This window comes from Micromonospora sp. bgisy143, from assembly GCF_057708145.1.
The window spans coordinates 1-53,969 of the sequence record NZ_JBYIRN010000018.1; the positions used below are offsets into that span (position 1 = coordinate 1).

General features: G+C 73.2%; 59 protein-coding genes and 1 pseudogene (1 of these 60 running past the window's edge). 27 read left to right on the forward strand and 33 right to left on the reverse strand.

The genetic code is table 11. The annotated features are described in order from the left end of the window. Window positions 1-8 precede the first annotated feature (8 nt). On the reverse strand, window positions 9-1,031 hold the full coding sequence (locus AC3EN4_RS20530; RefSeq protein ID WP_435207372.1) for an adenosine deaminase: 1,023 nt from the start codon (window positions 1,029-1,031) through the stop codon (window positions 9-11). Beyond that, window positions 1,028-1,822 (reverse strand): trans-aconitate 2-methyltransferase, encoded by a 795-nt coding sequence (locus AC3EN4_RS20535; protein WP_435207373.1) that lies wholly within the window; start codon window positions 1,820-1,822, stop codon window positions 1,028-1,030. The genes AC3EN4_RS20530 and AC3EN4_RS20535 overlap by 4 nt, the downstream gene beginning before the upstream one ends. An 82-nt stretch (window positions 1,823-1,904) precedes the next feature. Between AC3EN4_RS20535 and AC3EN4_RS20540 the strand changes: the two genes are divergently transcribed. Both AC3EN4_RS20540 and AC3EN4_RS20545 read left to right on the forward strand, forming a co-directional pair. Continuing rightward, a complete protein-coding gene (locus tag AC3EN4_RS20540; protein ID WP_435207374.1) occupies window positions 1,905-2,888 on the forward strand; it encodes an aldo/keto reductase in 984 nt (327 codons plus the stop codon). A gap of 94 nt (window positions 2,889-2,982) precedes the next feature. Next, entirely contained in the window at window positions 2,983-3,177 is a 195-nt protein-coding gene (locus AC3EN4_RS20545) for a hypothetical protein (RefSeq protein WP_435207375.1), read from the forward strand. Window positions 3,178-3,292: 115 nt separating this feature from the next. On the opposite strand, the gene AC3EN4_RS20550 is transcribed toward AC3EN4_RS20545, so the two are convergent. The 4 genes from AC3EN4_RS20550 to AC3EN4_RS20565 all read right to left on the reverse strand — a co-directional run bounded on the left by AC3EN4_RS20550 (window position 3,293) and on the right by AC3EN4_RS20565 (window position 4,846). Next, on the reverse strand, window positions 3,293-3,496 hold the full coding sequence (locus tag AC3EN4_RS20550; protein ID WP_011905669.1) for a cold-shock protein: 204 nt from the start codon (window positions 3,494-3,496) through the stop codon (window positions 3,293-3,295). A gap of 287 nt (window positions 3,497-3,783) precedes the next feature. Beyond that, window positions 3,784-4,056: a DUF4235 domain-containing protein gene (locus AC3EN4_RS20555; protein ID WP_421475776.1), complete on the reverse strand. Its 273-nt coding sequence runs from the start codon at window positions 4,054-4,056 to the stop codon at window positions 3,784-3,786. After that, a complete protein-coding gene (locus AC3EN4_RS20560; RefSeq protein ID WP_355053393.1) occupies window positions 4,053-4,415 on the reverse strand; it encodes a DUF3618 domain-containing protein in 363 nt (120 codons plus the stop codon). Before AC3EN4_RS20560 ends, AC3EN4_RS20555 begins: the two co-directional genes overlap by 4 nt. Beyond that, a complete protein-coding gene (locus tag AC3EN4_RS20565; protein ID WP_422739497.1) occupies window positions 4,412-4,846 on the reverse strand; it encodes a phage holin family protein in 435 nt (144 codons plus the stop codon). The genes AC3EN4_RS20560 and AC3EN4_RS20565 overlap by 4 nt, the downstream gene beginning before the upstream one ends. A gap of 275 nt (window positions 4,847-5,121) precedes the next feature. On the opposite strand from AC3EN4_RS20565, the gene AC3EN4_RS20570 reads away from it, so the two are divergent. Continuing rightward, on the forward strand, window positions 5,122-6,114 hold the full coding sequence (locus AC3EN4_RS20570; protein ID WP_435207376.1) for a trypsin-like serine peptidase: 993 nt from the start codon (window positions 5,122-5,124) through the stop codon (window positions 6,112-6,114). A gap of 57 nt (window positions 6,115-6,171) precedes the next feature. Here the strand turns inward: AC3EN4_RS20570 and AC3EN4_RS20575 are convergent, their stop codons facing one another. The 3 genes from AC3EN4_RS20575 to AC3EN4_RS20585 form a co-directional block, all read right to left on the reverse strand. Next, window positions 6,172-7,359 carry a mechanosensitive ion channel family protein gene (locus AC3EN4_RS20575; RefSeq protein WP_435207377.1) on the reverse strand — a complete coding sequence of 396 codons (1,188 nt, stop codon included), beginning with the start codon at window positions 7,357-7,359 and terminating at the stop codon, window positions 6,172-6,174. Between the two features lie 82 nt (window positions 7,360-7,441). Beyond that, window positions 7,442-8,263, reverse strand: coding sequence for a DUF1206 domain-containing protein (locus AC3EN4_RS20580; RefSeq protein WP_435207378.1), 822 nt, complete (start codon window positions 8,261-8,263; stop codon window positions 7,442-7,444). A gap of 59 nt (window positions 8,264-8,322) precedes the next feature. Then, window positions 8,323-8,688, reverse strand: a complete 366-nt coding sequence (locus AC3EN4_RS20585; RefSeq protein WP_435207379.1) for a hypothetical protein — start codon at window positions 8,686-8,688, stop codon at window positions 8,323-8,325. Window positions 8,689-8,764: 76 nt separating this feature from the next. Here AC3EN4_RS20585 and AC3EN4_RS20590 point away from each other — a divergent pair, with 76 nt between their 5' ends. Further along, window positions 8,765-9,991 carry a cysteine desulfurase-like protein gene (locus AC3EN4_RS20590; protein ID WP_435207380.1) on the forward strand — a complete coding sequence of 409 codons (1,227 nt, stop codon included), beginning with the start codon at window positions 8,765-8,767 and terminating at the stop codon, window positions 9,989-9,991. After that, entirely contained in the window at window positions 9,988-10,278 is a 291-nt protein-coding gene (locus AC3EN4_RS20595; RefSeq protein ID WP_422739491.1) for a GNAT family N-acetyltransferase, read from the forward strand. Before AC3EN4_RS20590 ends, AC3EN4_RS20595 begins: the two co-directional genes overlap by 4 nt. Here AC3EN4_RS20595 and AC3EN4_RS20600 read toward each other — a convergent pair. Then, on the reverse strand, window positions 10,275-11,768 hold the full coding sequence (locus AC3EN4_RS20600; protein ID WP_435207381.1) for a glycoside hydrolase family 3 N-terminal domain-containing protein: 1,494 nt from the start codon (window positions 11,766-11,768) through the stop codon (window positions 10,275-10,277). The genes AC3EN4_RS20595 and AC3EN4_RS20600 overlap by 4 nt on opposite strands. Window positions 11,769-11,978: 210 nt before the next feature. Between AC3EN4_RS20600 and AC3EN4_RS20605 the strand changes: the two genes are divergently transcribed. From AC3EN4_RS20605 to AC3EN4_RS20620, 4 genes are all read left to right on the forward strand, one after another. Beyond that, the gene (locus AC3EN4_RS20605) at window positions 11,979-12,104 is read left to right on the forward strand and encodes a hypothetical protein (RefSeq protein WP_422739489.1); all 126 of its coding nucleotides are present in this window, start codon (window positions 11,979-11,981) and stop codon (window positions 12,102-12,104) included. Between the two features lie 86 nt (window positions 12,105-12,190). Continuing rightward, window positions 12,191-13,141, forward strand: a complete 951-nt coding sequence (locus tag AC3EN4_RS20610; protein WP_435207382.1) for a TIGR03557 family F420-dependent LLM class oxidoreductase — start codon at window positions 12,191-12,193, stop codon at window positions 13,139-13,141. A 73-nt stretch (window positions 13,142-13,214) separates the two neighbouring features. Beyond that, on the forward strand, window positions 13,215-14,846 hold the full coding sequence (locus tag AC3EN4_RS20615) for a RecQ family ATP-dependent DNA helicase (protein ID WP_435207383.1): 1,632 nt from the start codon (window positions 13,215-13,217) through the stop codon (window positions 14,844-14,846). A gap of 88 nt (window positions 14,847-14,934) precedes the next feature. Next, window positions 14,935-15,438 (forward strand): hypothetical protein, encoded by a 504-nt coding sequence (locus AC3EN4_RS20620; RefSeq protein ID WP_435207384.1) that lies wholly within the window; start codon window positions 14,935-14,937, stop codon window positions 15,436-15,438. On the opposite strand, the gene AC3EN4_RS20625 is transcribed toward AC3EN4_RS20620, so the two are convergent. Continuing rightward, a complete protein-coding gene (locus AC3EN4_RS20625; protein WP_435207385.1) occupies window positions 15,428-17,062 on the reverse strand; it encodes an MFS transporter in 1,635 nt (544 codons plus the stop codon). The genes AC3EN4_RS20620 and AC3EN4_RS20625 overlap by 11 nt on opposite strands. Before the next feature lie 34 nt (window positions 17,063-17,096). On the opposite strand from AC3EN4_RS20625, the gene AC3EN4_RS20630 reads away from it, so the two are divergent. Together AC3EN4_RS20630 and AC3EN4_RS20635 are read left to right on the forward strand one after the other, a co-directional pair. Continuing rightward, window positions 17,097-17,858: a TetR/AcrR family transcriptional regulator gene (locus tag AC3EN4_RS20630; RefSeq protein WP_435207386.1), complete on the forward strand. Its 762-nt coding sequence runs from the start codon at window positions 17,097-17,099 to the stop codon at window positions 17,856-17,858. A gap of 10 nt (window positions 17,859-17,868) precedes the next feature. Continuing rightward, window positions 17,869-18,903: an AraC-like ligand-binding domain-containing protein gene (locus tag AC3EN4_RS20635; protein ID WP_435207387.1), complete on the forward strand. Its 1,035-nt coding sequence runs from the start codon at window positions 17,869-17,871 to the stop codon at window positions 18,901-18,903. 177 nt (window positions 18,904-19,080) lie between these two features. Here AC3EN4_RS20635 and AC3EN4_RS20640 read toward each other — a convergent pair whose 3' ends face one another. From AC3EN4_RS20640 to AC3EN4_RS20675, 8 genes are read right to left on the reverse strand one after another with little or no spacing between them, the layout of a single operon-like run. Beyond that, entirely contained in the window at window positions 19,081-20,064 is a 984-nt protein-coding gene (locus tag AC3EN4_RS20640; RefSeq protein ID WP_435207388.1) for a DNA topoisomerase IB, read from the reverse strand. Further along, a complete protein-coding gene (locus tag AC3EN4_RS20645; RefSeq protein ID WP_435207389.1) occupies window positions 20,048-21,001 on the reverse strand; it encodes a glycosyltransferase family 9 protein in 954 nt (317 codons plus the stop codon). Before AC3EN4_RS20645 ends, AC3EN4_RS20640 begins: the two co-directional genes overlap by 17 nt. Next, the gene (locus AC3EN4_RS20650) at window positions 20,998-21,699 is read right to left on the reverse strand and encodes an SDR family oxidoreductase (RefSeq protein WP_435207390.1); all 702 of its coding nucleotides are present in this window, start codon (window positions 21,697-21,699) and stop codon (window positions 20,998-21,000) included. The genes AC3EN4_RS20645 and AC3EN4_RS20650 overlap by 4 nt, the downstream gene beginning before the upstream one ends. Beyond that, a complete protein-coding gene (locus AC3EN4_RS20655) occupies window positions 21,696-23,198 on the reverse strand; it encodes a PfkB family carbohydrate kinase (RefSeq protein ID WP_435207391.1) in 1,503 nt (500 codons plus the stop codon). Before AC3EN4_RS20655 ends, AC3EN4_RS20650 begins: the two co-directional genes overlap by 4 nt. A gap of 16 nt (window positions 23,199-23,214) precedes the next feature. Further along, entirely contained in the window at window positions 23,215-23,898 is a 684-nt protein-coding gene (locus tag AC3EN4_RS20660; RefSeq protein WP_435207483.1) for a D-sedoheptulose-7-phosphate isomerase, read from the reverse strand. Next, window positions 23,895-25,112: a glycosyltransferase gene (locus AC3EN4_RS20665; RefSeq protein ID WP_422739479.1), complete on the reverse strand. Its 1,218-nt coding sequence runs from the start codon at window positions 25,110-25,112 to the stop codon at window positions 23,895-23,897. The genes AC3EN4_RS20660 and AC3EN4_RS20665 overlap by 4 nt, the downstream gene beginning before the upstream one ends. Further along, complete coding sequence (locus AC3EN4_RS20670) at window positions 25,097-26,071, reverse strand: glycosyltransferase (RefSeq protein ID WP_435207392.1); 975 nt, start codon at window positions 26,069-26,071, stop codon at window positions 25,097-25,099. Before AC3EN4_RS20670 ends, AC3EN4_RS20665 begins: the two co-directional genes overlap by 16 nt. Further along, window positions 26,068-27,741 (reverse strand): HAD-IIIA family hydrolase, encoded by a 1,674-nt coding sequence (locus AC3EN4_RS20675; protein WP_435207393.1) that lies wholly within the window; start codon window positions 27,739-27,741, stop codon window positions 26,068-26,070. The genes AC3EN4_RS20670 and AC3EN4_RS20675 overlap by 4 nt, the downstream gene beginning before the upstream one ends. 156 nt (window positions 27,742-27,897) lie before the next feature. Here AC3EN4_RS20675 and AC3EN4_RS20680 point away from each other — a divergent pair, with 156 nt between their 5' ends. From AC3EN4_RS20680 to AC3EN4_RS20690, 3 genes are all read left to right on the forward strand, one after another. Beyond that, window positions 27,898-28,344, forward strand: coding sequence for an SRPBCC family protein (locus AC3EN4_RS20680; RefSeq protein WP_435207394.1), 447 nt, complete (start codon window positions 27,898-27,900; stop codon window positions 28,342-28,344). After that, on the forward strand, window positions 28,341-29,342 hold the full coding sequence (locus AC3EN4_RS20685; protein WP_435207395.1) for an SDR family oxidoreductase: 1,002 nt from the start codon (window positions 28,341-28,343) through the stop codon (window positions 29,340-29,342). Before AC3EN4_RS20680 ends, AC3EN4_RS20685 begins: the two co-directional genes overlap by 4 nt. A 108-nt stretch (window positions 29,343-29,450) precedes the next feature. Further along, on the forward strand, window positions 29,451-30,218 hold the full coding sequence (locus AC3EN4_RS20690; RefSeq protein WP_422739475.1) for a polyprenol monophosphomannose synthase: 768 nt from the start codon (window positions 29,451-29,453) through the stop codon (window positions 30,216-30,218). A 51-nt stretch (window positions 30,219-30,269) separates the two neighbouring features. Here AC3EN4_RS20690 and AC3EN4_RS20695 read toward each other — a convergent pair whose 3' ends face one another. Further along, window positions 30,270-31,880, reverse strand: a complete 1,611-nt coding sequence (locus AC3EN4_RS20695) for a phytoene desaturase family protein (protein ID WP_435207396.1) — start codon at window positions 31,878-31,880, stop codon at window positions 30,270-30,272. 72 nt (window positions 31,881-31,952) lie between these two features. Here AC3EN4_RS20695 and AC3EN4_RS20700 point away from each other — a divergent pair, with 72 nt between their 5' ends. Continuing rightward, entirely contained in the window at window positions 31,953-33,386 is a 1,434-nt protein-coding gene (locus AC3EN4_RS20700) for an aldehyde dehydrogenase family protein (protein ID WP_435207397.1), read from the forward strand. Between the two features lie 72 nt (window positions 33,387-33,458). Here the strand turns inward: AC3EN4_RS20700 and AC3EN4_RS20705 are convergent, their stop codons facing one another. Next, a complete protein-coding gene (locus tag AC3EN4_RS20705) occupies window positions 33,459-33,860 on the reverse strand; it encodes a ChaB family protein (protein ID WP_421475737.1) in 402 nt (133 codons plus the stop codon). Window positions 33,861-34,037: 177 nt separating this feature from the next. Here AC3EN4_RS20705 and AC3EN4_RS20710 point away from each other — a divergent pair, with 177 nt between their 5' ends. The 4 genes from AC3EN4_RS20710 to AC3EN4_RS20725 all read left to right on the forward strand — a co-directional run bounded on the left by AC3EN4_RS20710 (window position 34,038) and on the right by AC3EN4_RS20725 (window position 36,374). Beyond that, a complete protein-coding gene (locus AC3EN4_RS20710) occupies window positions 34,038-35,015 on the forward strand; it encodes a YihY/virulence factor BrkB family protein (RefSeq protein ID WP_435207398.1) in 978 nt (325 codons plus the stop codon). An 82-nt stretch (window positions 35,016-35,097) separates the two neighbouring features. Next, window positions 35,098-35,514 carry a DUF2795 domain-containing protein gene (locus AC3EN4_RS20715; protein WP_435207399.1) on the forward strand — a complete coding sequence of 139 codons (417 nt, stop codon included), beginning with the start codon at window positions 35,098-35,100 and terminating at the stop codon, window positions 35,512-35,514. Between the two features lie 46 nt (window positions 35,515-35,560). Then, window positions 35,561-36,022 (forward strand): SRPBCC family protein, encoded by a 462-nt coding sequence (locus AC3EN4_RS20720; RefSeq protein ID WP_422739471.1) that lies wholly within the window; start codon window positions 35,561-35,563, stop codon window positions 36,020-36,022. A gap of 100 nt (window positions 36,023-36,122) precedes the next feature. Then, the gene (locus AC3EN4_RS20725) at window positions 36,123-36,374 is read left to right on the forward strand and encodes a hypothetical protein (RefSeq protein ID WP_422739470.1); all 252 of its coding nucleotides are present in this window, start codon (window positions 36,123-36,125) and stop codon (window positions 36,372-36,374) included. Here the strand turns inward: AC3EN4_RS20725 and AC3EN4_RS20730 are convergent. Then, window positions 36,329-37,600, reverse strand: a complete 1,272-nt coding sequence (locus AC3EN4_RS20730; RefSeq protein WP_435207400.1) for an MFS transporter — start codon at window positions 37,598-37,600, stop codon at window positions 36,329-36,331. The genes AC3EN4_RS20725 and AC3EN4_RS20730 overlap by 46 nt on opposite strands. Before the next feature lie 157 nt (window positions 37,601-37,757). Here AC3EN4_RS20730 and AC3EN4_RS20735 point away from each other — a divergent pair, with 157 nt between their 5' ends. Next, window positions 37,758-37,967 carry a hypothetical protein gene (locus tag AC3EN4_RS20735; RefSeq protein WP_435207401.1) on the forward strand — a complete coding sequence of 70 codons (210 nt, stop codon included), beginning with the start codon at window positions 37,758-37,760 and terminating at the stop codon, window positions 37,965-37,967. A 53-nt stretch (window positions 37,968-38,020) separates the two neighbouring features. Here the strand turns inward: AC3EN4_RS20735 and AC3EN4_RS20740 are convergent, their stop codons facing one another. Then, on the reverse strand, window positions 38,021-38,800 hold the full coding sequence (locus AC3EN4_RS20740) for a hypothetical protein (RefSeq protein ID WP_435207402.1): 780 nt from the start codon (window positions 38,798-38,800) through the stop codon (window positions 38,021-38,023). 67 nt (window positions 38,801-38,867) lie between these two features. Beyond that, the gene (locus tag AC3EN4_RS20745) at window positions 38,868-39,308 is read right to left on the reverse strand and encodes a hypothetical protein (protein WP_435207403.1); all 441 of its coding nucleotides are present in this window, start codon (window positions 39,306-39,308) and stop codon (window positions 38,868-38,870) included. A gap of 161 nt (window positions 39,309-39,469) precedes the next feature. On the opposite strand from AC3EN4_RS20745, the gene AC3EN4_RS20750 reads away from it, so the two are divergent. After that, on the forward strand, window positions 39,470-39,823 hold the full coding sequence (locus tag AC3EN4_RS20750; protein WP_435207404.1) for a DUF6401 family natural product biosynthesis protein: 354 nt from the start codon (window positions 39,470-39,472) through the stop codon (window positions 39,821-39,823). A gap of 62 nt (window positions 39,824-39,885) precedes the next feature. Here the strand turns inward: AC3EN4_RS20750 and AC3EN4_RS20755 are convergent, their stop codons facing one another. Further along, on the reverse strand, window positions 39,886-40,749 hold the full coding sequence (locus tag AC3EN4_RS20755) for a mechanosensitive ion channel family protein (protein ID WP_435207405.1): 864 nt from the start codon (window positions 40,747-40,749) through the stop codon (window positions 39,886-39,888). Between the two features lie 198 nt (window positions 40,750-40,947). On the opposite strand from AC3EN4_RS20755, the gene AC3EN4_RS20760 reads away from it, so the two are divergent. The 3 genes from AC3EN4_RS20760 to AC3EN4_RS20770 all read left to right on the forward strand — a co-directional run bounded on the left by AC3EN4_RS20760 (window position 40,948) and on the right by AC3EN4_RS20770 (window position 45,212). Continuing rightward, window positions 40,948-43,080 carry an ATP-binding SpoIIE family protein phosphatase gene (locus AC3EN4_RS20760; protein ID WP_435207406.1) on the forward strand — a complete coding sequence of 711 codons (2,133 nt, stop codon included), beginning with the start codon at window positions 40,948-40,950 and terminating at the stop codon, window positions 43,078-43,080. A 63-nt stretch (window positions 43,081-43,143) separates the two neighbouring features. After that, a complete protein-coding gene (locus AC3EN4_RS20765) occupies window positions 43,144-43,821 on the forward strand; it encodes an HAD family hydrolase (protein WP_435207407.1) in 678 nt (225 codons plus the stop codon). Window positions 43,822-43,925: 104 nt separating this feature from the next. Beyond that, entirely contained in the window at window positions 43,926-45,212 is a 1,287-nt protein-coding gene (locus AC3EN4_RS20770) for a cation:proton antiporter domain-containing protein (RefSeq protein WP_435207408.1), read from the forward strand. 18 nt (window positions 45,213-45,230) lie between these two features. Here the strand turns inward: AC3EN4_RS20770 and AC3EN4_RS20775 are convergent, their stop codons facing one another. Beyond that, entirely contained in the window at window positions 45,231-46,169 is a 939-nt protein-coding gene (locus AC3EN4_RS20775; protein WP_435207484.1) for an NAD(P)/FAD-dependent oxidoreductase, read from the reverse strand. A gap of 94 nt (window positions 46,170-46,263) precedes the next feature. On the opposite strand from AC3EN4_RS20775, the gene AC3EN4_RS20780 reads away from it, so the two are divergent. Next, entirely contained in the window at window positions 46,264-46,479 is a 216-nt protein-coding gene (locus AC3EN4_RS20780) for a DUF3072 domain-containing protein (protein ID WP_357119772.1), read from the forward strand. Here the strand turns inward: AC3EN4_RS20780 and AC3EN4_RS20785 are convergent. Both AC3EN4_RS20785 and AC3EN4_RS20790 read right to left on the reverse strand, forming a co-directional pair. Further along, a pseudogene (locus AC3EN4_RS20785) lies at window positions 46,480-46,979 on the reverse strand (metallophosphoesterase family protein). It abuts the gene before it with no gap. 34 nt (window positions 46,980-47,013) lie between these two features. Next, the gene (locus AC3EN4_RS20790) at window positions 47,014-48,846 is read right to left on the reverse strand and encodes a glycoside hydrolase family 15 protein (protein WP_435207409.1); all 1,833 of its coding nucleotides are present in this window, start codon (window positions 48,844-48,846) and stop codon (window positions 47,014-47,016) included. A 120-nt stretch (window positions 48,847-48,966) separates the two neighbouring features. Between AC3EN4_RS20790 and AC3EN4_RS20795 the strand changes: the two genes are divergently transcribed. After that, window positions 48,967-49,542 carry a YflT domain-containing protein gene (locus AC3EN4_RS20795; protein WP_435207410.1) on the forward strand — a complete coding sequence of 192 codons (576 nt, stop codon included), beginning with the start codon at window positions 48,967-48,969 and terminating at the stop codon, window positions 49,540-49,542. Between the two features lie 159 nt (window positions 49,543-49,701). Here the strand turns inward: AC3EN4_RS20795 and AC3EN4_RS20800 are convergent, their stop codons facing one another. The 3 genes from AC3EN4_RS20800 to AC3EN4_RS20810 form a co-directional block, all read right to left on the reverse strand. Continuing rightward, on the reverse strand, window positions 49,702-50,262 hold the full coding sequence (locus tag AC3EN4_RS20800) for a hypothetical protein (protein ID WP_435207411.1): 561 nt from the start codon (window positions 50,260-50,262) through the stop codon (window positions 49,702-49,704). Window positions 50,263-50,365: 103 nt separating this feature from the next. Beyond that, window positions 50,366-50,953 (reverse strand): DUF1684 domain-containing protein, encoded by a 588-nt coding sequence (locus AC3EN4_RS20805; RefSeq protein WP_435207412.1) that lies wholly within the window; start codon window positions 50,951-50,953, stop codon window positions 50,366-50,368. Window positions 50,954-50,985: 32 nt separating this feature from the next. Beyond that, a complete protein-coding gene (locus AC3EN4_RS20810) occupies window positions 50,986-51,555 on the reverse strand; it encodes a TetR/AcrR family transcriptional regulator (RefSeq protein WP_435207413.1) in 570 nt (189 codons plus the stop codon). Between the two features lie 61 nt (window positions 51,556-51,616). Here AC3EN4_RS20810 and AC3EN4_RS20815 point away from each other — a divergent pair, with 61 nt between their 5' ends. Further along, window positions 51,617-52,105: an FBP domain-containing protein gene (locus AC3EN4_RS20815; protein ID WP_435207414.1), complete on the forward strand. Its 489-nt coding sequence runs from the start codon at window positions 51,617-51,619 to the stop codon at window positions 52,103-52,105. 11 nt (window positions 52,106-52,116) lie between these two features. On the opposite strand, the gene AC3EN4_RS20820 is transcribed toward AC3EN4_RS20815, so the two are convergent. Together AC3EN4_RS20820 and AC3EN4_RS20825 are read right to left on the reverse strand one after the other, a co-directional pair. Then, window positions 52,117-52,833, reverse strand: a complete 717-nt coding sequence (locus AC3EN4_RS20820; RefSeq protein ID WP_435207415.1) for a hypothetical protein — start codon at window positions 52,831-52,833, stop codon at window positions 52,117-52,119. Window positions 52,834-53,180: 347 nt separating this feature from the next. Then, window positions 53,181-53,969: the 3' portion of a low temperature requirement protein A gene (locus tag AC3EN4_RS20825; RefSeq protein WP_435207416.1), read on the reverse strand. Its footprint extends 381 nt past the window's final position; 789 of the gene's 1,170 nt are visible here — the last part of the coding sequence; its start codon lies off the right edge, out of view; it ends in the stop codon at window positions 53,181-53,183.

The following is a 53,969-nucleotide window of genomic DNA, read 5'->3' on the forward strand; positions in this document are numbered from 1 at the left end:
CCGTCGCCTCAGCCGGCGCTGGCCAGGTACGCGTCGATCTCGTCGGTGATCCGCTGCTTGCCGGCCGGGTCGAGGAAGGACGCGGTCACCGCGTTGCGGGCCAGCGCGGCCAGCTCCGCCGGGCCCGCCCCGAGCAGCCGGGCCGCCACCGCGTACTCGTCGTTGAGGGTGGTGCCGAACATCGGCGGATCGTCGGAGTTGATGGTGACCAGCAGCCCGGCCTCGACCAGTCGGGGCAGCGGGTGCTCGTCGAGGTTGGCCACGGCCCGGGTCCGCACGTTCGACGTCGGGCAGATCTCCATCCCGATCTGCCGCTCGGCGAGGTAGGTGAGCAGTTCCGGGTCCTGCGCGGCGGAGATACCGTGACCGATCCGCTCGGCGCCCAGCTCGTGCAGGGCGTCCCAGATGGTCTGCGGGCCGGTGGTCTCGCCGGCGTGCGGCACCGAGCGCAGCCCGGCCGCACGGGCCTGGTCGAAGTACGGCCGGAACTGCGGCCGGGGCACGCCGATCTCCGGGCCGCCGAGACCGAAGCTGATGAGCCCGTCGGGGCGCTCGTCGAGGGCGATCCGCAGGGTCTCCTCGGCGGCCGGCAGTCCGGCCTCCCCCGGGATGTCGAAGCACCAGCGCAGGTCGATGCCGAAGTCGCCGGCGGCGCGCTTGCGGGCGTCCTCGATCGCCTCGCAGAACGCGGGCGCGGGGATGCCCCGCCGGACGTGCGAGTACGGGGTGATCGTCAGCTCCGCGTACCGGACCTGCTGGCGGGCCAGTTCCCGGGCCACCTCGTGGGTGAGGAGCCAGACGTCCTCCGGGTCCCGGATGAGGTCGACGACGCTCAGGTAGACCTCGATGAAGTGCGCGAAGTCGCGGAACTCGAAGTAGTCGGCGAGGGCGTCCGGGTCGCTCGGTACCGGGCTGCGGCCCTCGTGGCGGGCGGCCAGCTCGGAGACGATCCGGGGCGAGGCGGAGCCGACGTGGTGCACGTGCAGCTCCACCTTGGGCAGACCGGCGATGAAGGTGGTCAGATCGGTCACAAGTTCTCCTGTGCGTGGGCGCCGGTCCGGGCGACGACGAAGACACGGCGGAACGGGAAGGACACCTGGCCGTGCCGTACCGGGTAGGCGGCGTCGAGGCGTACCCCCAGCTCGGCCCGGAAGGCCGACCAGCCGGCGGCGTCCAGCGCGGCCCGCACGGGTCGCAGCGCGGTGCCCTCCATCCAGGTCAGCACCGGGTGGTCGGCGGCGGGATCGGCCGGCAGCAGGTGCACGTAGCTAGTCTCCCAGGCGTCCACCGCGCAGCCGGCGGCGGTCAGCAGGTCCGCGTAGTCGGCCGGGTCGTCGACGGGGTGGGCGCGCTGGAGCGGGGCCAGTTCGGCCCGCCAGGCCGGGCGGCCGGCGACCTCGCGCAGCGCCCGGTGCGAGGGGGCGTCGAAGTTGCCGGGGACCTGCATGGCGAGCCACGCGCCGGCGGGCAGCTCGGCGGCCCAGCGGCGGAGCAGTTCCTGGTGCCCGGGCACCCACTGCAGCGCCGCGTTGGTCACCAGCACGTCGACGTCACCGCTCGGACGCCAGTCGCGCAGGTCGGCGACGGCGAACTCGACCGGGCTGGGCAGGGCCCGGGCGCGGTCGATCATCTCGGGCGACGAGTCGAGGCCGACGATCCGGGCGTCCGGCCAGCGCTCGGCCAGGCCGGCGGTGAGTTGGCCGGGGCCGCAGCCGAGGTCGACCACGGTCCGCGGCCGGACGGCGGGGACCCGGTTGAGCAGGTCGTGGAAGGGTCGGGAGCGCTCGTCGGAGTAGCGTAGGTACGCCGTCGGATCCCACATGCCGCCTCCAAACCGTACGTCCGTCTTGTTGCACGGTACGACTCGCGTGGCAGCCCGGCAACCCGATCACTAGGCTCGGGGCATGGAACAGCGCAGCTTCAACCGGCTCGGCCGGACCGTCGGAGTCGTCGGCCTGGGCGCCTGGCAGCTCGGCGCCGACTGGGGAACGGTCAGCGAGGACGACGCCATGGCGGTGCTCAGCACGGCCGTGGACGCCGGGGTCACCTTCCTGGACACCGCCGACGTGTACGGCGACGGCCGCAGCGAGCAGTTGATCGGACGCTTCCTGCGCTCCCGCCCGGACGCCGGACTGACGGTCGCCACCAAGATGGGCCGACGCGTCGAGCAGCGGCCGGAGGCGTACACCCTGGCCAACTTCCGGCAGTGGACCGACCGGTCCCGGGCCAACCTCGGGATGGACACCCTGGACCTGGTCCAGCTGCACTGCCCGCCGACCGCCGTCTTCGCCGACGACGCGGTCTTCGACGCCCTGGACACCCTCGTCGCCGAAAAGGCCATCGCCGGGTACGGCGTCAGCGTGGAGACCTGCGATCAGGCGTTGACCGCGATCGCCCGCCCCGGGGTGGCCAGCGTCCAGATCATCCTCAACGCGGTGCGGCACAAGCCGCTGGAGCAGGTTCTGCCGGCGGCCGCCCAGGCCGGCGTCGGCATCATCGCCCGGGTGCCGCTGGCCAGTGGCCTGCTCTCCGGCCGCTACGACGAGCACACCGAGTTCCCCGCCGACGACCACCGCAGCTACAACCGGCACGGCGAGGCGTTCGACGTGGGCGAGACGTTCTCCGGCGTCGACTACACCCAGGGGCTCGCGGCCGTACGCCGGCTCGCGCCGCTGGTCGACGCCGACCGCACCATGGCCCAGTTCGCGCTGCGGTGGGTGCTGGACCAGGCCGGCGTCACCGTCGTCATCCCGGGCGCCCGCGACGCCGAGCAGGCCCGGCGCAACGCCGCCGCGGCCGATCTGCCGCCGCTCACCGCCGCCCAACTGGCGGGCGTACGCGAGGTCTACGACGAGCTGATCCGCCCGCAGGTGCACGACCGGTGGTGAACCGCCGACCCCGGGTGCTCGCGGCGCGCCGTCGGACCGACGATGCTGGACGCCCGGGGCGGCGTGCCGCCCGACGAGGCGAGGGGGGTGCGCGATGAGGGGTTGGCTGACCCTCACCCTCGGCCTGCTGGCCGTGGTGATCGGTGCGGTGTGGACGGTGCAGGGCCTCGGCTACGTCGACGGCAGCGTGATGAGCGACCAGACGCTCTGGGTGGTGCTGGGCCCGGTCGTGGTCCTGGCCGGGCTGGTGGCGCTCTGGTGGGGACTGCGCTCGCGCCGCCGGCTCTGAGTCGACGCGAGCGGCGGACGTGGAAAGCCCCGCATCCCGGGTGGGGATACGGGGCTTCACGTCAACAAGCCCTGACCGGGCCGTCCCACTGACCGGCGGGGGCCGGTCAGATGTGTCAGAGGGGACGGACCTGCTCGGCCTGCGGGCCCTTCTGACCCTGGGCGATCTCGAACTCCACCCGCTGGTTCTCCTCCAGCGTGCGGTAGCCGCTGGTCTGGATGGCCGAGAAGTGGACGAACACGTCAGCACCCCCGCCGTCGACGGTGATGAAGCCGAAGCCCTTGTCAGCGTTGAACCACTTCACGGTTCCCTGCGCCATGTGTATCTCCTTCTAAAACTGGCGGCCGTGCACGCCGTGCGGCCGATTGGCCGTTTTCGAGCAGCGGCGTCTGAGGCGGCCCCCACGAAGGAGACTTCTCTCAACCCACGCCATCTCGCAACAGCGTGGAACAGCAAATCACGTACGCAAAAAGTCTGCACGACCTGTCCGACGAATTTCTCCGACATGTGACCTGACGGATGGCCGAGATCGCTGGGCGGCGTGTCGGGTCGTGCGAAAGGCCCCCTTCCGTCGATGGGGAAGGGGGCCTGACATCGATGTCCTGGTCAGTCCGGCCAGTGGCCCGTCATCCGACGGACGCCGACCGCTCCGCCCCGGTCGACGGCGGCCCGGACCACCGCGAAGATGGCCCCCTGCAACGCCGCGGCGGCCAGGATCTCGCCCCAGCCGCGGTCCTCGTCGGTGGCGCTCGGCGCCTCGCCGTCGCCCGCCGTGACCTTCCAGACCTGCCGGAAGATCGCGCCGGCCACCGTACCCGCGGCGATACCCAACAACACGCCGACCGGCCGGTACGCGACCTTGCCGATGCTCCTGCTCACCTACGCCTCCCCCGTACGATCATCAGCACCACCACGGTGGCCACCGCGCCGGCGGCGATCGCCGCCCACGGCACCGGGTTGCGTCGTACCAGCTCGCTCTTCTCCCGGACCAGGCCGCCCTTGTCGTACGCCTGGGCCCGTGCCATCCCCGCACCGCGCGCGGCCTGCCCACGGACCCGGGCCACGGTCTGCGCCGCCTGCTCGCGCATCCGCTCCTTCGCCTGGTCGGCGGACTCCTTCAGGCGGGCCTTCACGTCCGCCTTGGCGGCCAACGCCTCCATCGTCTCGCCCAACTCCACCCGGGTACGGCGGATCTCCTCGCGCAGCGCCTCGGTGTCACCCGTCCCGTTGCCCGTCATGCCCGTCCCCTGTCCTTCACGGCGGCGGCCACGGTGTCCACGTCAGCCCGCAGGCTGCGGACCGTCGCCGCCGGCACCGGCGGGACCGCCCGGCTGACCTGCTTCTTGCCCACCAGCGCGAGGATGCCGGCCACCAGGAAGAGCGCCACCGCCACGATCAGCGCGGCGGCCCAGGCGGGCAGCACCAGATCCAGCAGCAGGATGGCCGTGACGACAAGCGCGCCGAGGCCGTAGAACGCCAGTGCCCCGCCGCCACCGAACAGGCCGATCCCGATGCCGGCGTGCTTACCCTTCTGGGTCAACTCCGCCCGGGCCAGCGCCAGTTCGTCGCGGACCAGACGGGATACCTGTTCGGCGGCCCGCTGCACCAGCTCGGCGGTGGAGGGCTCGCTCCCGTTGCGGGATGTGCGGGCATTCGCCACGTCAGCCATGCTGTCCTCCTTTCCTCATCACCGCGCTGTATGCCCGGAGTCGCCGCTCGTCAATCCTAAAGCGCGCCGAGCAGGCATCTGTCCGTCTCGGCGACCGCCGCGCCGCGCATTGCGGCAGCGGTTCGGCGAGAGGTGAAGAGATGCCCGGCAGCAGATCCCCCACCCAAGCCCGCCCAAACCTCCCACCCACCCCCATCGCGACGGGCGACGCCACGACCATCGACTCCTCATCGCGGCCTGACAGGTTCCTGACATCGCCTCCGCACGATGGGCCGATGAGGAAAACGCGAGCCACGCTCTACGCCGTGGCGCTGCTACCCGCGCTCGTCCTGGCCACCCCGGCCGCGGCCCACCGCACCGAGGTCACCACCCGGGACGGCGCGCTCACCCCCGGACAGCAACGGGCGGCCGACCGGTACTGGACCCCGGACCGCATGCGGATGGCCGGCGCGCTCGTTCCGGAGATCACCCCGATGCCGCCGGACGACAACACGCCGGACGACCCGACCGTCCCGCCCGCCGACCAGCCCGATCCCGGCGCGGTGTGGACGCACGGCGGGGCGGTCACCACGACGGTGGGGCGACTGTTCTTCACCTTCAGCGACGGGTACGACGGGAGCTGCACCGCCACGTCCGTCCGCAGCCCCAACCGCAGCACGGTGGTCACCGCCGCACACTGCTTCCGGGGTACGGGCGATCCCGCCGACGCGGACACCTGGAACCACAACGTGTACTTCGTGCCCGGATACCGCAACGGCAGCAAGCCGTACGGCGGTTTCAGCGTGCGCGTCATGTTCACCTCGAGCCGGTGGGACACCGGCACCGACTCCAGCGAGGTCGCCGTCGCCGGCTACGACGCCGGGGTGGCGGTGGTCAACCCCCGGGCCGACGGCCGGCGGCTCGGCGACGCCGTCGGCAGCCAGGAGATCGCCTTCCAGCCCCCGGTGAGCGGCGAGTTCGTCCACGCCTTCGGCTATCCGCACGTGCAGTCGGGCACCCAGTGGCTCGGCGCCCGCATGGTCCACTGCGCCGGTGCGGCGCGACCGGGGCCGGACGCTCCGCTGCTGTTCGGCATGCGCTGCGACATGGCCCACGGCGCGAGCGGCGGCCCGCACCTCGTCGGCTTCGACCCCGCGACCGGTCACGGCACCATCGTCGGGGTCACCACCACCGGCAGCGACCTGGCCGGCGGCCCGGAGGAGCGTTCCTACGCCACCCGCCTGGGATCCGCCGCGAAGCTGCTCTACGACCGCGCCGCCCGACGCTGAACCACGGTGATCAGGGGGTTCCGGCCGGCGCCCCCTGATCACCGTGGCCGGCCGGGGTCAGGGGCGGGATTCCTCGGGGCCCACGAAGGCTTCGCTGCGGGCGTCGCCGTCGTCGCTGCCGCCGAAGACACGGGCGTCGTCCGGCGCCTCGGTGTCGGACGGGCGGCGTACCGGCCGCCTCGGCTGCACCCACTGCCAGGACAGGTTGCTGGTGGCGTCGCCCAGTTCGGTGCGGACGCGGGGCATGGCGGTGGGCCGGTTGTCGCGGATCCAGCCGACCAGGTGCTCGCGGACGAGGGCGCGCAGGTCCCACAGGCTGCCCGCGTCGGCGGCACTGACCAGCGCCCGCAGTCGCACCATGCCGCCGGTGGCGTCGGTGACCTGGAGGACGCAGACCCGGCCGTCCCACAGCTCGGTGCCCTCGACCAGCCGGCGCAGCTCCTCCCGCATGGTCTGCACCGGCACCGCCCAGTCGACGTCGAACTCGGCGGTGCCGAGCACGGCCGCCTCGGTCCGGGTCCAGTTCTGGAACGGCTTGCTGGTGAAGTACGAGGTGGGCAGGATCAGCCGCCGGTCGTCCCAGATCTGCACCACGACGTAGCTGAGGGTCAACTCCTCGATCCGACCCCACTCCCCCTCGACGACCACCACGTCGTCCAGGCGGACCGCGTCGCTGAAGGCGAGTTGCAGCCCGGCGAAGACGTTGCCGAGCAGGCTCTGGGCGGCCAGCGCGGCCACCACGCCGACCACACCGGCGGAGGTCAGCACGCCCGCGCCGATGCCCCGCACGCTCGGGAACGTCATCAGCATCACGCCCACGGTCAGGATGACGATCACCGCGATGGTCAACCGGCGCAGCATCACCACCTGGGTACGCACCCGGCGGGCGTGCCGGTTGTTGGGCACGTCGACCCGGAACCGGGCGAGCGCGGTGTCCTCGACGACGACCAGCAGCGCCGCCACCAGCCAGGCCATGCTGGCGATCACACAGAGCACCAGCAGGTGCAGCAGGAGCCGGCGCCAGCTCTCGCCGACGGCGTACCCGGTGGTGAAGCGGACGGCGAACTGCACGGCGAGCACCGTGGCGGCGACCTGGAACGGGCGGTGCGCGTGGTCGGTCAATTCGGTCAACAACAGGGACCGGCGGCCGAACCGCCGGGTGATCCGATGGACGACCTCGACCAGGAAGAGGGCGACCGCCGCCGCGGCGAGCGCGGCGACGGTCGTTTCGAGATAGCTCTGCACGAGTGTTGCGCTTCCCTTCGACCGAGCGGCGGGACTTCGGGCAAAAGCCCAATAGTGCCCGACGTCCTCGGTATCGACCAGTTCAGACCTTGCGGTACCGGGACTGGAGGAAGCAGTAGATGCCGAAGCAGGCGATGCCGAGGGCGACCAGGATCAGCAGGAACGGGCCGTACGACTGCTCGCGCAGGGTGTGCAGGGCGGCGTCCAGACCACGGGCCTTCTCCGGGTCGTAGTTCACCGCGGCGACGATGACCAGCAGGCCGGCGATGCCGTACGCGACGCCCTTGGCGACGTAGCCGGCGATGCCGAGGCGGCGGGCCAACTGACGGGTCTTCGGGCTCATCTCGCCGGTCTTGAGGTGCTTCTCGAACGTCTTGCGGATGCCGTAGATGACCAGGCCGATGCCGATCGCCGCGACCACCAGCCCGGCCAGGCCGACCAGCCAGCGGCCACCGCTGGAGGTCATCAGCTTGCCGCTCAGCGCCTCCTGGCTGTCGGCGCTGTTCGAGCCGGCGTCCTTGAACACCTTGAAAGCGGTCCAGGCGAAGTAGAGGTAGACGACGGTCCGACCGGCCGAGGCCAGCCGCTCCATGGTCCGCTCCTTGCCGCGCTCGGCACGGTGCCCGCCCGCCGCTTCGAGGCCCTGCCAGATCGCCATGGCGAGCAGGCCGACCGCGACGGCGATGACGAGGAACTTACCGAGGGGCTGTGCGGAGAGGGTCCGCAGCGCGCCGGACTGGTCGCCGTCGTCGGACGACGTGCCGAACGCGATCTGCAACGCCAACCAGGCGAAGAGGAGGTGGACGATGCCGTAGCCGATGAAGCCGGCCCGGGCGAGAAGTTCCAGCCACCGGTTGTCCGCCGTGCGGGAGGCGGTGGCTTCGGCGCTACGGGTGAGTGACATGACGTCACAATCTCCGATTCGGAAGATTCCCAAACGTCGGCCACCGCCGCCCGACGAGGTCAGTTGCCCGGGTTGCGGGAAACGCGGATCTTGACCTGCTGGTCGGTGACGCTGTCGACGGTCACCGCGAAGCCACCGGCCTCGGTGGCCTGCTGACCGGTGGTGAGGGTGAGCTGCTCGCCGGCGACCTCGACGGTCACCTGGTCGCCCTCGGCACCGACCAGCTTGGCCTCGACACCCAGGATGGTGGCGCTCGCCTCGACACCCCGCTCGAAGGTGACGGTGCAGGCGTCCAGGCCGCAGTCGGTGGAGGCGCCCTGGGAGCTGCAACCGGCGAGCACGGCGAGGCCGAGCGCGGCGGCGGCGACCAGGCCGGCGACGCGGCGGACGGGGGGCAGGGGGATGGTGGCGGGTCGGTTCGTCACCCCGCCAAGGGTACGAGACGTCCGCGACGACCGGGCGGGAGCGAGCGCGGCCGGCGCCCCGGCTAGGGTCCCGGACATGGCCTTCGACATCGCCCGTACCCGGGCCGCCTATCCCGCCCTGACCGAGGGCTTCGTCCACTTCGACGGCGCCGGGGGCACCCAGACCGCGGCCGGTGTGATCGACGCGGTCACCGACGCGATGCGCGCGGCCGTCGGCAACCGCAGTGCCGCGTTCACGCCGGGCCGCCGCTCGCTGGAGCTGGTGGCGCAGGCCCGCTCGGCGGTCGCCGACCTGCTCGGCGCGGAGCCGGACGGGGTGGTGCTCGGCCCCAGCGCGACCGCGCTGACGTACACCCTGGCCCGTACCCTCGGCGCGACCTGGCGGCCCGGCGACGAGGTGGTGGTGTCCCGGCTCGACCACGACGCCAACGTGCGCCCGTGGGTGCAGGCCGCCGAGGCGGCCGGCGCGACGGTGCGCTGGGCCGAGGTCGACCGGGACACCGGTGAGCTGCCCACCGGCCAGTACGCCGACCTGGTGGGCGAGCGGACCCGGCTGGTCGCGGTGACCGCCGGCAGCAACGCCATCGGCACCGTGCCGGACGTGCCGGCGATCGCCAAGATCGCACATTCGGTCGGGGCGCTGGTCTGTGTGGACGGCGTGCACTCGGTGCCGCACGGGCCGACCGACCTGGCGTCGCTCGGCGCGGACGTGCTGGTGACCAGCGCGTACAAGTGGTCCGGGCCGCACCTGGCCGCGATGGTCGCCGAGCCGGACCGGTGGGCCGGGCTGCGCCCGGCGAAGCTGGTGCCGTCCTCCGACGCGGTGCCGGACCGGTTCGAGTACGGCACCCCGAGCTTCCCCCTGCTGGCCGGGGTGACCGCCGCGGTGGACCACCTCGCCACCCTGGACCCGAGCGCGACCGGTGACCGCCGGGCGCGGCTGCGGGCCGGACTCGCCGCCGCGCAGGCGCACGAGGAGGCTCTGCTGGACCGGCTGCTCAGCGGTCTCGCCGAGCGGCCCGCCGTCACCGTCTACGGCTCGCCGGCCCGGCGCTGCCCGACGGTCTCCTTCCGGGTCGCCGGACGCTCGCCGCTGGAGGTCCAGCGGGCGCTGGGCGACGCCGGGTTCTGCCTCTCGTCGGGCGACTACTACGCCTACGAGTACTTCCGGACGATGGGTCTGCGCGACAGCGGCGGCGCGGTACGGGCCAGCATCTACCACTACAACACGGTGGAGGAGGTGGACCGGTTGCTCGCCGAACTGGACGTGGTGGCCGACGCAACGGGGACAATGGCCCGGTGAGCAGCCTGGTCGAGGACAACCCCGCCAAGAACCGATTCGAGATCCTGGTCGACGACGCGTTGGCCGGCTTCACCGCGTACGTGCCGCGGGGGCAGGACGTGCTGGTCTTCACGCACACCGAGGTGGACCCGCGCTTCCAGGGCAAGGGCGTCGGCAGCGTGTTGATCCGCGGCACCCTGGATCAGGTGCGCGCCCGGGGTGCCCGGGTGGTGCCGCAGTGCCCGTTCGTGGCCGCGTTCATCGACAAGCACCCGGAGTACGCCGACCTGGTGCTCGCGCAGCCCTAACGGATTCGGCCGGTCAGCACCTCGGCGGCGGCCCGGCCGCTGGCCCGGGTGGCGCCGTGGGTGGCCAGGTGCACCGCCCCGACGACCAGCTCGGGCACGCCCAGTTCGACCACGACGGCGTCCGGCCGGCTGTCGAGCGCCCGCCGCACCGCCGCCCGCATCCACCCGTGCCGGTGCAGGTCACGCACGACCAGCACGAGCGGACGGTCGCCGGCGGCGACGCCCGGGTCGGCGGGTACGTCGTGCTCGGCGTGCCGGACCGTCGTGGTGCCGGGCAGCAGCTCGGCCAACGGCTCGCCGATACCCCACGGGGTCTCCGCGCCGATGGCGATGTTGCGCGGCGGCTCGAACTCCACCACATGGGCGGCCCGGGTCAGCGGCAGCGCGACCGGCGCGTCCGGGCCGGTGGTGACCCGTACCGCCCGGCGGGCGGCGACCAGCCCGACGTCGCTGGCCCGGTGGGCGGCGCTCGGGCGGGCGGCGCGGGCGGCCATCGTCCAGGCGGCGAGCTGACCGACCCGCTTGGCGGCCTCGGCGAGACGTTCCTCGGGCAGCTCGCCGGCGACGACGGCGGCCACGATGGCGTCGCGCAGTTCCCGGGCGGCCTCCTCGTCGCTCCGCTCGCCACCGACGCAGATGGCGTCGGCGCCGGCGGCGAGGGCCCGCACGGCGGCTCCGGCGAAGCCGTACCGGTCGGCCACCGCGCGCATCTCCACCGCGTCGGTCACGATCACGCCGGAGAAGCCCAACTCGTCGCGGAGCAGGCCGCCCAGGATGCGCTGGCTCAGCGTGGCCGGCAGCTCCGCGTCGAGCGCGGGCACCAGCAGGTGGCCGGTCATCACCGCCTGCGCGCCGGCCGCCACGGCGGCCCGGAACGGGGCCAGCTCGCAGGCGTCCAGGCGGGCCCGGTCGGCGGTGATGCGCGGCAGGTCGTGGTGCGAGTCGACCCGGGTGTCCCCGTGTCCGGGGAAGTGCTTGGCGCAGGCGGCCACGCCGCCGCGCTGGAGGCCGCGGATCCAGGCGGCGGTGTGCCGCGCGACGAGCGCCGGGTCGGCCCCGAACGAGCGGACGCCGATCACCGGGTTGGCCGGGTTCGAGTTGACGTCGGCGTCCGGCGCGTAGTCGAGGGTCACCCCGGCCGCCGCCAGCTCGACGCCGAGGTCGAGGGCGACGGCCTCGGTCAGCGCCGGGTCGTCGACCGCGCCGAGGGCGTAGTTGCCGGGACGGGAGCTGCCCCGGCCGGATTCGATCCGGGTGACGTCGCCGGCCTCCTCGTCGATCGCCACGATGACGTCCGGCCGCTCGGCGCGCAGCGTCGCGGTCAGCTCCGCCACCTGGGCGGTATCGACGACGTTGCGGGCGAACAGCACCACCGAGCCGAGCCCGTCACCGAGCCAGCGGCACACCCAGGGCGGCGGCGTGGTGCCGACGAACCCGGGTTGCAGGACGGCGGCGGCCAACGTCGGAAGGTGCCCGGCCGGCGCGGTCACGCCGCCACTCCGGAACGGTCGACGTCGCTCGCCGGCGCGGTGACGCCGACCCGCTGGTTGCGCTCGCTCATGCGGCCCCGTACCCCATCTCTCGCGCGCCCTCGGCGCACCGTCCTCGGCAGGCGGTGCTGCCATGGTCACACCGAGCGATTCAATAGTCAATAAACCTTACAGTTGCCCGACGGGGCCGTTCCCGGGAAGAGTGCGGGGATGGAGACCGCCCTGCTGGCCGACGCCACGAGTCCGGCCGACATCCCCGGCGTACGCCTGCTCGGCCTGGTGGTCGGCGCCCTGTTGCTGCTCGCCGCGATCCGGGCCATGTTCGGCCGCCGCTGACCGATCCGCCCCGACCCGCCGGTGTGGCCCGCCGACACCGGGGTACGGCTTTCCCGACAGCTGGTCCGCGCGCCGAAGGGGAAGCGATGAAGATCGGATACTTTCTGTCCAGTGAGGAGTACTCGCCGGCCGAGCTGCTGGCGCAGGCCCGGGGCGCCGAGGCGGCCGGCTTCGAGGCACTGTGGATCTCCGACCACTACCACCCCTGGGTCGACGCGCAGGGACAGAGCCCGTTCGTCTGGTCGATGATCGGCGCGCTCAGCCAGGTCTGCTCACTGCCGGTGACCACGGCGGTGACCTGCCCGACCGTACGGATCCACCCGGCCGTGATCGCCCAGGCGGCGGCGACCAGCGCGGTGCTGCACGGCGGTCGGTTCGTGCTCGGCGTCGGCACCGGCGAGGCGCTCAACGAGCACATCTTCGGTGACGCCTGGCCGTCCGCCGACGTCCGGTTGGAGATGCTCGAGGAGGCCGTCGAGGTCATGCGCGAGCTGTGGCGGGGTGACTTCGTCAACCACCGGGGCACGCACTACACGGTGGAGAACGCGCGGGTCTACACCCTGCCCGACACCCCGCCGTCGATCTACGTCTCCGGGTTCGGGCCGAAGGCCGTCGACCTGGCCGCCCGGATCGGCGACGGCTACGTGAGCACGATGCCCGACGGTGAGCTGGTCCGGCGCTTCCGGGAGAACGGCGGCGGCGACAAGCCGTGCCAGGCCGGGTTCAAGGCGGCGTTCGCGGCCAGCGAGGACGAGGGCGCGCGGATCGCGTACGAGCGCTGGCCCAACGCGGGCGTGCCGGGTGAGCTGTCGCAGGTGCTGCCCTCGCCGCGCCACTTCGAGCAGGCCGCCGAGCTGGTCACCGAGGACATGGTGCGGGAGGCGTTCGTCTGCGGCAACAGCGCCGACGCGCACCTGGAGATGATCGACAAGTACACCAAGGCCGGCTTCGACGAGCTGTACGTGGCCAACACCGGCCCGAACTTCGAGGGCCTGTTCGACCTCTACCAGCGCGAGGTCCTGCCCCGCCTGCGGTGAGCCGGACACTTCCCGAGCCCATGATCCCCGAAGGTGTTTCGGTGGTCATGGGCTCGGGTACCTCCGGCCCTCGATGAAACTGTCCACGCACTCGATGACGTTGCGCCGCGCGGCGAAGAGCCTCTTCGGCTGGAAAGCACTGCGGCCCAACCAGCTCGCCGCCATGCGCGCGGTGATGAAGCGGCACGACGCCCTGGTGGTGTTGCCCACCGGCGCCGGCAAGTCGGCGATCTACCAGATCCCGGCCAGCCTGATCCCCGGCCCGACCGTGGTGATCTCCCCCCTGCTGGCCCTGCAACAGGACCAGATCGCGGCGCTCAACGAGCGGCAACGTCCCGAGCTGCGGGCGGTACGGATCAGCTCGAACGAGTCGGCCGCCCAGCAGGCCGAGGCGATCGCCGAGATCCAGGCCGGGCGGGCGGAGTTCCTGTTCATCACCCCGGAGCAGTTGAGCAACCCGGACCGGATGGCCGAGGTCGCCGCGCTGAAGCCGGCGCTGGTGGCGATCGACGAGGCGCACTGCATCTCCGCCTGGGGGCACGACTTCCGCCCCGACTACCTGGCGCTGGGCCACCTCATCGAGGGCATCGGCCGACCGCCGGTGGTCGCGCTGACCGCCACCGCGTCGCCGCCGGTACGCGACGACATCATCGCCCGGCTGCGGCTGCGCGACCCGGAGGTGGTGGTCTCCGGGCTGGACCGGCCCAACCTCTTCCTGGAGGTGGCGCACTGCCCCACCGAGGACTACCGGTGGCGGCGGTTGATCGCCCTGCTGCGCGACGACGAACGACCCGGGATCATCTACGTGCCGACCCGCCGCTCGGCCGAGGAGTTGGCCGAGAAGTTGACCAAGGCGGGCTTCCCGGCGCAGTTCTACCACGGTGGGATGCCGGCCGGCGCGCGCAACGAGCTGCACGAGGCGTTCCTCGCCGACCAGGTGCCCATCATGGTGGCCACGTCGGCGTTCGGCATGGGCATCGACAAGCCGAACATCGCCTGGGTGGTGCACACCGCGCTGCCCGACTCGCCGGACAGCTACTTCCAGGAGATCGGCCGGTCCGGTCGGGACGGGCAGCCGGCCCGGGTGCTGCTGCTCTGGCGGGCCGAGGACATGGGCCTGCAACGGTTCTTCAGCGGCGGCCTGCCGGACGAGAACGAGCTGCGGGACCTGGCCGCGCTGCTGCGCCGCAAGCCGGCCACCAAGACCGAGCTGCGGGAGGCCACCGGCCTGGGGCCGCGCAAGCTGGGCCAGTACCTGTCGCTGCTGGAGCAGGTGGGGGCCGCCGAGCCCCGCGCGCGCCAGCGCATCGGGGCCCCGCGCTACTCCCCCACCCCGGTCGACGCGGCGTCGGCGGCCCTCGCCGAGGCGGAACGCCAGCAGGCGGTGACCCGGTCGCGTACCGACATGATGCGGGCCTTCGCCGAGACCACCGCCTGCCGGGGGCAGACCCTGCTGGCCTACTTCGGCGAGCAGATGACCGAGGTCTGCGCGCACTGCGACAACTGCCACCGGGGCACCAGCGTCGCCGACGAGGGCGCGGTCGGACCGTTCCCGGTGCACAGCCAGGTGCGTCACGGCGAGTGGGGGCGGGGCCTGGTGCTCAGCTACGAGGACGACAAGATGACGGTCCTCTTCGACGAGGTCGGGTACAAGACCCTGTCGGTGCGCGTGGTGTCCGAGCAGGGCCTGCTGTCCCTGGACTAGCCTGACCCGGGCCCCGGTTACGGGCCCGGTGCATCGACCGAGCAGAGCACCGATTGACCAGACAGAGCAGGGCGGAAGGGGCATTGCCGTGATCGAGCAGCCGGCGTACACCGGTTTCGGTTTCTCCGACGAGGAGTGGGGGCTGCTGGTCGGCCTGCCGCAGTCGGTGCTGACCGCGGCGAGCGCCGCCGAGTCCGACGGCACCCGCCGGACCATGGCGGAGAACGCGGCCGGGCTGGAGTCCATCGGGGCGGGCCGGGAGTCGGCCAGCCCGCTGGTCGCCGCCGTGGCCGGCGAGATCGTGACCCGGGTCGGCGACCCCGAGGCCGGCGAGGAGCTGCCGGTCATCGCGCCCGCCGACCCGCAGGCGTACCTCGACGACGTGCTGGTGCGGGCCGGCGAGGCCGCCGCGCTGCTGGCCGCCCGGGTCGACGACGGCGAGGCCGGCGCGTACAAGCACTGGCTGGTCACCATCGCCGACCAGGTGGTGGGGGCCGCGTCCAGCGGCGGTCTGCTGAGCCTCGGCGGCGAGTCGGTCAGCGACTCCGAGCGGCGGTTCCGCGACCGACTCGCCCACGTGCTCAACGACTGACCGGGGCGGCGTCCGACAGCGAAGGTCCGGCCGGCTCGGTGGCCAGCGCCGCCGGGTCGGCCGGTCGGACGCCGCGCAGCGTCAGCAGCGCGGTCACCGCGCCGAGGGCCATCGCCACCATGGCGGCGATCGCGGCGAGGTGCAGCCCGTCGGTGAAGGCGAACCGGGCCGCGTGCAGCACCGCGTCGCCGACCTCCGCCGGCAGTCCCCGCGTCACGGCGAGCGCGCCGCCCAGGGTCTCGCCGGCCGCGTCGCGGGCGTCCGTCGGCAGTCCGGCCGGCAGCTCGTCGAGAACCTCGCGCCGGTAGATCGCGGCGCCCACACTGCCCAGGATGGCCATTCCCAGCGCGCCGCCCAGCTCGCTGCTGGACTCGGTCAGCGCGGAGGCGACACCGGCCTGCTCCGGCGGCGCCGCGCCGAGCACCAGCTCGGTGACGAGTGACATCACCATCACCAGACCGCCGGCGTACACGCTCGCGCCGACGAGCAGCAGCCAGAGCGGCGTCTCGGGGGTGACCCGGGTGAGCACCGCGAAGCCGACCACGGCGATCGCGAAGCCGACGCCGATCAGGTAGGCCCGCTCGACCCGCTGGGCGAGCGCGGCGGCGGCCGGGGCGACGCCGCCGACCGCGAGCGACGGTACGAGGCTCCACAGCGCCGCCCGCAACGGACTCAGCCCGAGCACCAACTGGAGGTGCTGGGTGGTGAAGATGGCGAACCCGACCAGCGCGAACATCGCGAGCAGGTCGACCGCGAGCGATCCCGCGAAGCCGTGGCGGCGGAACAGCGCCAGATCGATCATCGGGTACGCCCGGCTCCGCTGCCGGTGCAGGAAGAGCGTCCCGATCAGCAGGCCGGCGACGACGGCCAGCACCCGTACCGCGCTGACGCCGTCGCGGGCCATCTCCTTGATGCCGTAGATGACCGGCAGCAGCGTGCCGAGCGAGAGCGCCGCGCTGACCAGGTCGAACCGGCCACGCGCCGGGTTGCGGAACTCGGGCACCAGGACCGGGGCGAGCAGGAGCAGCAACAGCATCGCCGGGATGTTGATCAGGAAGATGGAGCCCCACCAGAAGTGCTCCAGCAGGACGCCGCTGAGCACGGGGCCGATGGCGATGCCACCGGTGAGCGTGGCGGTCCAGATGCCGATGGCGGTGCCCCGCTGCTTGGCGTTGTGGAACATGTTGCGCACCAGGGCGAGCGTGGACGGCATCAGGGTGGCCCCGCCGACGCCGAGCACGGCCCGCGCGGCGATCAGCGTCGCGGCGCTGTCGGCGTACGCGGCCAGCAGGGATGCCGCGCCGAACGCGGTGGCGCCCAGCAGCAGGAGCCGACGCCGGCCGATCCGGTCGCCCAGGGCGCCCATGGTGATCAGCAGCCCGGCCAGCACGAAGCCGTAGATGTCGAAGATCCAGAGTTGCTGGGTGGCGCTGGGCCGTAGCTCCTCGCTGATGAACGGGACGGCGAAGTAGAGCACCGACACGTCCATCGAGACGAGGAGCAGCGGCAGCATCAGCACCGCGAATCCGATCCATTCCCGCCGGCCCGCTCGGGGCGCCGGTGCGGTCGTCGCTGTCATGGAAACTCCTTCTGCGTATGACGTACGCTTTAATGCGTAGACCATACGCAGAACTAGGATGGCGGGGCAAGGAGGAAATGTGGCGGAGACGAAAGACGACAGCGGTCCGGCGCTCCCGCCGGCCATCCAGAGCGCGTGGGGCCTGCGCGAGCGGCCACCGAAGGGCCCCCGGCCGGGGCTGACCGTGGCCGGCATCGTCGACGCGGCCGTCCGGGTCGCCGACGCCGACGGGCTGGCGGCCGTGTCGATGAGCCGGGTGGCCAAGGAGCTGGGCGCCGCCACGATGGCCCTCTACCGCCACATCGCCTCGAAGGACGACCTGCTGACGCTCATGGTGGACGCCGGCTACGGCCCCGCACCGGGCCCGGCCGCGCCGGACGACGACTGGCGCGCCGGCCTGACCCGCTGGGCGTGGGCCGAACACGACGTGCTGCGACAGCGCCCCTGGCTGTTGCACATCCCGATCGCCGGGCCGCCCGCCACCCCTCAGCAACTCGGCTGGCTGGAGGACGGGCTGGGTTGCCTCGACGGCACCCCGCTGCCCGAGGGCGCGAAGATGTCCATCCTGCTGCTGGTCACCGGCTACGTGCGCAACGAGGCGATGCTCACCAACCAGATCGCCGAGGGCAGCCGGGCCGCCGGCGTCGAGCCCGGCGAGTTGATGCCGGCGTACGGGGCGATGGTGGCGCGGCTGATCGACCCGATCCGCTTCCCCGCGCTGACGCGGGTGCTCGACGCCGGCGTCCTCGACCAGGACGACGACCCGGACGACGAGTTCACCTTCGGACTGGACCGGATCCTCGACGGCGTCGAAGCCCTGATCGCCCGCCGGACGGCCTGAGGGGGCGCGGATGCTACCCAGGAACACCGTCGACACCACCGTCCTGCCGCCCGGCGAGCGCTTCGGGATGTGGCTGGACCTGGTGGCGCGCACCTCCGCGCCGTTGCGGGTCGAGTCCGCGCACGCCGCCGACTTCGCGGCCCGGGCCGACTTCACCGATCTCGGCGCGATCCAACTCGTCGAATACCGGTACCCCTCACTCGACGCCACCCGCACCCGCAAGCTGATCCGGCAGTCCGACCCGGAGCTGTACGTGCTCGCCCTCACCACCAGCGGGATCGGCACGTCCAGCCAGGACGGTCGGCGCAGCGAGATCCTGGCCGGCGAGTTCACCTTCTACGACGCCTCGCGCCCGCACGACGTCTGCCACCACGCGAACGAGCCGGGGCGGACCCGGGCCACCTCGATCATCACGCTGATCCCGCACGCCGCGCTCCCGCTGCCGCCGAAGCGGATGGCCGCGCTCTACGGCGGGCGGATGTCCGGCAGCGAGGGTCTCGGGGCGCTGCTGGCCCAGTTCCTGATCCAGGTGACCGGGCACCCCGAGCAGTACCACGCCGTCGACGCCGGCCGGCTCGGCACGGTGGGGCTCGACCTGGCCACCACCCTGCTCGGCCGGAACCTCGTCGCCGAGGACGCGGTGCCGACCGAGGTCCGCCGCCGCGCGCTGGTCACGCAGGTGCAGGCGTACGTCCACCGGCACCTGGGCGACGTCACGCTCGCCCCACGGACCGTCGCGGACGCCCACCACATCTCGCTGCGCACCCTGCACCGCCTCTTCGAGGCCGAGAACACCACCGTGGCGGCGTACATCCGTGACCTTCGGCTGGCCCGGTGCCGGCGCGACCTGGCCGACCCGGCGCTGCGGGCCCAGCCCGTGCAGGTCATCGCGGCACGTTGGGGGTTCGGGGACAAGGCCCACTTCAGTCGGGCGTTCCGGGCGGCGTACGGGATGAGCCCGCAGGCCTGCCGCGACGGTGCGGCGGTTACGGCACGGGACGTCAACGACCTGGCATCCAGAGTCAACTCGGCCCGGGCAGACTGACTGTCGACGCGGTAGATGCGGTGCCCGCGTACCCGGGGGCCCGCGCCGACCGCGAACGGGGGCCGTGGCGAGGCGCCCGCCGTGGCGCGTGACACGCGGCGGGCGGCCGCCCGGTGCCGCCCCCGGCCCGAGGTTCCGGCCCCGTCGCTTCCCCCCCAGGATCGTCGGCGGGGCCGGTCAGGCCTTCTCCAGCAGCTCCAACACGACGCGCTCGACCTCCTCGCGGGAGGCGCCCGGGTCGACCGGTACCACCACGCCGTCGTGGTAGAGGTCAACGACCCGGGGGTCCACGTAGGACGTCCGGGCCACCGTCGGGGTGTTGCCCAGCAGCTCCGCCACCGCGCGCATCACCGCGGCCACCGCCCTGCGCCGGGCGGTGACCGAGCGGGCCGGGTCCGCGGCGGCCAACTCGGCTGCCGCGCGCACCGTGGCGTGCCAGGTGCGGAAGTCCTTGGCGGTCATCTCACCGCCGCTGGCATCGCGCAGGTAGCCGTTGACCTCGTCGCTGCGGACGTCCCGCCACTCCCGGCCGTCCCAGTAGCCGAACAGCCGGTCCGCGCGACGGCGACGCCGGCGCAAACTGACCAGCACCTCGCACAGCTGCGGGTCGTCGATCCGGCGTACCTGCTCGATGCCGCCCTTGGCGGGGAACTCGAAGACCACGCAGTCGCCCCGGCGTCGCGCGTGCTCCGGGCGTAGCGTCGACACCCCGAACGTCGGGTCGTCGCCGGCCGCGTACTGGTCGCTGCCGACCCGGAACATCCCCATGTCGAGCAGGCGGGCCACGGTGGCCAGCACCCGGTCACGACCGAGGCCCCGCCCGACGAGGTCCTGCCCCACCCGCTCGCGCAACGTGGGCAGCCGTCGGGCCACCTCCAGCATGTGGTCGAACTTCGCCGCGTCCTGCTTCTCCCGCCACACCGGGTGGTAGAGGTACTGCTTGCGCCCGGCCGCGTCGACACCGGTCGCCTGGATGTGTCCGTTCGCGTGCGGCGCGATCCACACGTCCTGCCAGGCCGGCGGGATCACGAGGTCCCGCAGTCGCGCCACGGTGTCCGGGTCGCGTACGACGGCACCGCTCGGATCGACGAAGCTCCAGCCCTTACCGCGCCGGAGTCGCCCGTAACCGGGCCGACCCGGGTCGCTACGCCGTAACCGCACCGGAGACCCGCACCACCCTCTCCACCTCGTCCACCGCGGCCAGCACCTCGTCCAGGCGCAGGGCCGCCAATGTCGGGTGGCTTCCTACCCCGTCCCACCTGGGCCAATCTCCCGCACCGGCCCAGAGTGCCCGGTGTCGAGGCCGGTCCGGCGGCGGTCCCCACACCGCCGGCGGCACCGGCCCGAAGAGCACCACCGACGCGGTCCCGTACGCGGTGGCCAGGTGCGCCACCCCGGTGTCGCCGCTGACCACCAGCCGGGCGTCGGCGACCAGCGCGGCCAGGGCGCCGAGGTCGGTCCGGCCCGCCAGCACGGCGTCCGGCGGCAGACCGGCCGCCCCGGCCACCCGCTCGGCCAGCGCGCGTTCGTCGGCCGATCCGGTGACCAGCACCCGGTGCCCCCGCTCACGCAGCGCCCGGGCCAGCGCCGCGAACCGCTCGGCCGGCCACCGCTTGGCGGGGACGTTGCTGCCCGGATGCAGCAGGGTCGCGCCGACCGGCAGACCGGCCATCTCGGGCCGGCGCAGGCCCAGGTCGCGGCGGTCGGCCGGGATGTCGTACCAGGACAGCAGCCGGCACCAACGGTCCACCTCGTGCTCCTCGTCGGTCCAGCGCGGACCGTCGGCGAACCCGGCGTCGGCGTTGGCGAAGGCGACGAGCCGCCCGGGACGGGCGGCGGCCAGCAGGCGGTGTGACTGCGGCCCCCGCCCGTGCAGGTTCACCGCGACCGCCGGCGCCCGACCCGGCCGCAGCGGACCGTCCAGCCCGACGGTGTCCACCAGCCGATCGACGCCGCCGACCAGGTCGACGAGCGGGGCCAGACCGGCGGGCGCGGCGAGGGCCAGCTCGTGATCCGGGTACGCGGCCCGCAGCGCCCGCAGCGCGGGCACCGCAGTGACCAGGTCGCCGACGCCGAGGGCGCGCAGCACGAGGATCACGGGTACGACGTCTCCTGCTCGGCGCAGACCACCATCTCCCGGACCGCGCAGCCGGGCGGCTGGCGGAGCGCGAACATGATCGCCGCGGCCGTGTCGGCGGGGTCGTTGAGGATGGCGTCCGGACCCGGCTTGTACTGCGGATCGCGTTCGTCGAAGAACGCGGTGCGCATGCCGCCGGGGATGAGCAGGGTGACCCCGACCTGACCGGCCAGCTCGGCGGCGAGCGCCCGGGTGAACCCGACGACGCCGAACTTCGCCGCGCAGTACGCGGTGGCGTCGCTGACCGCTTTGACGCCCAGGGTCGAGGCGACCGTGACGATGCGCCCGGCGGAGGTCTGCAGGAACGGCAGCGCGGCCCGGATCACCGCGGCCGTGGCCAGCAGGTCCACCGCGACGATCCGGTCCCACGTCTCCCCCGGCAGGTCGGCGAGCCGACCCGGCACGTCCATCCCGGCGGCCGTCACCACGGCGTCCAGGCCGCCGGCCTGCTCGGCGAGGTGCCGGGTGGCCGCCTCGGCGGCGCGGGTGTCGGCGAGGTCGCACTCGGTCCAGTCCACGCCGTCGACCGGTGGCTGCCGGTCCAGCACGAGCGGACGGCCACCATCGGCGGCCACCGCCGCGACCACGGCCGCGCCGAGCCCACTGGAACCACCGGTGACCAGGACGGCGGGTCCGGCATCGGGCCGGGTGGCGGTCATCGGATGCGCTCCCGCGTCGTGGTGACCGGTACGGTGACGCCGACCGGCTGCGGCGGCCCGTCGTCCGCGCCGACGGCCTGACCGGCGGCGGCACGCGCGATGAGGTCGCTGGTCGAGCGGCCGTCCAGGTACGGCACCACCACCGTGTTGCCGCCCCACCGGCGCAGCACGTCGGCCTCGGGCAGGGTGGGCACGTCGTCGACACCGCCGGCGTAGTCGCCGCCCTTGACCCAGACGTCCGGGCGCACCCAGGACAGCACCGCCTCGGGCGTCGGCTCGTCGAAGACGAGGACGGCGTCGACGCAGCTCAGGGCGGCCAGCAGCCGGGCCCGGTCGCCCTCAGGCAGCACCGGCCGCCGCGGGCCCTTGAGCCCGGCGACGCTGGCGTCGGAGTTCAGGCAGACGATCAGGCAGTCGCCGAGCTGCCGGGCGGCCTGCAGGGTCGCCAGGTGCCCGGCGTGCAGCAGGTCGAAGCAGCCTCCGGTGGCCACCACCGTGCCACCGGCGTCCCGTACCTCGGACAGGAGCGCGGCGACCGCCGCGACGCCCACCCTTTCGGCGCTGACGGCGGGCCGGCGGGCGCCGCGCAGGCTCACCACGTCGGCCGGGGGTGGCAGGGCGGTGGCCACTCCCCCACCCGCGACGTACGCGGAGGCCTCGGCGACGGCTGCCTGCACCGCCTCGGAGACGAGCGCGCCCTGGGCCAGCGCGAGGCTGGCGGCGGCGGCGAACCGGTCGCCCGCCCCGCAGGTGTCGCCCTCGGCGCTGCCCGAGGTGGGCACCACCAGGGGCGTCGACCCGGCGTGGCAGAGCAACGCGCCGTCCCCGCCCAACGTCACCGCGACCGCGCCCGCCCGCCAGCGTCGACGCAGCCCCTGCGCACCCCGGGAGGCGGTGGCGATCCGGGACGCGCCGGGCAGCGTCGGGACCAGTTCGCGCACCTCCGACTCGTTCGGGGTGGCCAGATGCACGCCGGGTACCGCCGCCGGACCGCGCGGGTGCGGGTCCCAGACGACCGGCGCGCGGGTGGCGGCCAGCGCCGCGCGCAGCGCGGGCTGCCGGGCGACGCCCCGGCCGTAGTCGCTGACCAGCACCGCCGACGCGGCGGCGAGCACCCGCAGCACCTCGTCGGAGGGTGGACCCGGCTCACCGGAGGCGCCTCCCCGGTCGTGCCGCAGCAGCACCCGACCCCGGGCCCGCAGCCGGATCTTCTCCGGCGTCGCGCCGGCGAGGGCCAGCGGGTACACCCGCACGCCGGCGGCGGCGAGCAGCGCGCTGAGGCGCGCGCCCCCGGCGTCGTCGGCGAGCGCGGTGACCAGCACCACGTCGGCGCCCTGCGCGGCCGCGAAGACCGCCGCGAGGCCGGCGCCGCCGGGCCGGTCGACGGCCGAGGTCTCGTCGAGCACCGGCACCGGTGAGTCCGGGCAGAGGCGGTTCACCACCCCCTCCACGTCCCGGTCGAGCAGGGTGTCCCCGACGACCACCACGGGTCCCCTCACGCTTACCTCCTCATGCTCACGCGTCGATCTGCTGGGCGGTCGGGCCGTCGAGCACCACCTCGACGCCGGTGCGTACCGGCTCGGACGCGAGTCGACCGGCCGTGACCGGCTCGGCGGCGGCCAGCGCCGCGGGTAGCTCCTGCTCGAGGTATTCGCAGATCAGGTGGCTGGTGACGAGATGCAGCTCCTGGACGACCTGGCTGTCGGCCGACGGCACGGCGAGCACCTCGTCGCAGGCGTCCGCGAGGGGGTTGGGGGCGTGGCCGGTGAGCGCCCAGGTGGTGAGCCCGGAGTCCCGCGCGGCATGCGCGGCGGTGAGCAGGTTGCCGCTGCCGCCGCTGGTGCTGAGCAGCAACAGCACGTCCCCGGGCCGGCCGTGGGCGCGGACCTGGCGGGCGTAGACGTCGGAGTAGCCGTAGTCGTTGGCGATGGCGGTCACCGCGCTGGTCTCGGCGTGCAGGGCGATCGCCGACAGCGGCCGGCGGTCGTCGTGCAGCTTGCCCACCAGCTCGGCGGTGAGGTGCTGGGCCTCGGCGGCGCTGCCGCCGTTGCCGGCGACGAGCAGTCGTCCGCCGCCGGCCAGCCGGTGGGCCAGGTGCGCGCCCCAGCGCGCCAACTGCGGTTCACACCGGCGGTACGGCTCCAGTGCCGCGGCGAGGTTGGTCAGGTGCGTATCGAGCGGGCTGACCGCCGGCATCAGGCCACCACCCGGGTCGGCCGGCGTACGGCGGCGACCTCGTTGTAGACCTCGGCGAGGCGTTCGGCGGTGACCTCCCAGGAGTAGCGCGACCTGGCCCGTTCGCGGGCGGCGGTGGCGTACCGGAAGCGGCGGATCCGGTCGTCGAGCAGTCCCCGGATCGCGGCGGCCAGGGCGTTCGGGTCACGGGCCGGGACGAGGTCACCTGTCGTGCCGTCGACGACGGTGTCCCGGATGCCGCCCACGGCGGTGCCGACGACCGGCACGCCGCACGCCATCGCCTCCAGCGGGGTCAGCCCGAACGGCTCGTACCAGGGTGCGGCGACCAGCAGGTCCGCGGAGCGGTACCAGCGGCCCATCTCCTCGCGGGGCACCGCGCCGACCAGGTGGACCCGGTCGGCGACCCCGCACGACTCGGCGAGGGCCCGCAGCCGCCGGGCGTACGGATCGGTCTCCAGCAGCCCTTCGGGCGGACCGCCGACCACGACGCACTCGGCGTCCGGCACCAGCGCCATCGCGCGCACGACCGTCTGGAAGCCCTTGCGCTCGACCAGCCGGCCCACGGTGAGGATGCGGGCGCGGCCCGGCTCCCGGTCGGCGGCCGGTCCGAGCGGGGCGAACGAGGCGAGGTTGACGCCGGAGGGCACGACCGTCATCCGCGACCGGGGCACCCCCATCCGGACCAGCTCGCCGACCTCGTCGCGGCACTGCGCGACCACCCGGTCCACCGAACGGCCCAACTCCCGCTCGTAGGCGATGCGCCGGGCCGGGCTGGTGTCCTGTACGCCCTGGTGGCGGCGCTTGACGGTGCCCAACGCGTGGTACGTCTGCACCACCGGCACGCCGGTCTGCCGGCCGGCGGTCAGCGCGGCCAGGCCGCTCATCCAGAAGTGCGCGTGGATCACCTCGGGCGTCCAGTCCCCGCCCCGCCACCGCTCGACGAGCCACCGGCTGAACTCGCGCATGTGCGGCAGCAGCGCGTCCTTCGCGACCGGCTCGGCCGGACCGGCCGGCACGTGCACCACGTCGTACCCGTCCGGGGCGCGGACGGTCACCGGCAGGTCAAGGGCATCGCGGCGGGTGTAGACCCGCACGTCGTGCCCGGCGGCGACGAGCGCGGCGGACAGCTCGGCCACGTGCGTGTTCTGGCCGCCGGCGTCCTCCCCTCCGAGGATGGCGAGCGGGCTGGCGTGCTCCGAGATCATCGCGATCCGCATACTTCCTCCTCCAGCAGCCGGTCCCAGTCAGCGAGGAAACGGTCGAGGCCGTACCTGTCGCGCGCGGCGGCCTGGGCCGCCACGCCCGCCTGGCGTGCGGCCGCCGGCTCGGCGATGAACCGGCGGGCGGCGTCGAGCAGGACGTCCATCCGGGTGGCGAGGGCCCCCGCCTCCGGGGGCACGGCGGTGACCGCCTCGGTGGTGGCCAGCGCGACGACCGGCATGCCGATCGCCATCGCCTCGATGAGGCTGAGCCCGAGGCTGGTCCAGCGGCACAGATGCAGGTACGCCCGCCGGCGGGCCAGCTCGGCGTGCATCCGGTCCTGGGGGACGTCGTCGTGGCTGGTGAGCCGGTCGGCGGGCAGCCCGAGGTGGTCGGCGAGGCCGGCGACGCCCATGCCGAACACATCCAGGGGCGCGATCTCGGCGAACCGGGGCAGCAGGTCGGTGCCGGTGACCCGGCCCCGCCGCACCGGCTCGTTGATCACCACGGCGAGCCGGTCCAGTTCACCCGTGTACGACACGGCCGGCGCGACGATGCCGTGGTCGACGACGCTGGTGCGGGTCGCGCCGGTGTCCCAGAAGATTTGATTGAACCCGGTGACGTGGGCGACGAGCAGGTCGTCGCGGTCGGCCATCGGATGTCGGGTGTTCGGGACGTCGCCCTTGGGGGTGTTGTGCTCCACGTAGACGGCGGGCACGTCGCGCCCCGGACGCCGGCCCAGCCACTGCTCGGCCAGGTCGATCTCCTCGGGGCGTTGCAGGACGACCACGTCGACGTCGGCGTCGGGCAGGTCGTCCGGGGCCACCTCGACCGCGCTGTCCGGCCACCGGTAGGTACGCGCCCGGCCCAGGCCGTACGGGCCCCGGTCCGGCGTGGTGGGGATCAGGTAGCGGTGGCTGCCGTGCACGAAGGACGTCGTCCAGGAGCCGTGCACGTGCCAGAGCAGGATGTTCATCGGACGCCACCACCACTGGCGGTCAGCGTCCGCACCGCCTCGACCACCTCGGCCGGGTCAACGCCGCTCAGGCACGGGTGCCCGGGGACCGGGCAGCTCGCGGCCCGGGTGTCGCGGCAGGGGGCGCCGGCGTCGCCGAGCCGGACGGTGGGCACCCGGTAGGGGCCCCACTGGCCGAAGGGGACGGTCGGCGCGAAGAGGCTGACCACCGGTACGCCGGCCGCGGCGGCCAGGTGCGCGGGCCCGGTGTTGCCGACCACCACGGCGGCGGCGTCGGCGACGAGCGCGGCCAGCCCGGCCAGGTCGGTCGTACCGCCCAGGTCGGTGCCGCCCGCCGCCGCGACCCGCGCGGTGACCGTCCGCTCGTCGGGTCCGCCGGTGACCAGCACGCGGTGCCCGGCCGCGGTGAGCGCCCCGGCGATGCGGGCGGCCAGTTCGGTCGGGCAGGCCCGGCTGGACGCGGCCGAGCCGGGGTGCAGCACCACGTAGCCGGGGTCACCGACGAGCGCCGGGCGGGTCACCGGGGCGTCGGCACGGAGCCGGAGCACGGGTTCGTCGCCGGCCGGCAACCGGTACCCGGCCGCGGCGGCGAGGGAGAGCGCCCGCTCGGGCTCGGGGACGCCCACCGGCACCCGGTGGCGGATGTCCACCAACGCGCCCGGGTAGTCGTCGCTGATCGCGGCGATCCGGGTGATGCCGGCCATCCGCAGCAGCAACGCCAGTGGCAGGGCGGACTGGTGGAACGAGGTGAACACCACCGCCTCGTCCGCGCCGACGGCGGCGAGGCGGGCCGTCAACCGGCGCATGTCGTCCGGGTCGACGGGCGTGGGCGCGGGATCGATCCACGGCAGCGGGTGCTCGATGATCTCGTCGACGCCGGGCAGCAGCTCGGCGGCGGCCCGTCCACGAGGTCCGCAGAGCAGCACCACCCGTCGCGCGCCGGCCGCGACCGCGCGGATCGCCGGCCCGGTGACGAGCACGTCCCCGGCCGAGTCCGACCGCACCACAAGCGTCGTACCGACCCGCTCGGCGTCCCGCGCGGGCTGCACGGCCCGCTGGCGGCGCAGGATCTCGTCCACCGCCGACGGCAGGTCGGCCGCCACCCAGCCGGCGGCGGCGACCTCCTCGGGACGGGTCACCGGCGTGGGCACCAGCACCCCGGCCGCGCCGGCGGCCAGCGCCGCGCCCACGTCCCGGCCGATGTCGCCCACCAGCACGCAGCGCGCCGCGCTGGTGCCCAACTCGCGGGCCGCGGCGTGCACCAGGCCGGGCGCCGGCTTACGGCAGTCACAGCCGTCGGCGTCGTCGTGCGGGCAGACCAGCCAGGCGTCGAAGTCGCCCAGCAGCTCCTCGACGCGGGCGTGCACCGCCCGCATCTGCTCCTCGTCGAAGAAACCCCGGGCCAGGCCGGACTGGTTGGTCACCACCGCGAGGCGCAGGCCGGCGGCCCGGAGCCGGTCCAGCGCGGCGCGGACACCCGGCAGCGGGCGTACCTTCTCCGGGTCGCCGTTGTAGGGCACGTCCTCGATCAGGGTGCCGTCACGGTCCAGCAGGACCGCGTCGTACAGGACGCCCCGGTGGGGTCCGGCAGGCCCGCGACCAGCCCGGCCAGCACCGGCGTACACCCGGGCTGACCTGCGCTGATACGGATCCTCCTGGTCCTGTCGCACAGCCGGCGGGTTCCCGGCGCCCGAAGGAGTAAACGTTCGTCGTCGGCGCCGTGGGCCAACGCCGCCGGCGGTGCCCCGCTCCGCCTTACCCGGCGCCCCGGAGAAGCTAACCCGCCGGTCCGTTAGCCCACGTCGCGGCGCGGGTATGGGAGTCCAGTGGCGATAGTGGAGAAAGTGATCGACGCTCCCCCGCAGCAGGTGTTCGACGTGCTGGCCGACGGGTGGACGTACAGCGACTGGGTGGTCGGTACGGCGCACGTGCGCGACGTGGACGAGGCGTGGCCAAGGGTGGGCAGCCAGCTGCACCACCGGGCCGGCCCGTGGCCGTTCTCGTTGCAGGACGCCTCGACGGTGCTGGTCTGCGAACCGCCGCACCGGCTGGTGCTGCGCGCCGGGCTGTGGCCGGCCGGGGAGGCGATCGTGGCGTTCACCCTGGAACCGGTCGACGGGGGCGCCACCCGCGTCCGGATCGGTGAGGAGTTCGCGGCCGGTCCGCTGCGCTGGGTCCGGAACAAGGCCAACGACCTCGTGCTGCACCTGCGCAACCGGGAGACGCTGGCCCGACTCTCCGACATCGCCACCCGACAGAAGGGCCCGCAGTGACGCAGACGGTGGTGGTGACCGGCGCGAGCGCCGGGGTGGGCCGGGCGGTGGCCTGCGCGTACGCGGCCCGGGGCGCCCGGCTGGCGCTGCTGGCCCGGGGCGCGGCGGGGTTGGCCGCCGCCGAGCGCGAGTGCCGGTCGCTGGGCGCCGCCGACGTGCGGGTGTACCAGGTCGACGTGGCCGACGCGGGTGCGGTGCAGCAGGCCGCCGACGACGTCGTGCACCACTTCGACGGCATCGACGTCTGGATCAACAACGCCATGGTCTCGGTGTTCGCGCCGGCCTGGGAAATCCCGGCCGCCGAGTTCCGCCGGGTCACCGAGGTGACGTACCTGGGCACGGTGCACGGCACCCTCGCCGCGCTGCGGCACATGCGGGCGCACGGCCGGGGCACGATCGTGCAGGTGGGCTCCGCGCTGGCCTACCGGGGGATCCCGTTGCAGTCGGCGTACTGCGCGAGCAAGCACGCCGTGCAGGGGTTCAACGACTCGCTCCGGGCCGAGCTGCTGCACGACTGCCCGGGCGTGAAGCTGTCGATGGTGCAGCTCCCCGCCGTGAACACGCCGCAGTTCTCCTGGGTGCGTACCCGGCTGCCCCGACATCCGCAGCCGGTGCCACCGATCTTCGCGCCGGAGGTGGCGGCGCGGGCCATCGTCTGGGCCGCCGACCGGGGCACCCGGGAGCTGAACGTGGGCGGTCCGACCTGGCAGGCGCGGCTCGGCGACATCCTGATCCCCGGCCTGCTGGACCGCAAGCTGGCCCGCGACGGGTACGACAGCCAGCAGACCGGCGACGAGATCGACCCGGCTACCTGGCGGGACAATCTGGACCATCCCGGCGACGCGGACCGGGACCGGGGCGCGGCGGGCATCTTCGGCGACCAGGCGCGGCAACGCTCGGCGGCGCTGTGGGTGGGGACGCACAAACCGGCGCTGTCCGGCCTCGCGCTGGCCGGTGTCGCGGTGGCTCTCACCGCGATGGCCCGCCGCCTGCGCTGAGCACGTCGCCACCTGCCGCCGGTCGGCCCACGGGGAGCCTTTTCAATCCGGGTCGGGCAACTGGCTACCCTCTGGGGTAGCCGTGTCCGCAAACCGAGGATGTCCGACATGATCGAGCCCGTCCAGCTGCCGTCGCCGTGGCGAGACGTACCCCTGACCGTCGTCGTGCCCACCTACAACGAGGCGGGCAACCTGCCGGCGCTGGTCGAGCGGCTGCTCGCGCTGCCGCTGCCGGGGCTGCGCATCCTCGTCGCCGACGACAACTCCCCCGACGGCACCGGCGAGGTGGCCGACAAGCTGGCCATCGAGTACCCGGAGCGGATCGAGGTGATGCACCGGGCCGGCAAGGAGGGCCTGGGTCGGGCGTACGTCGACGGGATGACCCGGGCGCTCGAGGGCGGGGCCGAGTTCGTGGCGCAGATGGACGCCGACCTGTCGCACCCGCCGGAGGCGCTGCCGGGCATGCTGGGCGCGCTGCTCTCCACCCAGGCGGGCGTGGTGATCGGTTCGCGTTACGTGCCGGGCGGCGAGCTGGACGAGAACTGGCCGCTGTACCGCCGGGCGCTCAGCGGCTGGGCGAACCTCTACGTGCACACGCTGCTGCGGGTGCGCATCCGTGACCTGACGGCCGGCTTCAAGATCTGGCGGGCCGACGCGCTCAAGGACATCGGCCTGCACCGGGTGCAGTCCAACGGCTACAGCTTCCAGGTGGAGATGCACTACCTGGCCACCAAGCTGGGGCACACCATCCTGGAGGTCCCGATCCGCTTCGAGGAGCGGCGCGACGGCGTCTCCAAGATGACCACCGCGACCAAGGTCGAGAGCGCGCTGATGCCGTTCCGGCTGCGCAGCAAGCACCGCAACATCACCTCCTGACGTACCCCGTCGGCCAGGAGGTTCGCGTCGCGGACCTCCTGGCCGAGGGGATCAGGTAGGCGGGTAGACGGCCCGGTGGGCCGTGGCGATCGCCGCCGCGTAGGCACGGCCGGTGAGGGCGCGGTCGCGGGCCAGGGCAGCGCGGGCCGCGTTCGCCCCCGGGGCGCCGTGCACCCCACCGCCCGGGTGCGCCGACGAACTGGCCAGGAAGAGCCGATCCACCGGGGTGTCCGCGCGGCCCAGGCCGGGGATCGGGCGCAGGAACAACTGTTGGTACGCGGCGGCGGTGCCGCCGCCCAGCGCGCCGCCGACCAGGCTCGGGTCGCCCTTCTCCAGGTCGGCCGGTCCGGCCACGTGCCGGCCCACGATGAGCTGCCGGAAGCCCGGGGCCGCCGCTTCCAGCACGTCCTCCATGCGCTCTACGTGCCCGGCGATGTCCTCGGCCCGCCAGTTCCGCCGGAACGGCAGGTGGGTGTACGACCAGAGCGACTCGGTGCCCGGCGGCGAGTGGCTGGGATCGGCCACCGACATCTGCCCGACCAGCAGGAACGGGTCGCGGGGCAGCTCACCCCGGGCCAGCTCGCCGGCGTACCGGGTCAGCCCGTCGAGGTCTGCGCCGAGGTGCACCGTGCCGGCACCGGCGATCGTCCGGTTGGTCCACGGGACACCGGCGGAGAGCGCCCAGTCCACCTTCAGCGTCGAGCCGTCCCACCGGAAGTGCGCCAGGTCCTCGACCAGCCGTGGCGGCAGGACCGCCGCACCGACGAGGTCGAGGTAGAGCGCGGGCGCCGGCACGTCGGCGAGGACCGCGCGTCGGGCCCGCCACAGCGTGCCGCCCTCGGTGCGGACGCCCACCGCCCGGCCCCGCGCGGTGAGCACCCGGTCGACGCGCGCGCCGTACAGGATGCGGCCGCCGCGTTCGGCGAGCCGGTCCACCAGCGCGTTGGTGATCCGGCGCGCGCCGCCGTCGGGCACCGGCCAGCCGACCTGCTGGCCGAGCATGGCCAGCAGCCAGCCGTACACGCCGGAGCCGGCCTCCTCGGGGGACAAATCGGTGTGCAGGGCGCACCCGGCGAGCAGCGCCGGGCCTCCCTCGCCGTCGAACAGCTCGTCGCCGAGCTTGCGGACCGGCACCACGAGCCGGCGGGCCAGCCGCAGCGCTCCGGCGATCCGCAGCCGGCGCAGCAGGCCCAGTCCGCCGCGAACCGGCGGGAACGGCGTGGTGATGGTGGTCAGCATCGGCTCGGCCACGTCGAGCCAGTCGGTGTACGCGTTCAGCCAGCGCTTGCCGTCGCCCGGGGCGAACTGTTCCAACGAGGCGGCCGTGACGTCCGGATCCCGGTTGATCACCGCGGCCCGGCCGTCGGGCAGCAGGTGCGCCAGCACGTCCGGCGCGTGCCGCCAGGACAGTCCGTGGCGGCCCAGGTCGAGTCCGTCGAGCACCGGTGAGGCGTACCCGAGGGGGTAGAACGAGCTGTAGAGGTCGCTCAGGTAGCCCGGCGCGGTCACCTCGGCCGACTGGACCGCGCCGCCGGGCACGGCGGTCGCCTCCAGCACCACCACGTCCCACCCGGCGTCGGCCAGCAGGTTCGCCGCGACCAGGCCGTTGTGCCCGGCGCCGACGACGACGGCGTCCGCGCTCTGCGCGCCGGTGGTAGTCATCCGATCCGCCTACCCGGCGTGCAACCGGGCGAAACGCGTTTGTCTCGCCGGGACCCGGGCATCCAGCGCCGCATGTACACGGTTGCGCAGCTGGTGGGCGGGGTGTGGGGCGCGGGCGGGTCGGGCGGCGAGCTGGTGGTGTGTGACCCGGCGGACGGCGAACGGGTCACCTGGGCGCCGATCGCCACGGCGGACGAGGTCGGGAAGGCGGCCCAGGCGGCACGCGAGACGGCCGGCGAGTGGGCCGCGACCGCGCCGGCCGAGCGGGCGGCGGCCCTGCACCGGGCCGCGGACGCGGTCGCCGCGATGACCGACGAGCTGGCGGCCGCGGTCACCGCCGAGATGGGCAAACCACTCGCGGACGCCCGGGGCGGCGTCGAGGCGGGCATTGGCACCCTGCGACAGTACGCGGAACTCGCGCCGCTGCGCGGCGGACGGACCTTGCAGGGCGCGACCGACGCGGTGGACTTCATGACTCCGCAGCCGCGCGGTGTGGTCGCCGCGATCACCCCGTGGAACGATCCGGTGGCGGTCTCGTGCGGGCTGCTCGGCGCGGCCCTGGTCACCGGGAACGTGGTGCTCTACAAGCCGAGCGAGCGGACGCCCGGAACGGGCTGGCTGCTGGCCCGGGCCCTGGACGAGGCGCTGCCGGCGGGCGTGTTGTCCCTGCTCACCGGCGGCCCGGAGGTCGGGGCGGCGTTGGCCGCACAGGACGTGGATGTGATCGCCCACGTCGGTTCCACCGCGACCGGGCGGAAGATCGCCGCCGCCGCGGCCGGCACCGGTGCGAAGGTGCTGCTGGAGAACGGCGGCAGCGACCCGCTCGTCGTCGACGCGGGTGTCGACCCCGAGTGGGCGGCGCAGCAGGCCGCGCTCGGCGCGTTCGCCAACGCCGGGCAGATCTGCGTCGCGGTGGAGCGGATCTACGTGCACCGCGACCTCGCCGACGACTTCGTGGCGGCGCTGGTACGCCGGGCCGACGCGTTGCGGGTCGGGTCGGGCCGCGATCCGGGCACCGAGTTGGGCCCGCTCGTCGACCGGCGGCACCGGGACCACGTGCACGGGCAGGTGACGGCGGCGGTGGCGGCCGGCGCGCGGGTACGCACCGGTGGGGAACTGCCGGACACGCCGGGCGCGTACTACCCGGCCACGGTGGTCGCGGACTGCCGGCACGACATGGCGCTGGTGCGCGAGGAGACGTTCGGTCCGGTCGCCCCGGTGGTGGTGGTCGACTCCTTCGACGAGGCGCTGACCTGCGCGGCCGACTCCCCGTACGGGTTGGCGGCCACAGTGCTGACCGCGTCGATGAGCCACGCGCAGCGGGCCTGGCGGGAGCTGCCGGTGGGCACCGTGAAGGTCAACTCGGTGTTCGGTGGTGCGCCGGGCGGGGCCGCGCATCCCCGCCGGGCCAGCGGGCAGGGCTTCGGCTACGGCCCCGAGCTGCTGGACGAGTTCACGGCCACCAAGGCCGTGCACATCGAGGCGCCCGGTGGCGGCCACTGGTGAGCAGGTCGGTGGTGAGCGGTACGGGGCGGCCGCAGGGGTGGCGCGTCCGCCCCGTACCACGCCGTGCGTGGGTCAGTCGCCGCGAGCCTTGCGGGTCGCCCGGTCGTTGGCCTTCTCGATGGCCGTGACCAGCTCCGACTTGGTCATGCTCGACCGACCCGGTACGTCCAGCTTGCGGGCCACCGACATGAGGTGGTCCTTGCTGGCATTGGCGTCCACCCCACCTGCGGTGGGGGCGCGCCGCTCGGGGCCGCCGCCGGCGGCCTGGCGGTCGCTCGGGCCCTTGCGCCCCTTCGGCTCCCAGTGGTCGCCCACCTTCTCGAACTGGTGCTTCACCGCCGCGAAGGCGGTACGGTGCGACCGCTCGCCCTCGCCGTAGGTCTCCACCGCCGAGTCGTGCGTCTTCTCCCAGGTGCGCTGCGCCTTGTCCGGGGAGCGTCGCAGCGTGCTGGGCATGTCCTCGCGCCCGGGCATCTCGTCCTCCTCCGCATCGACAGAGTCACTGTGTCCGTTCCCGGCGAGCGCGGCGGTAAACCCTAGCGGCGTCGGCGGGCCGCCGAGCGGGTTTGTCGATTTCCCGCCCTGGGTACCGGCCGGGCCAGGCCAGACCGGACGACCGGTCATCCGGTGGCCGGGGCACAGGGAGCGGGCATGACGACCACGGATCCCGGTACGACGCTCGCCGGCACGCGGTTCCCCCGCCGGATTCGCCAGTTGAGCTGGCGTACGTGGCGCGGGGTGCTGGTGCGCAGCGTGCAGAACTTCGTGAACGACAACTGCTCGGACTGGGCCGCCGCACTCACCTACTACGGGGTGCTGGCGCTCTTTCCGTCCGCCATCGTGGTGGTGGCCCTGGTGGGCCTGGTCTCGTCGGGCGAGCAGACCCTCGACACGGTCGTCGAGCTGGCCCGGCAGGTGGGCGCCGCTTCGGTGGTGACCGACGACGACGGCGGCGTGGTCGGGGTGATCCGCGCGGTGGTCGTCGAGCAGAGCAACGCGAAGGTGCTGCTGAGTTTCGGTCTGCTCGGCGCGCTCTGGTCCGCGTCGGGGTTCATCGGCGCGTTCACCCGCGCCTCGAACGCCATCTACGGGGTGACCGAGGGCCGACCGGTCTGGAAGCTGCGGCCGTTGCAGATCGGCCTGGCCGCGGTGACGCTGGTGCTGCTCGCGGTGGTCGCCCTCGCGCTGATCGTCAGCGGCCCCGTCACCGACGCGGTCGGTGACCTGATCAACGCCGGTGGCCTGGCGCGTACGGTGTGGAGCGTCGCGAAGTGGCCGGTACTCGCCCTGGTGATGATGGTGCTGCTGTCCCTGCTGTTCTGGATCGCCCCGAACGTGCGCCAACCCCGGTTCCGCTGGCTCACCCCCGGCGGCTTCGTGGCCCTGCTCTCCTGGGCGGTGGTCTCCTCCGGCTTCGGCTTCTACGTCGCGAACTTCGCCACCTACAAGACGACCTACGGCAGCCTGGGCGCGGCCATCGCGTTCCTGGTCTGGCTCTACCTGTCCAACAGCGCCCTGATGCTCGGCGTGCAGATCAACGCCGAGGTGCAGCGTGGCCGGCAGTTGCAGGCGGGCGAGAAGGATCCGGACGATCCGGTGCTACCGCCGCGTCGGGCGGCCGAGGACTGAATGGGCCTGGATGTCCGACCCGGGGGCCGGTTCGTGACCGGGTGCCGGTTTACCGGGCGGGGTGCCGGGTAGCGCAGAAGACATGGAGCGTGGCAACAGCAAGCACGGACCGAGGATCGACGAGCAGATGAGCCAGGAGGTCAGCGGCCTGGTCCAGGGGCCGGGCACCGGCGGCTCACGGGTCGACGAGGCCCGGGTGCCCGAGCCGGCCGGCGAGGACCAGCCGGAGACCACCACGGCCCCGGCGGGCGATCTGCGCACCGGCACCCCGCAGGGGATGAGTTCCACCGACGTGGAGCAGCGCAGCCGGCTCGGCCGGTTCATCTCGATGAGCGCGCTGCCCGGCGACCGGCTGGTGCTCATCGCCAGCGCCCGGGAGAACGAGGCGCCCGACGACATCGTGGCGGCGCTGGAACGGCTGCCCGAGGGCACTGAGTACCAGACCGTCTCCGAGGTGTGGGCCGCGCTCGGCCACAAGAACGAGACAACCCGCTGGTAGCGATCACCCCCGATCCGACCAGCAGCGGCGAAGGAGGAATTTTCCGATGAGTGGCGTTACCGAACACGTCGACGTTTCCGTACCCGTGCGCACCGCGTACGACCAGTGGACGCAGTTCGAGGAGTTCCCCCAGTTCATGGAGGGCGTGCAGGAGGTCCGGCAGGTCTCCGACACGATGACCCACTGGACGGTGGACATCGCCGGCGTGAAGCGCGAGTTCGACGCGGAGATCACCGAGCAGCTTCCCGACGAGCGGGTCGCGTGGCGATCGACCGAGGGCACCCAGCAGGCCGGCGTGGTGACCTTCCACCGGCTGGACGAGAGCAAGACCAGGGTCACCCTCCAGCTCGAGTTCGAGCCGCACGGCGTGGTCGAGCAGGCCGGCGACAAGCTCGGCATCGTGGACCGGCGGGCCAAGGGCGACCTGGAGCGGTTCAAGACGTTCATCGAGCGGCGCGGTCAGGAGACCGGCGCGTGGCGAGGCTCGGTGGACCGCCCGCAGCCGTGAGCGGGGCGTACCCGATTCGACGATGGCCGCCGGTGACCCGGCGGCCATCGTCGTCTGCCGGGTCTGTTTGCGATCATCGCGCCCGGGTACCGCTGATGTCATGACGGACGACAGGGTGTGGCGTGACGAGGAGCGGCTGCCGTTGGAGGAGTTGGAGCGCGCCGTGGCGGGTTCCAGCATCGACGGGCAGGCCGACGACGTGACCGGCAACGACGCCGGTGAGGAGGCCGCCTTCGGGCACGGGCCGGCGGCGGCCGACCGCGGCGGCGAGGTGCCGGGGCGGGAGCCGACGGACCCCGAGCGCGCCTACCGCCCGTCCACGACCGGTCGTACCGGACCGGACAACGGCTGATCCGCGCCGGGCCGCCCGGTCCGGCCGGCGTCCCCGGACGGCCGGCGGGCGCCCAGCTCGTAGAGCACGATCAGCGCCAGCGCGAGCACCACCAGCGCCGGGCCGAGCACCTCCACCGAGACGTTGCTGATCAGCACGCCGAGCCCGGCCGGGACGAGCGTCGCGCCCAGACCGGCGGCGCCGATCTGCAGTCCGATGGCCCGGTCCGCGTGCGCCGCGCCGACCCGCTCGGCGGTGGTGAGGGTGAGCAGCGGGAACACCGGCGCGGCGGCGAAACCGACCACGACCAGGCCGAGTACGGCCAGCACCGCCGACCCGGGGACCGCGATCAGCGCCGCGCCGACGGCCATGCCGGCCAGGCTCACCCGCAGCACCAACCGGGACCCGAGCCGTTCGGCCACCACCCCCTGCACCACCCGGCCGACGAACAGGCTCCCCCAGTACGCCGAGACGCAGCCGCCCGCCACCGCGGCGCTCAGCCCGCGACCCTCGCTGAGCAGCAGGAACGCCCACAGCCCGGCGGACACCTCGATGGCGACGTACAGCACGAAGGCCAGCGTCCCCGACCAGACGACCGGCAGCCGCAGCGTGGCCAGGATCGGCACCCGGACCGGCGACGGGCGGTCCGGTGTTTCCGCGTCCGCCTCCGGGGCGGAGTCGCGGCGTCGCCAGGCGCGTACGGTCAGCGCGAACGCGGTGGCGAGGGCGAGTTGGGCGGCGGCCACGATGCCGTACCCCCACCGCCACGCCAGCCCGGCGCTCAGCGCCGCCGTCATGATCAGTGGGCCGATCGCCACGCCCAGGCCGAAGAAGGCGTGCAGCCAGTTCATGTGGCGCGGGCCGAACGCGCCGGCGGCGTAGGCGTTGAGCCCGGAGTCGACCGCGCCGGAACCCAGCCCGAGCAGCAGCGCGCAGCCCACGATCACAGCCAGCCCGGGGCTCAGGGCGTATCCGGTCAGTGCCAGGCTGGCGAGCAGGGTGCTACCGGCGAGCAGCGCGCCCACGCCGATGCGGGCCAGCGTGAACCCGGCCAGCACGCTGGAGGTGAGGTAGCCGACGGTGCCCGCGGTGAGCAGCAACCCGACGGCCTCGGTCGGTACGCCGAAGTCCGCCCGGATCGACGGCCAGCCCACGCCGAGCAGTCCGTCCGGCAGGCCGAGGCTGACGAACGCGAGGTAGGCCAGCAGGAGCAGCGCGGCGCGGGGTGGTGGGGGCGAGGTGGACATGGGACAGCATCCTGCCGCAGCGCACCCTACCGCTGGCAGCGGCAGTCCGCCCGGCGCGACAAGAAGTGGTGTCCGGACGGTCGAGAAAGCGGACAGCTCAGTCAGAATCGGCCGATCGGGGGACGGCAAACGAGTTCGTTCGCGTAAGAATTTCGGGATGCATCAAGGCTCCGGAATCCTCTCCACGCGTCAGCGCCGCCTCGCCTGGCTCGGCTTTCTGCTCGCCGCGCTCCAGGCGCCCGTGTCAGCCAAGCTCGTCTCCGACGACTCGTGGCTGTTCAGCGTCTGCGTCGCGCTGATGGTGGCCACCGTGATCATCGCCGACGACGCCGCCCGTCGCCGGCCCGCCAACGCCACCGGCGAGTAGGGCGGCCGACCGCACCGTCGATCCGGCCCGGGTGTGCCGGTGGCACCTCCGGGCTAGTCCGGATAGGACGGGTCGATGACCATCTCCCGGATCTCGAGGATGCCGGGCCAGTACGGCGAGAGCGGGTCGGTACCGCGACGCAGCCAGAGGGTCGTGCCGTCGGCGGTTGTCGCGGTCTCGATGACGTGGTCGGCGTCCGCCTCGATGCGGCCGATCTCCACCGGCCCCAGGCCGAGCCTCTCCGCCTCGGCCCGCAGGTCATTGCCGGCGAGATACAACAGGGCAGCTCGGCCCGGGTCGACACCGACCGCCGGCGGCTCGACGCGGGCCAGCCACGGCTCCAACGCCTCCACCGTGCCGGCGAAGGTGGCTGCCGGGACGGCGACGAAAAGCCTCGCCACCACGTCGGTTTCGGCCGGCTCGATGTCCAGCGTGCGGTCGGGGGTGAGGTCGGTGCCGTGGGTCGCGCCCTCCCAACCCAACTCCTGGCTGGCCCGGTCGATCACCAGGCGGGTGGCCGGCGGGCCGGCCGGGGGTACCAGGGTCTCGGCGTAACGGACATTCGACGAGTAGACGAAGTCCCGCTCCCGCCAGCCGAAGCGGCGCAACAGCCCGGAGGCCAGGTCGTGCATGGCGCGTTCCTCGTTCACGGCGACGCGCCAGCCCGACAACAGCAGGTCCGCGCGCTCGATGTCGACGTCCATCCCGTCGGCGCCGAGCTCGTCGGCGAGCGGGGCGTACCGGCGCAGCGTCTCGGCGGTGCTCGTGGTTCCACGCTCCAGTCGGAGCATCGCCTTCATCGTGAACGGGGGCTTCCTGTCGTTCTTCGCCACGAACGCTCCTTGTGCATGATCGGACCCGGCCCAACGGGCCCCATCATTCACGTCGGCCGTTCCCCTGTCAGTCCGGGCGGGCCTCGTGCCCCGGCTGGCCCCGGGTACGGCGGCGCTCCTTCATCTCCGCCTCGTAGAGGTGCCGCCGCCCGCCCACCAACTCGTCGCGGGCCTGTTGGTCCAGCTCCCGGAACAGCGCGTAATAGCCGTCGTCGAAGTCCTCGACGATCTGGAACGTCCACCGGCCGGCGATCACGTTGCGGCCCCGCAGCTCGGTGTCGATCCGCTCGGCGATCCGGTGGTGCCCGGCAGCGCGGAACTGCTCGATCGCGTCGTCGAGCATCAGGTCGGCGTGCCCGATGAGCTGGTGCAGCGAGTAAAGGTGCCCGCGGGCCCGTTCCACGCACTCCACCGCCTCGCTGAGCTTGCCCAGGGCGGCGACCGTCTCGTCGCTCACCCCGGCCGGCCGCCGGTGCTGCTCGTCCGGCCCGTCCGCCCGCTGCCCCATCGGTGCTCCCGTGCTCTGTGCCATCGTGCGCCGTCGGGTACCTGGTGCCCCGTCTGTGCCGGATCAACCCTCGCGGCCAGCAGGGACTCGTCCGGTGGCACAACCCACAAGCGCCGAGCGGCCGAGGTCGGTCGATCACCGGTCGGTTAGCCTCGGTCACCATGCGTGTGTCGTTCAACCGGGCCGCCGCCCCGACCGCCGTCGACTCGGCGCGGTCCAGCCTGGCCGCCCTCACCGTCGCCGTGGGGACCGCCGGCCTCGCCGCCGCCGCCGCGCGTCCCGGGCTCCTGGCGCTGGTCGATCAGCACGCCGCCGCCGTACGGGACAGCCTGGACGGGGACCGACGGCCGTTGACCGCCGCGACGCTCGCCGGCTACGCCGAGGGGGTACGCGCCGCCGCCCTGGAGCACGGCTGGACGCCGCCGCGCGGGCCGGTGGACTGGAGCGCGCCGGAGTGGCCGCTGGCCCGCCTGGTCGCCGTCTGCGCGCTGGCCCGTTCGCTCGACCGTTCCTGAGCACACGGAGGGCGCCCACGCGCAGTGCGTGGACGCCCTCCCCCGGGCACGGTCGTACCCCGTTACGGGCGGTACTGCTGGGTCTGGTCGGCCGCACCGGACTGGTACGTGCCACGCCCCCCGGACATCGTCGACTGCTCGTCGACCCGGGGCATGGCCTGGGTCCGGTCGCCGCCACGGTCGGCCATCTGCCGCTCCATGTCGCCGCGTCCCGCCGCCGTGGCCCGCCGGTGCTCCTGCACCGCCTGGGCTTCCCGGGCGGCCCGGTCCAGCCAGCCGTCCCAGCGGTTCTGCATCGGCTTGACCAGGCCACCGCCGACGCCGACGATCAGGATGCCGGCGACCGTGGCAAGGACCGCGATCAGCACCGGAGTGGTGACCGTGGTGGCGATGCCCACCTGGTTGAGCGCGGCGATCACGCCCAGCGCGATGATGAAGATCGCCGTCAGGTCGGCCAGGACCTTGCCGTACGAGAGTCCGCCCAGCGCCCCGGTGACCAGATCCCGGACGGCGTTGGCGATGGCGGCCGCGATCACCACGATGACGATCGCGATGAACGCGCGCGGCAGCCAGGCCACCACGCCGCGGATCAGGTCACTGATCGCGTTGGGACCCCAGACGCCGAAGGCGAACTGCAGGGTGAACAGCAGAACGGCGTAGTACGCCAACCTGGCCAGGATGTCGCTGGCGTCGTACTTCGTTCTTTCGAGCGCCTTTTTGATGCCTCCGCGTTCGACCGCTTCGTCGAAGCGCACCCGTTCCAGCACCGCATCCACGATCTTGAGGACCGCTCTGGCGATGAGCCAGCCGACCACGAGGATGACGATGAAGGCCACTGCCTTCGGGATGAAGAGCAGCACCGACCTCCAGGTGTCGGCGATGGCGTCGCCGATGTCGGCCTGCCGCACCGCGAGGGTTTTCAGCATGATGTCCCTCCTGTCGCGTGGACTGCGCCGGGCGCATACCCGGCCACCGGTACGGCAGTCCGGGCGGCTCACTGCCATTTTTCCGACAAGTCGACAAACAGTGGCCCTGACCTGCCCGAACAGCTACCACCCGGGGGCTGTCGGCGACCCGCGCACATGATCGGATGCGGCTGAGCGACGTCCGGCTAGGCTGCGAACATGCCAGGAACGGTCGGGCGAGTCCCCACGCCAGCAATCCCGGTCCCCGGCGCACCCACCGGGCCCGGCGCGGCAGCCGTGCTCGCCCACGACTGGTCCGCCACGGCGCTCGGCCCACGCGAGGGGTGGGACCCGGCGGTCCAAGCCGTGGCGGGGCTGATCCTCGCCGCGCCGATGCCGATGGCGCTGGCGTACGGCGACGACCTGGTCCTGCTCTACAACGACGGGTACGCCGAGTTGCTGGGGAGCAAGCATCCGGCTGCCCTCGGTCGACCGGCCGCCGAGGTGCACGCCGATGTGTGGGACCTACCCGGTTTCGGTGACGCGATCGAGCGCGCCTACCGGCAGGGCGTGCCGTTCCTGGAAAAGGAGTCCACGCTCCCCCTGGTCCGGGAGAGCGGCGCTGCCGAACAGGTGGTCTTCACCCGGAGCCATTCGGCCGTCCGCGACAGCTCCGGGCAGATCGTCGGAATCCTGACGGTGGCCGCCGAAACCACCCACGTCACCGAGCAGTTGCAGAGTCTCAGCGAGGTGGCGGCCGCGCTCGCCGGCACCCTCACCCTCGACGACGTGGCCCGGGTCGCGCTGCGCCACACCATCGGAATGTTCGACGCCGACCGGGTGGCCTTCGTGGTCGACGAGGGTGGCGGCGGCTGGCGGATGGTCCGTCGGGTCCGCGGCGAGCTGATGGACGAGGCCGACGAGCGGCTGCCTCCGCTGTGGCGGCGGGCGCCGGCCGACTGGGAGGGTCCGGTCGCGCTGGCGGCCCGCTCGGGCGAGGCCGTGTTCACCCGCGACGGCCAGCCGCTGCGCGAGACCGCCGTGGACCGGCACGATCAGAAGATCCGTTCGATGGCCACGCTCCCGCTGGGCACGTCCGTGGTGCGGGGCGGGCTGACGGTCGGCTATCAGGGCCCGCACTTGTGGTCGGCCGCCGAACGGGCGCTGCTGGCCGCGGCGGCGGAGCTGATCGGCCAGGCAGCCGAGCGGGCGCGGCGGTTCGAGACCCAGCACGGCACCGCCCAGTTGCTGCAACGCAGCATGCTGCCCGAGCACCTGCCCGACCTGCCCCGGCTGCGGATCGCGGCCCGCTATGACCCGGGGGTGGACGGCAACGCGGCCGGCGGCGACTTCTACGACGCCTTCCTGCTGCCCACCGGCGCGCTCGGCGTGGTGCTGGGCGACGTCGCCGGGCACGACGTGCAGGCCGCGGCGCGGATGGGGCAGGTGCGGGCGGCCCTGCGCGCCCTCGCGCTGGCCGATCCGGCGCCGGACGCGGTACTGGCCGGTCTGGACCGGCTGGTCACCAGCCTCGGCGCGGAGGCCGGCAGCCACGAACTGTTCGTCACCGTGGCGTTCGGGGTGATCGACGCCGAGCGGCGGGAGCTGACCCTGGCCAGCGCCGGTCATCCCGCTCCCCTGATCCGCCGGTGCGCGCCCGACGGCCGCACGCACGCCGAGTACGTGCAGGTGCCGGCCGCTCCCCCGCTGGGGTTGGGCGGGCGACCGACCACCATCACCGTCGCCTTTCCGCCCGGCGACACCCTGCTGCTGTTCAGCGACGGGGTGGTGGAGCGGCGTCGGCAGAGCCTGAGCGCCGGGATGGACGCCCTCGGCGACGCGGTGGCCAAGGCCGGCACCAGCGACCCCCGCGCCCTCTGCGCGGTGGCCACCGCGGCGGTGTCCGGGGGTACCGAGGACGACGTGGCGGTGCTCGCGGTCGAGCACGCGCTCAAGCCCAGCCGGTCGGCGGCGATGGAGGTGCCGGCGGAGCCGACCGCGCCGAGCCGGGTCCGGCACTGGATGACCGGTCAGCTCATCGAGTGGCAGGTGCCCGAGTCGGTGATCGGCGCGGCGGTGCTGTGCACCAGCGAACTGACGACCAACGCGCTGCTGCACGCCGGCACGGCCGCCCGGGTGGAGATCGACCTCAGCCCCGAGCGGCTGCTGGTCTCGGTCGCCGATTCCGGTACCCGGGGCACCGTGACCCGGGCCCGTACCGACACGTTGAGCAGTCGCGGGCGCGGACTGGGTCTGATCGAGGAGTTGAGCGACGCCTGGGGCACCGATCCGTCGGTGCGCGGTTCGACGGTCTGGTTCGAGATCCTCGTCCCACCGGCCGAGCCGGGCTGAGTCGCCCGAACGCCACGCAGCCGGGGCGAGTCAGCCCACCGCCGGAGGGGTAGGAGTGCGGCCATGGCCAACGAACAACCCCAAGGGGTGCTCTTCGACGTCGACGGAACCCTTGTCGACACCACCTACCTGCACACCGTGAGCTGGTGGGAGGCGCTGCGCCAGATCGACCGGCCGGTGCCGATGGCGACCGTGCACCGCTCGATCGGCATGGGCTCGGACAAGCTGCTGGATCACCTGCTCGGCCCGGAGCGGGACCGCGACGAGGATCCGAAGCTGCGCGAGGCGCACGACACCCTCTACACCGAGTACTGGGAACGGCTGACACCCCTGCCTCGGGCGGCGGACCTGCTGCGCGCCTGCGCCGAGCGAGGGCTCCGGGTGGTGCTGGCCACCTCCGCCGCCGAGCACGAGGTCGGCGCGCTGCGCCGGGCGCTGAACGCGGACGACGTGGTGGACACCGTCACCTCGTCGGCCGACGCGAAGGAGAGCAAGCCCGCGCCGGACATCCTCGAGGCGGCGCTCGAGCAGTCCGGGCTGGCCGCCGAGCGGGTCGTCTTCGTCGGCGACTCGGTGTGGGACGTCGCGGCGGCCGGCAAGCTCGACATCCCGTGCGTCGGGTTGACCTGCGGCGGGACGAGCCGCGGCGAACTCGCCGGCGCCGGCGCGGTGGCGGTGTACGACGACCCGGCCGCGCTGCTCGCCGAGCTGGCCGACTCCCCACTCACCCGGCCGAGATGAGACCCACTCCGGTTCGCGCGGGCGGACACGCATAGCCGCGAGTCTTCCGGGGCATCTGTGGCCACCTGCCCGCACCGCGCGGGTGCGGCGAGAGGGTGGTGTTCGTGGAGCCGGTAGACGTGGCGTTCGCGTTGGTCGGAGTGGGCGCGCTGCTCGCGGGCATCCTGCCGAGGGTGTTGGAGCGCCGCCCGCTGTCCATGCCGATCGCGTTCCTCGCCCTCGGCATGCTGGTCTTCGTCCTCCCCATCGGACTGCCCACACCGGACCCGCTGGCCCATCCGGAGTTGGCCACCCACCTGACCGAGATCGGGGTGATCGTCGCCCTGATGGGTGCCGGGTTGAAGATCGACCGGCCGCTGAGCTGGGCCCGGTGGTCCTCCACCTGGCGGCTGCTGGCCATCGCGATGCCGGTGTGCATAGCGGCGGTGGCACTGCTCGGCTGGTGGTGGGCCGGCCTGGTGCCCGCCGCGGCGCTGCTGCTGGCCGCCGCGCTCGCGCCGACCGACCCGGTGCTCGCCGCCGACGTGCAGGTCGGCGAGCCGACCGACGTGGAGGACTCCGAGGACGAGGTCCGCTTCGCCCTGACCTCGGAGGCGGGCCTCAACGACGGGCTGGCGTTCCCGTTCGTCTACGCGGCCATCGCCATCGCCTCGACCAGCCTCGCCCCCCGGGAGTGGATGGCCGAATGGTTCACCGTGGACGTGCTCTGGAAGGTCGGCGTCGGGGTGGGCGGCGGCCTGCTCATCGGCTGGCTGCTCGGCAAGCTGTTCTTCCGGGCGCCCAGCGAGTTGCGGCTGGCCCGGCACGCCGAGGGTTTCCTGGCGCTGGCCGCCACGTTCCTGGCGTACGGGCTGGTGGAGGTGGCCGGCGGGTACGGCTTCCTGGCGGTGTTCGTGGCCGCGCGGGCCATCCGGGCCGCCGAGCGGACCCACGAGTTCCACTCGGTGCTGCACGACTTCGCCGAGCAGGTCGAACGGTTGCTCACCCTGGTGCTGTTGCTGCTGCTCGGCGGCGCGATCGTGGGCGGCCTGCTCGCCCCGCTGACCTGGCCGGCGGCGGCCGTCGGGTTGGCGCTGGTCTTCCTGATCCGGCCGGCGGTCGGCTGGTTGTCGCTGCGCGGCGCGCCGGGTCGTCCGGCGGAGCACTGGGTGATCTCGCTGTTCGGCATCCGCGGCGTGGGCTCGTTCTACTACCTGGCGTACGCCACCACGAAGGCGGACTTCCCGCAGGCGGAACTGCTGTGGGCCACGGTCGGTCTGGTGGTGCTCGTGTCCGTGGTGGTGCACGGCGTCGCGGCGACCCCGGTGATGCAGTTGCTGGACCGCGAGGGTGAGCGGACCGCCGACCCGTCCGAGCGCGAGCCGCAGCCGGTGGCCGCCGCCGGGCACTGACGAGCGTGCCGGTACTCCTCAGCCGAGGCGGGCGGCGAGCGCGCGACCGAGGTCTCGGCCGGAGCGCCAGGCGCTCTGCACACGGGGGGTGCCGAACGCGTCGCCGGCCAGGCCGATCCCGTCCGCGTCGAGGTGGTGGGTGACCTCGGTGGGTTCGCCGGTCGGCTTGGCGTACGTCCAGCGGTGCACGTGCACGTCGGCGGCCTCGTCGGGCAGCCCGAGAAGGTCCCGGACGGCCTGTTCGATCGCCGGACCGGCGGCGGAGGGCTGGGCCAGGTGCCCGGCGGCGAACTCCGGCACGGTGTGCGCGACCAGCACCGGCGCGTCGTCGCCGCGCCGGTCGCCGTCGTCGCAGATCAGGCTGAGCACCGGATGGTCGTTGACGAACGCGCCCCGGAAGGTCGGCCAGCGCCGGGCCGGAAAGCGCAGCACCGCGGAGAGCGTCGGCGACCAGGTCTGCGCCTGCACGATGCGGGTGGCGTCGGCCAGGGCCGGATCGAGCAGCAGGGCCGCCTGCGGTCCCGGCATGGCCAGGGCGACCGCCGCGTACGCCTCGCCGTCGACCGTCGGCCCGGGTTCCACGGCGAGCACCAACCGGTCCACGGTCACCGGCACCGGACGGGCCAGGTGCTCGACGAGCGACCGCAGCCCGCGTGGGGCGGCGTACCGCAGCGGGCCGGGCACCTCGTGCCGGCCGTTCGTGTCGTACGCCCAGAAGGTGTCGGTCCACTCGCGGACCAGACCGGCGGTCCGCCACTCGTCGACGACGGCGGCGAAGTCCGGGTCGCCGGCGGTGAAGTACGCGGCGCCGATGTCGGCGGGCCGGCCGTCGAAGCGTTTGCTGGCCATCCGGCCGCCGCTGACGTGCCCCCGTTCGCGGACCTGCACGGGCACCCCGGCGCGGTTCAGCTCCACGGCGCACGCCACCCCGGCGATGCCCGACCCGACCACCAGCACACCTGAGGAGTTCACGCTCACCCGATGATCGTAGGGGCATGAACCGGCAACGATCGGGGTACTGGCACACCTGTTCGAAGAAAGGGTGATGAGGATGACGGACCGTAGCAACGACCAGGCCGACCCACGCGGCGCGATCAAGGACCCGGACGAGTGGGTCACCGGCGACGAGCCGCCCACGGCGGCCCAGGAGTCGTACCTGGCCACGTTGGCCCGGGAGGCGGACGCGACGCTGCCGGACGACCTGACCAAGGCCGAGGCTTCCAAGCGGATCGACGAGCTCCAGGCCGAGACGGGTCGCGGCCAGTAGCTAGCGCCGGGGCAGGGTGTGCAGGCGTACGGAGGTAAGGCTCCCCCGGGTCGTCTCGGCCTCCAGGTAGGTGGCGTACGGCTGGGATCGACGGTCGGTGGGCGACCCGGGGTTGAGCAGGCGCAGCCCGGTGGGGGCCACGGTGTCCCAGGGGATGTGCGAGTGCCCGAAGACCAGCAGGTCGACGTCGGGGAAGCGGGCCGCGCACCGCGCTTCCCGGCCGGTACGCGGACCCGTCTCGTGCACCACGGCGACCCGTAGCCCGTCGAGGTCGACGCGGGCCACCTCGGGCAGCCGGGCGCGCAACTCCGGCCCGTCGTTGTTGCCGTACACGCCGACGAGCCGCCGCGCGCGGGCGGTCATCGCGTCGAGCAGCGACTCGTCGACCCAGTCGCCGGCGTGCAGCACGACGTCGGCCGCCTCGATCGCCGTCCACAACTGCTCCGGGAGGCCCGGGCCCGCTTCGGCAGATGCGTGTCCGCCGTGAGCACCAGTCTCATGCCGGCATCATTCCCCGGTACGGGGGTGACGTGCTCAGCGGGGCGCCGGGGTGAAGAAGGCGGGCGGCATGCCCAGACTGCGCAGCGCCGAGTCCTCCTCGACGTCGGAGAGCACACCGGCCGCGTTGATCAGACCGATGTGCGAGAAGGCCTGGGGAAAGTTGCCCAACTGTTCCCCGGTCTGCGGGTCGATCTGCTCGGCGAAGAGTCCCAGATCGTTGAGCCGGCCGAGCAGCGTCTCGAACAACTCGTGCGCCCGGTCCCGCTCGCCGGCCAGTGCCAGGCAGCAGACCAGCCAGAACGAGCAGATGAGGAACCCCGCCGGGTCGCCGTCCCAGCGTCGCAGCAGGCCGTCGTGCGACAGCTTGCTCTCCACCGCGCGGATCGTCGAGCGCATCCGCTCGTCGTCGGCCGGCAGGAACCCCACAAGTGGCATCACGAGCACCGACGCGTCCAGGTCGTCGGACTCATAACTTCCGGTGTACGCCCCGACGCGCTCGTTCCAGCCGCGTTCGAGCACCTCGGCACGGACCTTGTCGCGGGCGTCCGCCCAGCGGGCCACGTCCTGCGGGTCCCCCAGCCGTTCGCCGAAACGGACCGCCCGGTCCAGCGCCGACCAGCAGTGCACCTTCGAGGAGACGTGGTGGCGTTCGATCCCGCGTTCCTCCCACATTCCGGCGTCCGGCAGCGGCCAGTCCCGGGCCGCCTTGTCGGCGAGGGAGCGCAGCAGGTGGTAGACGTCCGGCTCCAACGGCTCCAGCCGGTCGCGCATCAGCCAGGCCGCGTCCATCGCCTCACCGAAGATGTCGGTCTGCCGCTGCCGCCACGCGTCGTTCCCGATCATCACGGGCGGGCTGTCGCGGTAGCCGGCGAGTTGGTCGAGGCGGTGTTCGGTGAGGTCCCGCTCGCCCAGCACCCCGTACATGATGGGTACCGGCTCCTCGTCGATCCGACCCATGGCCCGTCCCATCCAGGCGAACTGCCGCTGCACCTCGTCGAAGCACGCGGTCCGCCACAGCGCCCGCAGGGTCAGGCTGAAGTCGCGTACCCAGACGTAGCGGTAGTCGTAGTTCCGGTCCCCGCCGAGCTTCTCCGGCAGCGAGGTCGTCACCGCGGCGACCACCGCGCCGCTGGGCCGGTACGTCATGCCCTGCACCACCAGCGCGCTGCGCCGTACGTGCTCGGCGTAGATGCCGTGGTACTCGTGCTTGCGGACCCAGGAGCGCCAGCCCTCGGCGGTGTCGGCGATGGTCCGGTCGGCGTCGGGCACCTGCGGCCGGGGCGAGTCGTAGGTCGGGGCGTACCCGAGGGTGAAGTTGTGGGTCGTGCCGGCGCGGACGGTGAACGTCGCGGCGGCCTCGCCGTCGCCGCAGGTCAGCCGCACCGTCCCGACCAGGGCGAGCCGGCTGGCCCCGCCGACCGCCTCCAGGGCGCCGTCCCGCTCGACGAGAAACGGCGTGGTACGGCCGTACTCGAACCGGGGTCGGTAGTGGACCCGCATCGGCACCTCGCCGGCGAGCCCCCGCACACTGCGGACCAGCACCTGCGGCGAGCGGTAGCCGATGTCGTGCTCGCGCGCACCCGGCTCCAGGGCGAGCGCGTCGGTCACCTCCACCTCGCCCTGCGCGGTGCGGAAGACGGTCCGCAGCACCAGAGTGTCGTCGAGGTAGTGGCGTTCGACCGTGTAGTCGTCGGTCTCCGGCCGGATCGACCAGTGCCCGGCGTCCTCGCCGAGCAGCCGCGCGAACACCGACGGGGCGTCGAACCGGCCGGGGCACCACCAGTTCACCGACCCGGCGTGGTCCACCAGCGCCGCGCTGCGGCCGTCCGCGAGAAACCCGTGGTCGCTGATCTTTGCGGTCTGCACCCGACTGCCTACCCGGGCCGTCCGCGCGCATGCCTCCCCGCGCCGCGGCACCCACCTGCCGCCCCGGCGTTACCGCTCGGCACTGGTGGGAAACCGGGCGGCTGACGAGGGAGGATGCTCATGACCTCAGCTTCGGGGCCGACCGCCGCCTGGCGGCCCGGCGCATCCAGCGGTGACGTGCTTCCGTCCGGCCCGGCCGGCCGCCCGGCCACGCCCGGCGCGGACGGGCACGGGCCGGAGGGCGGCCCGCCCACCGTGACGATCGGCTCGTATCCCGACTATCCGTCCGCGCAGAAGGTGGTCGACTACCTGGCGGACAACCGCTTCCCGGTGGAGCACACCGCCATCGTCGGTACGAACCTGACGCTTGTCGAGACGGTGCTCGGACGGATGACGACGGGCCGCGCGGCCCTGCTCGGCGCCGGGACCGGCGCCTGGTTCGGGCTCTTCATCGGCCTGCTGTTCGGCATCTTCACGGTCGGCAACTGGCTGGCGGTGATCCTGGTCGGGTTGGTCATCGGCGCGATCTGGGGTGCCGTGTTCGGGGCGGTCGCGCACGCCATGACCGGCGGGCAGCGCGACTTCACCTCGGCCAGTTCGCTGCGCGCGGGCCAGTACGCGGTAACTGTCGACGCGCAGCTAGCCGACCAGGCAAGGCAACTCCTGGCCCGAATGCACATGCCCAACTCCCGCTGACCGCGCGCCGCCACCCCGCGCCGCCGCGCCGCCGCCACCCCGCCGCCGCCGCCGATCTTGCACTTTCTGCGGTACCAAACTGGTTCAGAACGGTGCATTTCACCAACCGAAAGTGCAAGATCGGCGCGCGCCGGGGGGCGGCGTGGGGCCGTTGAGGGCTCAGTAGTTGGTTTTGGCGACCTCGCGGCGGCAGGCTTGGGCGAGGCTCATGTCCTTCTCGACGTCGCCCGGGTCGTCGGGTGATCCCCGGTAGCCGTAGCTCGACCCGTCGGGCGACAGCTCGACGTCGACGCCCTTGGCCTTCAGGCACCTGACGACGGCGTAGGTGAAATCGCGGGCCTTCGGGTTGGTGGGGTCCTCCTCCCAGGGCGGGAGCGGGTTCAGGGGCTCGCACGCCTTGTTGGCGGCCTCCCGGGCGGCGTCACTGAGAGGCGGCTTGCGTTTCTGCCGGATCGCGATGACGTCGAGGCCGTGCTCCTTGAGGCAGTCGTCGTAGGGCTTCCGCTTGGCGGCCCGGTCCGCGTCGGTGTCGTCGAGGCGGAAACGCGGCGCCTCCGCGGTCGGCGGCGTGCTCCGCGACGGCGGCGCGGCGGTCGCCGTCTGGAGGGTGGCGACGTCGGGCTGCCCTGCCCCGGTCTCCGCCCCGCCGGAGTCGCATCCGGCGGTCACCGTCGCGATGACGGCGGCGCACACCAGTAGCGCCGTGCGATGCCTCGCCATGCTGTCCTCTTTCCAGTCGTGTGACCGATTCGGCCCCACCCTGGCGCAGGCATGTCAGGAAGCTGTCAGCTCGGTGTTCGTAACCGGTTCTGCTGCTCGCGGGTCACTCGTGGTACGCCAGTTCACCGGCGCGCAACGGCACCTCGACGCGGTTCTCCGGTGGCGCGAGCGGGCACGCCCAGCGGTCGTCGTACGCGCAGCTCGGGTTGTAGAGGTAGTTCGCGTCCAGCCGGACCCGGTCGCCCGGCAGCAGTTCGACACCTCGGCCGAAGGTGCCCTTCACCGTGTCGGTGAGGTAGCGGCCCCCGCCGTACGTGTCGCCTCCGCAGGTGCCGTCGCGCAGCGGCACGAACAGCCCACCCCCGTACGCCTCGATCCACCAGAGGGTGAGCGGACCCCAGGTCGTCTCGGCCACCGCCACCCGCCGGTAGTTCACCACTCCGTCCGGGCCGCCGGTGTCGATGCTCAGCTCCCCGCTGGCCGGCCGCAGGGGTGCCTCGACGACGGCCGCCGGGTTGGGTGGGAAGTAGCGCACGCCCCGGAAGGCGGGCCGCTCGTCGGGCGGGATGGGGCTCTGGGGGTGGGTGGCGAAAAGGTCGTCGCGGCCGGCGCGGAAGCCGGCCAGGTCGACGTCGGAGAGGTACAGCCGGGCCACCCGCTCCCGCCAGTCGGCCAACTCAAGATCCTGCACACACCGAGCCTAGGCCGTCGCGGTCGGTCAGCTCACGGCTGCGGCCAGTTGCGCAGCAGGGAATCAAGGGCATCGAGGGTACGGGACCACGAGTCGTCCGTCGGGCGCGGCGTGTGGCGGAAGCCGCCGGTGCGCTCCAGGCTCACGAAGCCGTGGAACGTGCTGTGCATCATCCGGATCGCGTCGGTCTGGTCGGGCTCGGCGAGCCGGTAGCCGCGCAGGATGGCCCGGGTCATCTCCGAGTGCCGGATGCCCGCGCTCGCGGCGGCCGTCTCGGGGTCGAGGTCGATCTGCATGGCCGCGTACCGACCCGGGTGCCGCCTCGCGTAGTCCCGGTACGCGTTGGCGAAGGCGACGAGGGCGTCCTTGCCGGCCCGGCCGGCGAGCGCGTCGGCGACCTGGTCGGCCAGTTCGGCGAGCGCCAGCAGGGCGATCCGGACGCGCAGGTCGTGGGCGTTCTTGAGGTGGAAGTAGAGGCTTGCGTCCTTCACGCCGAAGTGCCGCGCGAGGGCGGCGACGGTCACGTTCTCGACGCCCACCTCGTCGGCCAGGTCGGCCGCCACCTGGGTCAACCGCTCCACCGTCAGACCGGCACGTGCCACGCGCCACACCCCTCAATCTAGCCTTGTTAATCGTTTGCCTAGGAGAGCTAGGCTACTACCTATGCTAGCCATCACCGAACCCGCCATCCGCGCCTCCTTCGTCAACGTCACGCAGGGCGAGGCGAAGCGGATGGCCCTGCCGGGCGATCTCGACACGTACCCCTGGGAGGACCTCGACTTCCTCGGCTGGCGGGACCCCGCCGCGCCGCAGCGGGCGTACCTGGTCGCCGAGACCGACGCCGGCCCCGTCGGGGTCGCGCTGCGGGTGGCGCCACAGCAGACCGGGCGGGTACGACGCAGCATGTGCTCCTTCTGCCTGACCACCCACACCGGCGACGGCGTGTCGCTGATGACGGCCCGCAAGGCCGGCCGCGAGGGCCGGCAGGGCAACACCGTCGGCGCGTACGTCTGCTCCGACCTGGCCTGCTCGCTCTACCTGCGGGGCAAGAAGGACGCCGGACGGCGGATCGACGAGACCATCACCCTGGCCGAGAAGATCGACCGCACCACCGGCCACCTGGTCGCGTTCCTGCGCCGGGTCACCGAGTAACTGGCGTCTCGCTACGAGCAGTCGCAGAACGCGGTCGCCTGGACGACGTCCGCGACTTTCACGGTGACCGTCGGCGTCTCCGCGACGAGTCCGACGGCCTCCGCCATATCGTCGGACCAGACGATGAGGTCGTCGGCTCCGGGCGTCGCCCGGACGACGGAGGTCGTGAGAATCGCCTTGATCTGGAACGTGGCGTTGATGGGCGGCTTTTGAACATAGGCCAGAGCGACCCAGTCCCCACCCGGGATTTCTTTCGTGGAATCCCACTGGACGTAATACCGCGGCACGTCTCCGGGGCAACATTCGCGCGCGATCAACACATACGAATGCAGCCCAGCCGCAGCGCGCGTTCTGCCGCGCACCTCGATGGCGCAGGCGTCTTTCACACACTCCACGGTTGCGCCATCTGTCGACGTTGGCGTGAGGATCGTGACAGGCGGTGCAGGGCTGGGCGACGGCGCCTGCGGCGGGACCGACGTCGGGGACACAGCGGCCGGGGGACGCTCGGGCTCGGCAGACCTGTCCGACAGAACACTCGGCAGCCCGACGGCGAGCGCCACGATCACCCCGGCCGCGGCAGAGACCGCGGCCACGGCCTCCCACGGCCGCGACGGAGAGCGGGGTTGCCGGCTTTCGCTGCCTCCGGTGGCCGCTGGCGACGTGACTTCGGCGGGGACATCATCTGAATTTTCAGGTGAGGTACTTTTCTGAGCCTCTTCCTCGTTCACCCCATATCCCCCATACCACCTCAACGGTCGTCGCCAGAATATCGCGAGTTCCACTATCGACGATGGGGTCAATTTTCGGCTCGTCGAAGTCCACGTCGAACAGCCTTTATGACAGGCGGCTCAGGTCGGCGTCGGGGTGACCTATGGAGGTGTGGGCCCTGTCGAGCTGCCCCAGATCTGGGCCGACCGTCGACTCGCACGGCGCGGTCGACGCAGCCTGCCCCATTTCCGGGGCAGCTCGACAGGGCCGAACCAAGGACGGTCCCACCTCGGCCCGCACATCCGGAACTCGGCACCGTCGCACGCGCTCGCTCAGGGGTCGCGGGCGCCACCCATTCGTGGTCGTGTCACTTGCTGGCTGCTGCTGGCCGCAGTGGGGGCCGTTGGCTGTGTACGGAATCGATTGTGGCGACCGCAGCCAGAGCGAGGGTGGCCGCGAAGGCGGCCAACAGTGGCGGTGTCAAGATCAGGGCTGGTGAGATGCCGGCGAGGACGAGGATCGCGAGCCACCGATCGCCCGACACGCGACGAAACACGGCGTACTCCAGCATGGCGCGTCCGGCGAGGAACAGCGCAGGCCCGCCGACGATGAAGGCGATCCAGGCTGGCGGCGTGTGTCCCAGCGGATGTGCGATCACCAACTTGTAGCTGACCGATATCGCGAGGATTCCGGCGACGAGAACCGGGTGAGAGAAGACAACCGGACGTCCGGCCTTTGGTGCGGCGACCGCTGCGATGGCGTCTGCTTCCAGTTCACCGGCGCTGTTGTAGTAGATGCGCCAAAGCAGCGCCGTGGTGATAAATGCCGCCAAGGCCGCCGCGAGAGGCGCGATTTCGAACCCGGCGTGATCAAGAGTAAGACCAGTGACCAGCATCAACTCTCCGAGCGCGATGGTGAAGAATTGTCGACAGCGGTCAGCGAGGTGTGCCGCGGAGAACGCGAACTCCCCCGCACGCGCGCGGCCCAGCCCCGGGGTGGGCAGCCCGAGGACGTTCGACGCCAATGTCACCGCCACGGCCAGCGCCCACAACACCACACGGGTCCAGCCCTCCGTGAGGGCGCCGACGATCCAGGGCACCGCCGCTACGCTGAACCAGAAGGCCCTGCGCAACTCGACGCGCTGGAGTTCGTCGCC

Excerpts from the sequence above, each read along its gene's own strand:
- AC3EN4_RS20615 (WP_435207383.1), top strand. The coding sequence starts at position 13,215 with ATGAAACTGTCCACGCACTCGATGACGTTGCGCCGCGCGGCGAAGAGC.
- AC3EN4_RS20795 (WP_435207410.1), top strand. The coding sequence starts at position 48,967 with ATGACCTCAGCTTCGGGGCCGACCGCCGCCTGGCGGCCCGGCGCATCC.
- AC3EN4_RS20625 (WP_435207385.1), bottom strand. The coding sequence starts at position 17,062 with ATGGTCTACGCATTAAAGCGTACGTCATACGCAGAAGGAGTTTCCATG.
- AC3EN4_RS20580 (WP_435207378.1), bottom strand. The coding sequence starts at position 8,263 with ATGTCACTCACCCGTAGCGCCGAAGCCACCGCCTCCCGCACGGCGGAC.
- AC3EN4_RS20750 (WP_435207404.1), top strand. The coding sequence starts at position 39,470 with ATGCGTGTGTCGTTCAACCGGGCCGCCGCCCCGACCGCCGTCGACTCG.
- AC3EN4_RS20730 (WP_435207400.1), bottom strand. The coding sequence starts at position 37,600 with ATGTCCACCTCGCCCCCACCACCCCGCGCCGCGCTGCTCCTGCTGGCC.
- AC3EN4_RS20720 (WP_422739471.1), top strand. The coding sequence starts at position 35,561 with ATGAGTGGCGTTACCGAACACGTCGACGTTTCCGTACCCGTGCGCACC.
- AC3EN4_RS20545 (WP_435207375.1), top strand. The coding sequence starts at position 2,983 with ATGAGGGGTTGGCTGACCCTCACCCTCGGCCTGCTGGCCGTGGTGATC.
- AC3EN4_RS20765 (WP_435207407.1), top strand. The coding sequence starts at position 43,144 with ATGGCCAACGAACAACCCCAAGGGGTGCTCTTCGACGTCGACGGAACC.
- AC3EN4_RS20755 (WP_435207405.1), bottom strand. The coding sequence starts at position 40,749 with ATGCTGAAAACCCTCGCGGTGCGGCAGGCCGACATCGGCGACGCCATC.
- AC3EN4_RS20800 (WP_435207411.1), bottom strand. The coding sequence starts at position 50,262 with ATGGCGAGGCATCGCACGGCGCTACTGGTGTGCGCCGCCGTCATCGCG.
- AC3EN4_RS20665 (WP_422739479.1), bottom strand. The coding sequence starts at position 25,112 with ATGCGGATCGCGATGATCTCGGAGCACGCCAGCCCGCTCGCCATCCTC.
- AC3EN4_RS20705 (WP_421475737.1), bottom strand. The coding sequence starts at position 33,860 with ATGCCCGGGCGCGAGGACATGCCCAGCACGCTGCGACGCTCCCCGGAC.
- AC3EN4_RS20560 (WP_355053393.1), bottom strand. The coding sequence starts at position 4,415 with ATGACGGGCAACGGGACGGGTGACACCGAGGCGCTGCGCGAGGAGATC.
- AC3EN4_RS20670 (WP_435207392.1), bottom strand. The coding sequence starts at position 26,071 with ATGAACATCCTGCTCTGGCACGTGCACGGCTCCTGGACGACGTCCTTC.
- AC3EN4_RS20590 (WP_435207380.1), top strand. The coding sequence starts at position 8,765 with ATGGCCTTCGACATCGCCCGTACCCGGGCCGCCTATCCCGCCCTGACC.
- AC3EN4_RS20760 (WP_435207406.1), top strand. The coding sequence starts at position 40,948 with ATGCCAGGAACGGTCGGGCGAGTCCCCACGCCAGCAATCCCGGTCCCC.
- AC3EN4_RS20780 (WP_357119772.1), top strand. The coding sequence starts at position 46,264 with ATGACGGACCGTAGCAACGACCAGGCCGACCCACGCGGCGCGATCAAG.
- AC3EN4_RS20565 (WP_422739497.1), bottom strand. The coding sequence starts at position 4,846 with ATGGCTGACGTGGCGAATGCCCGCACATCCCGCAACGGGAGCGAGCCC.
- AC3EN4_RS20690 (WP_422739475.1), top strand. The coding sequence starts at position 29,451 with ATGATCGAGCCCGTCCAGCTGCCGTCGCCGTGGCGAGACGTACCCCTG.
- AC3EN4_RS20605 (WP_422739489.1), top strand. The coding sequence starts at position 11,979 with ATGGAGACCGCCCTGCTGGCCGACGCCACGAGTCCGGCCGACATCCCC.
- AC3EN4_RS20535 (WP_435207373.1), bottom strand. The coding sequence starts at position 1,822 with ATGTGGGATCCGACGGCGTACCTACGCTACTCCGACGAGCGCTCCCGA.
- AC3EN4_RS20570 (WP_435207376.1), top strand. The coding sequence starts at position 5,122 with ATGAGGAAAACGCGAGCCACGCTCTACGCCGTGGCGCTGCTACCCGCG.
- AC3EN4_RS20700 (WP_435207397.1), top strand. The coding sequence starts at position 31,953 with ATGTACACGGTTGCGCAGCTGGTGGGCGGGGTGTGGGGCGCGGGCGGG.
- AC3EN4_RS20610 (WP_435207382.1), top strand. The coding sequence starts at position 12,191 with ATGAAGATCGGATACTTTCTGTCCAGTGAGGAGTACTCGCCGGCCGAG.
- AC3EN4_RS20715 (WP_435207399.1), top strand. The coding sequence starts at position 35,098 with ATGGAGCGTGGCAACAGCAAGCACGGACCGAGGATCGACGAGCAGATG.
- AC3EN4_RS20735 (WP_435207401.1), top strand. The coding sequence starts at position 37,758 with ATGCATCAAGGCTCCGGAATCCTCTCCACGCGTCAGCGCCGCCTCGCC.
- AC3EN4_RS20745 (WP_435207403.1), bottom strand. The coding sequence starts at position 39,308 with ATGGGGCAGCGGGCGGACGGGCCGGACGAGCAGCACCGGCGGCCGGCC.
- AC3EN4_RS20550 (WP_011905669.1), bottom strand. The coding sequence starts at position 3,496 with ATGGCGCAGGGAACCGTGAAGTGGTTCAACGCTGACAAGGGCTTCGGC.
- AC3EN4_RS20815 (WP_435207414.1), top strand. The coding sequence starts at position 51,617 with ATGCTAGCCATCACCGAACCCGCCATCCGCGCCTCCTTCGTCAACGTC.
- AC3EN4_RS20540 (WP_435207374.1), top strand. The coding sequence starts at position 1,905 with ATGGAACAGCGCAGCTTCAACCGGCTCGGCCGGACCGTCGGAGTCGTC.
- AC3EN4_RS20710 (WP_435207398.1), top strand. The coding sequence starts at position 34,038 with ATGACGACCACGGATCCCGGTACGACGCTCGCCGGCACGCGGTTCCCC.
- AC3EN4_RS20650 (WP_435207390.1), bottom strand. The coding sequence starts at position 21,699 with ATGACCGCCACCCGGCCCGATGCCGGACCCGCCGTCCTGGTCACCGGT.
- AC3EN4_RS20725 (WP_422739470.1), top strand. The coding sequence starts at position 36,123 with ATGACGGACGACAGGGTGTGGCGTGACGAGGAGCGGCTGCCGTTGGAG.
- AC3EN4_RS20635 (WP_435207387.1), top strand. The coding sequence starts at position 17,869 with ATGCTACCCAGGAACACCGTCGACACCACCGTCCTGCCGCCCGGCGAG.
- AC3EN4_RS20695 (WP_435207396.1), bottom strand. The coding sequence starts at position 31,880 with ATGACTACCACCGGCGCGCAGAGCGCGGACGCCGTCGTCGTCGGCGCC.